Source organism: Lunatibacter salilacus (assembly GCF_009797935.1).
Classification (GTDB): Bacteria; Bacteroidota; Bacteroidia; order Cytophagales; family Cyclobacteriaceae; genus Lunatibacter; species Lunatibacter salilacus.
In genome coordinates this window covers 1-45,987 of sequence record NZ_VOLC01000032.1, presented here as the reverse complement: position 1 = coordinate 45,987, position 45,987 = coordinate 1, and the positions used below count along the sequence as shown (strand labels likewise).

Sequence of the window (45,987 nt, the reverse complement as noted above, 5' to 3'; positions counted from 1 at the left end):
TTATAATTGCGAGATTCCATGTGGCCATTAAAAAACAATTATAAACACATGAAATCGAGCATGACGCAGGCGACGCACGGAGGGATGATTATAATTGCGAGATTCCATGTGGCCATTAAAAAACAATTATAAACACATGAAATTACCTATGGAAAGCCTAACTTCACGTCAATTAATTCATTCGCAACTGACCAAATAAGTTAAGAAGCTTTAAACAAAGCACTCAAACATATGGGCGATTTTTTAAATCCGGACAAGGAATTTTTGAACCAATTAAACAGCAAGGTTGAACAGAATTTTGCTCGGGAGGAATTTGGCGTTTCCGAACTTGCGGAGGCCATGAATATGAGCAGGTCTAACCTGCTTAGAAAAGTCAAGAAAGCCACCAATATCTCCGTTAGCCAACTAATCAGTCAGGCCAGACTACAGCGGGGGATGGAATTACTGAAAACCACATCGCTTAACGTTTCAGAAGTGTCCCATCAGGTGGGGTTTAATAGCACCTCTTATTTTATCAAATGTTTCAGGGAACATTATGGCTATCCTCCGGGGGAAGTTGGTAAAAGGACAATAAATGATTTGCCGGAATTAAATACTGAATTTATTAACAAAAAGCAGATACCATGGGCAATGTTTGCTTTAACTGTAGGTATTTTGATAATGGCCGGGTTGGTGTGGTGGCAATGGCCCAAGGAAAATATTATGGAATCCGAAAAATCCATTTTAGTCCTACCCTTCAAAAACGACAGTGCGGACTCCAGCAATGTCTATCTTATCAATGGCCTGATGGAAGCCACACTCAATAACCTTCAGAAAATCAAAAACCTAAAAGTACTCAGCCGGACTTCTGCCGAAAAGTACAGAAATAGTAGCAAGTCTATTCCGGAAATTGCCGAAGAACTCAATGTCAATTATTTTGTTGAGGGAAGCGGACAAAAAATGGGCGACAAGATCGTGCTGAATATACAGCTCGTTGATGGGGCTACAGACAGACACCTGTGGAGCAAACAGTATCGAAGGGAGGCAGACGATATTTTTGATTTGCAGCAAGAAATTTCAAAGGACATCGTAGCCGAGATACAGGTATTTATTTCCCCCGAAGAAATACAGCGAATAGAAAAAATCCCCACGACAAATGCTGAGGCTTATGATTTGTTTCTAAAGGGAGTCGGACTTCTAAATACACGCAATGATGACAATCACCGAAAGTCATTGGAATTTTTCCAGCAGGCAATCGACTTGGATCCCGATTTTGCGCTTGCGTATGCCTGTAGCTCAATGGCATATTATTACCTGGATTATTTCAGAACGGAGAAGCAATACCTGGATGAGCTTGGTAGTAATGCGGACAAAGCATTTTTATATGATCCCAAATTAGGTGAAAGTCATACCGCCAAAGCCATGTATTACATGCAAAAAACGGAATATTCCGAAGCATTGCCTTATTTGGAAAAAGGGCTGGAATATAATCCAAACTCAACGCAGATACTTGGTATGTTGGCGGACTATTACGGCAATTACATGCCAAATACTGGAAAATACCTTGAATATGCCTTGAAAGGGCTACGCTTAGATACAGGGTCAGGAGATTCTGTCACCACCAGCTTTTCCTACTTAAGACTGGGCAACGCGCTGATTCAAGCCGGATTCATTGACAAGTCTTTGGAATACCTTGACAAATCCCTTGAGCTCTATCCTGCCAATCCTTTCTCCAACTACGTCCGTGCGTTTGTCCTACACGCCAATGACAAAGACCTCCATCAGACCCGTGAACTCTTAAAGGTTGAATTCGAAAAAGACACCTTTAGGTTTGATATTTTGCAGGACTTGGGCAAAGTTAGCTATTACCTAAGAGAATATGAAGATGCCCACCAATATTACGAACGATTTATTCGGCTTCGTGAAACCCTCGGGTTGGATGTCTACATACATGAACACATGATCATAGGTATCGTCTATGAAAAAGTAGGGATGGAGCAAAAAGGCAAGGAATTTATCGAGAGTTGCAGAGATTTCTTTGAGAACAACGAGACCGTTTACCGGGAATTGGCGCTAGGAATGTATTATTTTCACATCGGGGAGACAGCAAAAGGCATGGATTACCTTAGACAGTTTTCAAAGGAGGACAATATCCAGTTTTGGATTATCCTTTTCCTCACGATGGATCCAATCCTGGACGACATCAAGCACCTTCCCGAATTCAAAAAAATCATGGACGAAATAGAATCCAAGTTTTGGCGAAATAACCGGAAAATTCAGGAAAGGCTGGAGGAGGAAGGGATTTGGTAGGTTTTGCTCATATTGGATAGAAAATAAGGTCTATGCGCCGGGCGCAAAGAGTTTCGCTGCTGGCGCAACGGAATCTGATTTTTATAATTGTGAGGTAATCTAGAAAATCTGAACAAAAATCCGAAAGAAGAATCCTCTATTTTTTCTACGCTAAACCGATTCCTCTTTACTTTTCACATGTCGATTTACTGCTTTTTTTTAAGTAAATTTCAAGCAACAAATCTTTGCTCCTATGAAAAATTTGCTGATCGTGTTCCTAGCCTTTACGTTACTATCCTGCGGAAAAGGTCAAGAAACCAAGTCCGTAGATGATAAAATTTTCCTCACGGAACGCAATTTAAGCGGTCCGGTATATATAGAAGGAGAATCAACCTGGACGATTGAAGAGCGGATGGCGCATTATGGAGTTCCGGGAGTAAGTATGGCAGTGATTTATGATGGGAAAATTGAATGGGCCAAAACTTATGGGATCATGAACAAAGAGGACAAAACTCCCGTTACCGGTGAGACTCTTTTTCAGGCAGGATCCATTAGTAAACCCGTAGCCGCATATGGTGCATTGACGCTTGTCCAACAAGGTAGAATCGGTTTGGAGGAAGATGTCAACACTTATTTGAAAAGCTGGAAATTGCCTGACAATGAATTTACCAAAGAAAAAAAGGTAACCCTCAAAAACCTTCTCAACCATTCCGGAGGTCTTACTGTCCATGGGTTTTTGGGATATAGTCCAGACCTGCCCGTACCGACTCTGGTGGAAGTGTTGAATGGTACGTCCCCAGCCAATTCAGGGGCGATTTTTGTTGACAAAAAACCGGAGGAAGGTTTTCGGTATTCGGGCGGAGGTTATACAGTCATGCAGCAAATGATGATGGACGTGGAAGGAAAGTCATTCCCCGAACTCATGGAAGAAGTAGTCCTTCAACCTTTGGGGATGGCCAGCAGCACCTATGAGCAGCCTCTTTATGGGGGAAAGCTGAAACTGGCAGCAACAGGCTATTTGCCGGATGGTACCATGACAAAAGGTAAAAGACATACTTACCCGGAAATGGCTGCCGCAGGACTATGGACAACAGCTGAGGATCTGGCCAAGTTCGCTGTCAATATCCAGCAAACCCTGAAAGGAAAATCTGAAGCTGTTTTAAATAAAGACATGACGACCCTGATGGTCACCCCTTTTGTAGAAGATTATACCGGACTCGGAGTTTTTATAACGAAGAAGAAAAACGAAGTTTATTTCGGTCACGGGGGATGGGATGAAGGGTTTTCCAGTGAACTGGTTGCGCATACAGACAACGGCTACGGAGTGGTCATCTTAACCAACTCCAACCACCCGGCATTTATCTCGGAGCTGATCAATTCAGTGGCGCTTACTTATGGTTGGGATGAGTACGTGTCGATGTATAAAAGAATGGAACTTGATATTGAACAGATAACCCAATTTAGTGGTCGTTATCGGATTGACGGCAACTGGTTACTTGACGTTTACGAAAAAGACACCCAGCTATATGTTAAAGGGCTGATGGGTGATCCCGAAGAGCTGGTAAAAATTACGGACAGCACCTTTATCAATAAAAACAACGATCAGCCAATACAGTTCAAAACAAACGAAACCGGCAAACCTATACTGTTAGTCCTGAATCCGGATAATGGCGCAATTGTTTCTACTTTTACCCAATTGGGCAGGGAAGAAAAAATTCCGATTGAACTGTTGTTGGATGGAGAATTTGACCTTGGTCTGAAGGAATACCAACAATTGAAAGAATTAGATCCTAAAGACCCCACTATTGTAGAAAGTAATCTTAACGATTTGGGCTATAGTTACTTGGCGAATGGCAAATTGGAGATGTCCCGGGACATCTTTAAAATCAACACCTTGCTCTATCCCAACAGCTCAAATGTATATGACAGTTATGCCGAGGCAAGTATGGAAATTGGGGATACAGATCTCGCCATAGAAAATTATAAAAAGTCTCTCAGTCTGGATCCGAAAAACACCAATGCAGAAAAAATGATTGCTGAATTGCAACAGAAGAGGGGGAATTAAAGCTACGTAAACGGCGCATCCCGTCACTCAAATTGAACATAGGTAACAATAAATTTATAATTTTCCATATCCATCGCTGTAGTAGAGAGTCCACAGGATGCATTTTGGGAGAAAATCTTGTCTAAAAGGGGATACATTGCTTGAGATATGGATTGAGATTTCAATGATATGTATCAAAAACCATCAATATCCTCGCTTAAAATAATTTATTATAATTTGCTATTTTTTTATTGTTTATCAATAATTATTTATTGACATTTGCTTATACAATCAAAACCCATAAGCAATGAAAACAACAAATTCGATCGTAATTAAAGTGTTGGAAGTTTTTTTTAGTTTAACATTCGTCGGACTTTGCATTAAGGCAAGTGTAATCTTGGTCTCTTTCATCGGTGGCCTGTTATTTAGCGCGGAAGCTGCCAATGAACTGTATTTTGGATACAATCTATCCGGCTTGTATTCGTTCAGCAAAATCCACTATATTTTTGCCGTATCGTTATTTATTGCACTTACCGGACTAAAGGCATTTATTGCTTATCTGATTGTAGAGTTTTTCCTGAAATTCAAACTTTCGAAGCCATTTAACAGGGAACTGACGGATATTTTTTTGTGGATCAGCCATGTTTCTTTGGGAACGGGTATACTTGCCATCATTGCAAACGGTTACTGCAAATGGATTTCGAAAAAAGGCATCGCTGTCCCAATCGATTGGAGTGCTAGTGAAATATTGTTTTTCGCCGGCGTGATTTACCTAATTGCCCTTGTCTTTGAGAAAGGAACTGATCTGCAATCCGAAAGTGATTTGACTGTTTAAGCCATGGCAATTGTTGTAAATCTGGATGTAGTAATGGCAAAGCGGAAAATGTCCCTCAATGAACTATCAGATAAAGTTGGTTTGACTTTATCGAATCTATCAATTCTAAAAACAGGTAAAGCAAAAGCAATACGTTTTAGTACGTTGGAAGCAATCTGTAAAGTATTGGACTGCCAACCTGGGGATATAATGGAGTATGTTATTGACAAAGAAGTACAAATTCCAGTCCGTCAATTATGAAAAAAATTTAAAATCTTCCATTTTTGGTGATTAATTGAGGTACTTACGTTGAATTATCAGCTCCTACTTAGCCGATAGAAAATGGTAGACTTCTTAAATAAACAAATTCATGACCAAAAAACGAATACTATTCACCGGCGGATCGGGAAAAGCGGGAAAGCATGTGATACCTTACTTACTCGACAAGGGACATCGGGTGATGAATGTAGACTTGGTTCCTTTAAATTATCCCGGTGTGGATAATTTATCGGCTGATATTACGGATTCGGGACAGATGTTTAATGCAATGAGCTCCTATGCCGGATTGGATGAGTTAGAAGCTGGTGGGGGCATACCAACATTCGATGCGATCGTGCATTTTGCGGCTGTACCTAGAATCTTGATTAAACCGGACAATGAAACGTTTCGGGTAAATACCATCGGTACCTATAATGTGATTGAAGCTGCCGTTAAGCTTGGTATTAAAAAGATTATCATTGCTTCGTCGGAGACCACCTATGGTATCTGTTTTTCGGATGGGCAAACTGATCCCAAGTCACTCCCCTTGGAGGAAGACTACGATGTGGATCCGATGGATAGCTATGGGTTGTCAAAGGTAGTAAATGAGAAAACTGCCCGTAGCTTTCAGAAGCGGTCGGGAGTTGATATTTATGCCTTGCGAATCGGAAATGTGATAGAACCGCACGAATATACGGAGCTGTTTCCCCATTATTTCCAACATCCTGAAGTTCGCCGTAGAAATGCATTCTGCTATATTGACGCTCGAGACTTGGGGCAGATTGTGGATCTATGTCTGGAAAAGGACGGCCTTGGTTACCAAGTGTTTAATGCCGGAAACGATCACAACGGAGCGATTATCCCCAGCAAGGAGTTGGCAGAACGGTTTTTCCCAGGAGTGCCAATTACCCGTGAATTGGAAGATCATGAAGCCTTGTTTTCAAACCGCAAAATCCGGGAGGTCTTGGGATTTGAAGAACAGCATAACTGGCGGAAGTATGTAAAGGGGGAGTGATCTTGAATTCTGGGTTAATTGTTACCGCATAGGCCCTAAAAGTTATAAAGTATACTAGCAACAGTTTAAATTTGCTAGAATATTATTTCCCGCAGATTGCGCAGTTCATCGCAGAAAAGAGAAGATTTATCCGCGAAAATCTGCGGGATCTGCGGGAGATTTTTGTTGCCCGCAAATACCGAAATTCTAACGAAACCAAACTACAAAGCCGCAATTGCCACAATCCTGATGCCCATAAAACAATCATCCTGACAATTGTCAGGAACAAAACCCGAAAGGGAAATCATCCCGTTATTATTTGCCTCAAAATGTGTCTGTCTATTTTCCCCTCTAACCAACCAATTAGAGGCAGACATGGCATAAACCTCGTCTAGTGTCATTATTTCTGCTGCCCCAGAGTTCTCGTGCGAACCCAGCGTCTCTCCTTCTTCCTGCCACTCCAATACATCTTCGAGCTTCCTGTCATATGCCTCCTCAAACTCGCCCGCAGTCATAGACATATTTGCAAGAATATCGTTCCTGGACACCTCATCCCACCCGGATGTAGGCTTCACTACATCATGAAATGCAGTATAGCTGAAAGTACGTCGGATTACCTGGCCCCCGTCTACAGCAATGACAGTATTCCAGGAAGTGCCTGTCCAGCTTCCTCCTGTTGTAGTATAGGTATAGGAATTATCTGAATCACTTTTAAAATCAAGCCAAGCATTTTGACTCCTTTCAAAACTGCTTTGGTGTTCTAAAAGATTGTCGTCACAGCTTCCCAAAATTAAGGTTATGACTAATACAAAAAGGTTAAATGTCTTTTTCATGTAATGTTGAGTTAAATAAAATTGATTGATTCCTGAAACCCTGACGAATCAGAAACATTTAATGCGACATGGTGGAGAAAAATAACTTTAAGTATTAGGTAAGGGACCCCAATTGCGCTAACAAGTTTGATTCCGGACAGACCTTAGAGGATTTTTTCCAATCCTCTAAGGTATTCCCGTTAATAGTAACATAAGGCACATAGTTTTTGATTATTGGTATTTGCTTCAAAACTCTATTGGTTTATTTTCGATCTACGAAGATTTCAAGGGTAAGCTCTTTTTAATTACTATCTCATAAATTTATTCACCTAGATTTTGGTTCAACGGCCATTTGGATCTTACCCTATTTAGGAAAGATTAAGAGCTATTCTCCAACAAAACTTTATTGACGAAATCCAGGGGCGTAGCCCTGAAATCTTAGTAGTAATAAAATGACACATAGATAAGAATGAGGGGCGTAGCGCTGAAATCTTTCCAACTCTGCCATTCAAAATAAAATTTAGCATCACAGTTAACATCGAATTTTTCGAAAAGCCTCAAAATTCCTTCACGGACTTTTAATTAGAGATTGTTAGGAGGAATCCGCTAGGGAATGAGTGTTCCTGATGTTTTCAGATGCAGGCAGATCTGGGTTATACAATGAATCGCTCTGCCTTGCGGTCCTTTCAGCCTGCGATTCTAGATGGAACACACAGAAAAAAGATACTATCAGTTTTCAAGTCGAAAGAGTGTTTTTTTGAAAAAATATTTCACGGAAAATTGCGGGAAATATTAGCCAAGATAGAAAGCCTATGGGTGAAAAGCTCAACAGTGAGAAAGAATTTACACAAAGTGAGTCCTTCCCGCTCCTTCTATTATCTATCAATTTAGAGCTATTGGATGCCATATAGGCTATATAGCCACTGGCAATAGATTTCCAATATGTTTTTTATTCCCAGGATGAAACGGAGCAGTTTTTGACTCCCTTTAAATTAACAAACCAAAATAAAAATCATTATGGCAGAAATAAAAATAGAAAAGAAAAGCCCTATATGGCCGTGGATACTTTTGATTGTGATCGTTGTTGGTATCCTAATTTACGTGTTTGCGTCTGATCGGGATGACGATCACCACAGAGACGGAAATAGGGATAATACCGAACAGCCTTTAAATGAAAGGAATAGGGAGAATTCCCCTCAGCGTTTGAATTCGCTACCGGATAATTCGAATAGCGAAGTGACCCTTTTAAGTCTTATAAAAGACGGTTCCGATCGGATCGGGCTAGGATAGGGTTTATTCCTTAAAGTACGCTTTAAAGTTAACGAGCGCCACCAATGCGGACTTATGAAACGATAGCAAAACTTCTTGCCGGTCCGCAGATTTGATGGAAAATATTAACAATAACTCACCAGAAATTTAGAACCATGTCAGAAAACAAAAAAAATCTTTATTACCTAGATGATCTTTCCGGATATAAAGTAGCCTCAGATTATAATGATGTCAGGGGGTGGGAAGTAAAAGACGCTGATAACCGCAGGATAGGTAAAGTTGACCGCTTATTGGCAAACAAAGAGACGAAGCGGGTGGTTTACTTGGATATAGAAGTAGACGAGTCTGTGATTGCGGATGGTCATGAGGTTTATGATAAACCCGCAAGTGATGGGGCCCATGAATTTTTAAATAAAGACGGGGAATCCCACCTGATCATTCCGATAGGAATGGTGAGATTGGATGAGCAGAATAAACACGTAATCTCAGATACTGTCGATTACAGCACATTTTCCAAAACGAAGCGGATAGGCAAAGGTGTGGAAATAGACAGAGACTATGAGGTGTCTGTATTGGGACAGTATTCTCCGGAACAGGCGGGTGATGAAGGTCACCAACAGGATGAAGGATTTTATGACCGTCAGGTATTTAAAAGACCCGAAGATAGAAGGTAAGCTGCGTCAATAAATTAAAGTTGAACCGGGAGGTGAATTATTCATTTCCCGGTTTTTTTTATTACTATCCATACTGACTTTTAGCGATTGTCCTTACTTTTATTCGAAAAAATATCCCAGATTGGGTATTTTGCACTTGATTCTTTAATAATTTTAAACATAATAATTTTCTTTCGCCCATTTTTTGATTAATCTCCCATCTTTTCCTCCCTTATCTTCATCATCACAATAATCGGATTATCCTCCCGGTCTACCTTGCCTATTCCGGGGATTTCTTCGGTCTTCTCTTTGAGTTGGTCTGCGGGTAAAAATACATCGACCAAATAGCCATCCTGATACACCTTATGGCTGATATTGAGGGAATAGGAACAAATATAAACCTTATCAGGGAAACCCGTTAGGTCATTTACAATGTCCCTGACATGAAATTTTCGGCTGCCCGACTTCAAATCGATATAGTGATGGACATGGGTTTTTGAGTTTTCCTTGTAATAGTAGGTAAAGGCAAGCATATCCGAATTATAGGTATTTAGGACAGGGAAATAGGCCAAGCCTTCAGCGCTTTCCTCTCCATACAGATAATCCATTTGTTCAACGGTACTTTTTAGGCCTACGGCCGAATCCATATTGTGCTCTCCGAAATCTACTGTCAAAAGCGGATACGCTTCCATATCTGAAAGTCTAAAAAAGGTATTGCTGTACATCAATGAAACGATTATCTCACCGTCATCCGTTGTGGTAAAACTCTCCGCAAATGGGCCGAAAAAACTTCCTCCGGTCACAATATTCTTTTTAAAAAGTGCCTTTTGCGTATTATTCTCACCAATAGCTATAATATCTGCATTCGTGATTTCATCATTTACGGTGTTTTCCTGCTGCTGTGCCGCAAAGTAATAAGTGTCCTTTCCCATTACCTTTCTGACAGCACTACCACTTGGAAAAAGAAATGGTTGCTTGACGATTGGTTCTAGCGTATGTACATCATAACTGATGGTTCTGGAATTGGCACCTCGATAATCAAATACCGTAATAGTAGTCTCCTCTTCATCGACCATCACATGTTGCATCCACATATATTCATCGGGTCCCTCTCCGCGCCTGTCCAATTTGGTGACAAATTTACCTGTCTTGTCAAATATGAAAACTATCTTTTGCTCCATATCAACGGCATAGATAAAGGCGTCTCTTATGATAATGTCTGAAACCCGGACCATCATACTTTCATCGCTGGTCTCAAGTGCGATGTACGCTATAGAATCTACGAAAGTCGACAGTGGAAGCGAGGATTCAGCTTCTTTAGGATTTAACGATAAAATACGGTCCACCTGTGATTCGGTGTTTTTTGTGCACCCGGGCAACAAAACCAGAAAAAATGAAATATATGCTACATGGATCACCTTGTTCATGATAGGTAGTTTTATTTGTTTGTCACAGCAGCATGGCTGGAGATCAGGAATTTTTTGCCAGTGGCTACCTCCATGCATAACACCCGGGTTCTGCGGCTTTCCAACTTTTGAAATACCCGCTGTTTTAATTCGAATTTTTCACCCAGCTTTACATCACTCAACAACGTTTTCAGCCGGTCTGGATCTTGGGTGTCATACTTCCTCAACTCCTTCATCAAAAACAAATCCGCCCCTGAGCTGGCCTTGGGATTTAGCATATGTCGCCGAAGGGGTATAAGGATATCCACTGGAAAAACAGACTTATCGTCTATCATAGGAAACATCAATTCCTGAAAGATCCTCTTCCATTCTAGGCCGTGAGGCATACAGCGGATGGAGTGCGCCGCGTAAACACGGTGATGTGCCACTTCGTGGATATAAGTGATTAGAAACTGATAAGGATTTAAATCATGGTTGATGGTGATTTTCTGTAGTGGCTGATCCCCGCGAAACCTGAAATCACCCAGCTTGGAACTGCGTGAACGGGAAATAACAAAGTGAAAGGGCTTTTGTTCCCAAAGGGAAAAACAATAATCCAACGCTGCATCCGGTACTCGTCCCTGAATATTCCGGATCCATTCCTCTTTTTTCATGCGATTAGTCCTTTATTCATGTTCGATAATCTCAGTTTTACCGATCTCGATTAACTTGCTTCGGGAAATCAGGTGAATTATTGTTATTAGGTTTTCTTCAAATATTTTTATTAATTCCCTATTCACAATATTACCGGTCTTTACACTTATCAACTTTCGAGGTTCAGATTTTAGCAATAATGACTCAAGAAAGTCGATATCTTTACTAATCACAATTCTACCTTCTTCGTTGCTAGATTTGCTATTTAACTATCTTTTGTCCTGTTTTTATTCGGCAACTCTATCGTATGAATAGATCGTATCCCCTCTGATTTAGAAAGTCCAAAAGCGATTTTGGCAATTGAACATCAACTAAAAACTTCACTGTGTTATACTATGTATGCTTTTTACTTGGACTAATTTTGATGCATAAGCCAAACAAGCCAAAAAATCTTCCCGTTCCAGATCAGGATAATCTGCCAACAGCTCATCAATGGACATGCCTGCTGCCATTAACTCCAACACATTCTCGACGGGATATCGTAACCCTCTAATGGTAGGTTTCCCATGACAGATCTCTGAGTCTAACGTAATTCTATTTATTAAATTTTCCATTCTAAAGTGCTCATAGTTCAAATTTAAACATAAATTCGAACGCTGAAATAAATATGTTCAGTTTTACCTATTTTCATTCATTTTGAATGGCCATAAACTATTAGTGTCACAATTGTAATTCCTAATCCTTGGGCCATTCCAGTAATGGCCCCAAATACCAGCGGCCTTTTCATGGTCGGAATTACTGCTGTGGTAAATATAATTGAAGTCGCAAAACCAATTCCCGTTAACAATCCAAGTGTTAACGCATCCACGAATGAATCAGTGTGTGTCATTTTAAGCAAAACGGAAATTACAACTGTAGTGACAAAACAGGAAATTAATGGAACGACGTAATAGATGTTTTTTTCCGTCCAATCCGGAGGTCTTTCAAAACCCATTGCCTTTTCCCATTGTTTGCCGAAAAGAAATGGCCTATGCCATACACCGCAAAAAGCGCAATAGACAACGGTCCCAATGCCAACTGCTAACCAATTAATCTCAAATATCATTGCTTTGTAATTATTTGCCGGACTTCATCGCTTTTACTTTTTTAACCGCAGTGTCGGCTAAATATTTTTGGTATGCTTCTGTTTCCATACCAACAAGTGCGACTCTTCCTTCACTGTCACTATGAACCCCAAAACCGTAGGTTTTCGTCAACGGCGACGCACGGAAGCAGGGTTGACCTTTGGAAAAGAACGCCTCCTGGGCTTGCTTGTAGGCTGGTTTTGCCAAATTGTTCCGTTCTGCATACACCTGAAAAAAGATGTCATCAGAGGTGTATTTATAGGGGCTATCAGCAAGCAGTTCGTACTGCATTTCAGCAACGGTTTTTTTATCTTTTGATGGTGGTCTTGTTCCTCGGACAGCTTTTGTGTCTTCGGCCACCTCTATAAAGGTATCGAAATAAATAGTAGAATGTGCTTTCATTATCAGTATATCAACAGTTTCAAATCATTTTTAACCTGGTTAATAAATCCCCTGTTTCACATTAAAATTATTCATGCCGATTATTTAAAAAGCCCACAATTAGGAACAAAATCAGCACCTAATCCTTTTCGTTACCTGTATCCTAATTCCAAATTTCATTTTTTTCAGTCAGAATTATCGGCTTATCGTTGGTGACCACGATCGTATGCTCGTGCTGCGCCATAAAGCCTCCTTTATTGCCTACCATCGTCCATCCGTCATTTAGTGTTACCGCATAGGAGGAGTCCGTTGAAATAAATGTTTCAATAGCCACTATGCTGTTTTTTCTAAATCTGGTATGATTGAATTTGTCTTTGAAATTTGCTATTTCTGATGGTTCTTCATGGAGGCTTCTGCCAATCCCGTGTCCAGTAAGATTTTTGATTACTTTATAGCCCCGTTTTTTCGCCTCTGTTTCAATTAGGTATCCTATGTCAGAAATCTTCACTCCGCCTCTAATGTTATTTATGGCTTTTTGTAGAATATTTTTTGAGGAATCGACTAGCATTTGATGCCCGTTTAAATCCTCACCAAGCACGAAAGACTCGCCATTGTCAGACCAGAAACCGTCTAACTCAGCTGAAACGTCAATATTAATTAAGTCGCCTTCCTTTAGAATTTTCTTTATTGAGGGAATTCCGTGGCAAAATTCATTCCCGACACTTATACAGGTCCATCCGGGGAACTTATAGGTCATAAAGGGTGCCGAATTTGCCCCGAAACTTTTGATAATATTAGCTCCGAAATCATCAAGTTCCTTGGTAGTCAGGCCGGGCCGTGCATAAGTTTTCATTTCCCTTAAGGTATAAGCGACAACGTCACTTACCTTTTTCATTCCGATCAACTCTGATTCTTTTGTTATAGACATAAGTTTCGTGACGTCAATAATTAGATTAAAATGACTGGTCAAAAGTTTTCATTTACCTAATTGGTAAGCAATTGAAGCTTTTAAAGCAGATACCAGCGGATATACAATAGGCTCACCCACCAACAATCCCGCAGTGCCGATGTAAAGCATTTGGCACCCCAGTTCGCTGTTGAGAAGAAAACTGGGATGGTTTATTTTGGATCGGTAAAAATAGAAAAAAGGATTACTTAGTCCAATTGAGGTCGTCTTCAACCTTAATTTTCGGTAATCTTTTCGACAATTTGATCCTTTACTTTTTTGGGGAGAATATCGTTTGGGTTCCCTTCTGTGTTTACCCACTTATTGATGGCTTTCTCTATAGTTTTGCTTTGGTGCTGGTATAGGTTGCATACCAGGCATAATTTTACATGAAAATAAAGTCGAAACCGTTCTACCACAGAAAGCCGATGCACAGATTTTTTCTCTATTAGAAAGGTAGCTTCTTTACAGGAAAGAAGCATTTTGGTCATCACTTTTTCTACGTTCATTTATGCGAGGTCAGTTAGCGCCAAACCAATTAATCTCCAGACATTTTTTCAGAAGAAGTTTGGCCCGGTGTAATACCTGCCAATAATTAGTCTTACTGATTTCCAGTTCCTGACAGATTTCCAATGTTTCTTTGTCAAAAATATATTTGGAGATGACGGCCAAGCGCCATCTCGGGGGTAGGTCATCCATGCACACATTCATTACATCGTTGAAGGCAGGGTCATCTAGCAAATTGGTTTCATGAGACCAAGCTTCCTCCAACCCATTTGATTTCCAATTTCCATTGGCGTTAAAAAGGCTATCGGTAAACTGATGTACCTGATCCTCTAAAGGCAAGGTTTTCTTGGCCGATTTTCTGTAATGATCAACGATTTTATTGTTCAAAATCTGTAGCAACCAAGTTTTTGGCGTACTTTCCTGTTTGAACCCATCAAAGTTTTTTACAGCAGCAAGAAAAACTTCCTGAACCAAGTCCTCCGCAGTTTCCCTGCTTCCGGTCTTATGGTAAGCCCATCCATACAAATAATCCCCATGGATATGTACCCAATGTTTTATAACTTCCTTGTTAGTGGTATTGCTTAAGTCACTCATTTTTAATACAACCTAGATCAATAAAGAACAACAGTGAAAAAATAGGTATTTTATTTTGTAAAAAAAACAGTAATTCCAAAACCAGGCTGAAAATCCCGTCTATATTATTTTTTGACGCCTTATATAATTTTTGTCTCTAAAGAAACTCCGGACAGAATGCTAGGGTCTGTCTGGAGTTCCCTTTGATTTTGTTACAGTTTTAATTCAATGGAGCAGCTTCCGGTAAATCTATGGGCACCTTGGTTACATTATGTAACATATTGGTGATGGATTTTTCTGTGATCCATTGATAAAACCATTTTTCTCTTTCGATACGTTGTTCCGGTGTATACAAGGTGGGAGAGGACCAAATATTCGGTTTTTTCTTGTCAAGTTTACTCAGGAACGGATCGGACCCATTCCACTTTAATTCATAGAAAGTATTCGTTTTCATCATTAGAAGGGTAAACGGTTCTACCTTCCCGAAATCGAAATTTTCCAAAAATCCTTCCAACTCCTCGTGCTGTAGGGATTCCAAAATCACAATCCCCCTACTAACCACTTGGGTGGATTTTTTTTCATGTTTTTCAAACGCTCCGTTTAGCAGGCAGGCAACAGTTTCATCATTGCATCCGGCAATCCAAGTGCCTCCGGAGCGAACATCCTTCGGGTAAATTATTTTCTTGCCGGCATGTAAGTAACTACCTGGTGGAAGTGTTTCCCGCAAATGGTATTCGTCCCTACTTGACGTCACCAAATAGCCATGGGCCAACGGAATATACGATACAGTACACATTTAAAGATTTGTTGTTCAATTGGTGATCAGTTAGGGAAATAGTCGGTTATTTCCTTGTTTCCTAACACTCCGAATTGCTTTTTTACCCAAAGATGAGGTTATTGCGAGAATCAAAAAAGATCAAAAATGGTGGTTCGATGTATAATTTTCCTATTGATTATGGCCGGGACAGAATTAAACGCACAGGAATATTTTAGGGCGCAATATGAAGCAGTCTGGCAACGGCACCTGAAGTATTCAAAAGCAGTGGCCGAATCCATGCCTGAAGTGTATTACGATTTTAGCCCTACGGAAGAGGCGATGTCTTTTCAGGGGCAATTGCTTCACGTGGTGGACAATATTAGCATGCTAACCGTACGCATTACCGGTGATAGTAAGGACTTTTACCGTAAAGAGGATGTTACAGCCTTTAAAAAAGCGGATGTACTGGATATTCTGAATCGGGCCAATGCTTATGTGCTGGATTTGATACAAAATGCTTCCGATTCCCTGTTAAATGAGGAGATTGATTTCAGGGGTGTTTCAATGAGCAAGGAAAATATTTTTTACCTGCTGCGCGACCATCAGGCTCACCACCGAGCGCAATGCTTGGTATACCTTCGGATAAAGGGAATACCGGCTCCCGGCTATGTTGGTTGGTAGACGCCCGCTGAAAAATTACTTTTTGGGCAACATATGGCTGTTTATATGAAATTTTTGCCTGGAATGGTGTGTTATTAGTCCATGAATGGATCCTTTACACGATTAATTCCTATAATAAAATGTGGGGCATGTGGCTATATAAAGGAGAAAAGGTACACTGAATATTTTTTATTTACCTAATCATCCCGGCTCTAAACTTTCCAGCAAAGTGGGTATTAATTCGCTTACTGTTGGGTGCGGGAATACCCCATCCCGAATCACGGTGTAGGAGAGTCCACCATACATCACATTGAGAATACTGCTGATGATTTCATCACCTCCGACTCCCAGAACGGTAGCTCCAAGAATTTTCTCCGTTTTCTTATCTACAATCACCCGGATAAACCCGTCCGTTTCTCCCTTCTCTTTTGCCCTGGCGATGCGTTTCATGTCCCGGTACCCGACCAAAATGTCTAGGTTTTGATCTTTTGCCTCTTTTAGGGTGATTCCGGCGCGACCCAATGGAGGATCTACAAATAAGCCATAGGTTAGAATACGGTCACTTACTTTTCGGCTTCCCTGTTCAAACAAGTTGGCATTAATGATTTCGAAATCGTTGTAAGCGGTATGTGTAAATGCACCCTTCCCATTGCAATCGCCCAGTGCATAGACACCGCCAACATTCGTTTCCAGCCTATCGGTTACCTGTATGTATCCTCTTTCGTCTGTTTTGATACCTGCAGTCTCAAGTTGAAGCAGGTCTGTATTGGGAGTCCGGCCCACCGCTACCAGCACATGCGATCCAAGGATTTCGGGAGCACCCTTTTCGCAGGTTACTGAAACAAGCAATTGGCCGTCCTTTTCTTCCCGTGCGCCAATGCAGGTCGCATTTGACCGAAATTCAACACCTTCCCGCTCCATCACCCGCTGTATTTCCATGGAGACGTCTTCATCCTCGCTGGAAATGATTCGGTCTGATTTTTCTATGATGGTCACTTTGCTTCCAAAACGCCTGAACATTTGTCCAAATTCCAGACCAATATAGCTTCCACCAATGATGATTAAATGCTCCGGCAAATGCTCCAATTCCAGTATGCTTTGGTTGGTAAGGTAATTGACTCCTTTCAAACCTTCCGGGATAAAAGGCCTCGCACCTACGTTGATAAAAATGTGTTCGGCCGACAATTCTTCACCATTCACGTCAACGGTATGCGTGTCGGTAAATTTGGCTATGCCTTTGATTAATGTGATGTGCTTGTTTTTTTCAATCCCGTCAGCCATCCCGTCAACCGATTTTTTAATCAGTTCATCTTTTCTTTGCTTTACCTTTCCAAGGTTCAGGGTAGTTCCTTTGGGAATGGATACGCCCAACACTTCCCCATTGAGGGCATCAAACATGCGGCGGGCACTAGCCACATAAGTTTTGGTAGGCGTGCATCCTACGTTTAGACAAGTACCACCCAGATGTTCTTTTTCAATAAGTGCCACTTTTTTACCCTTTGCAGCCAATTTAAAAGCCAATGGGTTGCCCGCTTGTCCGGATCCGATAATAATTGCGTCAAATTTCATAATCGCTCGTTCTTTTCAACTGATAAAATATTAGTTTAAATCAAGAAGGCAAAGGAAAAAATAATGCCAGACATTTAGATTCTTTGCCTCAACACATAATTGTCTCTTTGAAGCAATGCATTTCTTACTAGGTATTGGGCAGGTTGACAGCATTCAGCAAACCAACAATCACCACGGTTTTTAATGATTTGGAGAGAAACGGTATTATCTGTTATAGTAGAAACAGGATTTTGGTGAAGGATATTGAAAGGCTTTAACCAAATACGTAATTCGAAAATCCCTCCCGGAATTCAATCAGCTAGATAAAAACTCCCTTCCAAGGATGCTATTTCAAAGGTTTTATGCATGGCATGTACTTAAAAACCGAACCCCACTGTTAGACCAATGATTAAGTCGATACTCTATACCAAGCCAAAGCCCATTTTTATGAACGCTATGTTCATAAGTAAAGACGAGGTTTTCGGAAGTCAGTCCCAAGACATTTAGTTCCATCCTATTTTTTTAGGAAGTGGTGTCTTGCGCAAAAGTAGAAAGCCAAGCAAGTTGAAGTGCAATTAACGATATAAATGTTAGTATGTGGTTTCGCTGCACGGGAATGGATTACAGTTTAAGAGGACTTTGGATTATGTTGCCTTCGGAATTTTATTGTGGATGGTGCAACGCCAAATTCCTGATCAATTAAATTGGACAACCCTTGCTCAAACAGTCCGATTTTAATAAGTGCCTGATGATGGATGCTATGTTCAAGGCAATAGGCAAGTTCTCGTTGAAAAGAGGAGGGAATGGAACAGACTTTGTCATTTGACGCTGCATAGGCGGCAACGAGGGAAACCTCTCCAAGAATTTTGTCCTCTTGTAGCCAGTTTATAAGTTGTAAAAGTACGTTAACAGCTTCTGTGGGATCCTTTTCGAGCGGCATTGCTCTCTTCCGCTGATCGTAGTTTACGGATTCACGATCCTTAAAAGCCTGAGACAAACAGGTGTAAAATTCAACAATGTGCCGGATATGTTGACCTATAGAAGCTCCTGACAGGTAATAGGATGGATGTTGGTACTGATCCGGACTTAATTTTTCAAGGAGAGAGGCGATACTTTCAAGGTTTTCCTGACATTCAGTCTGCATGGATCTAGGGGTTAAAGGTTTCATATACGCTAAGATTGGCCAATTCATTAAAGCCCCTAACAGATACTTACGTAACGTTGGGTTTCCAGAACGAGCCTCCATCTATTTTAAGGTAAACATGGTCGATTTTAAAATTTCATGAAAAGAGTCGATCAGCAATAAGAATCCTGACAGAAAATTTCGGAAAAATTATTTTTTGATCCTCCACGATTTATAGTGTTTCCACGCCGTGCTGAAAGAAGCTGGTCTAAAACCCCTTTTTTCATTTTCCATACTGATTGTATAGATAATTTCCCAATGACGTAATAGCGTGCGAACTCCCGTCCAAAATTTTGCTTTTGGATCATAAATATGTGCCGGCTCGGCATTGACACCGTTGACCTCAAGGATTTTTATACCCGAACCTTTTTTAAAATCCTCCTCAGAGGGAGCCCTTAGATCAAATCTCCCATAGTGGAAGTGAGGAATGTGGGAACTTAAGGTATCAAAAAAATATACTAACTCCGGATTGTGCAGGTAACTGCCATCCACAAATTCAGTACCCCGGTTATGGTTGCCGATGGGTTCCAGAATTTTTATTTTTCCATAAGGTAAAACCTCGTCCGGATTGATGTCACTTCTTTGAAGCAAATTAGTCGCTACCATTCGTGCACGGGGTATTTGAAAAATAAGATCTCTAGTTGACGAGTAGCCATCTCCTGTAACTTTGAGGAACGACTTTACTACTAGTGAAGGAATGAATCCGGAAGCTTGGCCCGGAATCCGATAGTAAAAAAGCCCTGCCTCAAATGGGGTATCTATATACTCCTGTATCAAGAAGTCACCTTTAGCTTTGTCGGTGTACTTTGTCAATTCACTTTTATCCTTTACCAGTGATACTCCAACTCCACGTTCTCCCCGATCCGGTTTGGCGATCAGTGGGAAATCCAAATTCGAATCCAATATTCGGGCAAGAATCAAAGGAAAGGGAGTGTTTTTATGAACATAGATTGTCTTGGGCGTAAATTCGCGGGGAATTCTTTTTAGTTGTTTGTGTTTGCTGCAATTATACAAGCCTCCCATCTCCATTTTCGGATTTGCCATGGAAAAGAAAAAAAAATTTCTGGCTTTTAGGGATAGAAACAGATAGTAAAAAAACACCGGGAAATAGATGATCCATGTGGGCCAGTATTCCCAGTGAAGAAGTTTTGTCCATAGATTTGAGCGACTAATTTTGTTCATCGTGAAGTTAAAAGGATTCAGCAAAATAGATGTAGAAGCCGGAAGAATCCGGGGTGATGCTGTAATCAAAGCGAACATTTGTACGGTCTTTTTTGCTTACCCTAAACCTGAGACCTCCTCCAGCGGCCACATGAAGCTCTTCGAACAATTCCGTTCGTATGTTTGGATATACTCTTCCAATGGATCCAAACAAAACAAAACCAACCCGTCCGATCACATGTTGGCGAAACTCTGATTGCAGTACCATGAAGTGGTTATCCCGGAATCTACCCTGATAGTATCCCCTGTGTAAAAGAGGTCCACCTAAAGTCGGTAATACCCGGTATGGAACACTCCCAGCGGAAAATTGCGCCACAAACTGGTTGGCCCAAGTGGCATTTTCTCCCAATTTCCAATAGTCGCGAATATCAATGGATGCCAGGCCAAAATAAATTGGGTGTTCTGATGCTTGTCCAAAACCAAAAATCGGGGTAAACTCCAAAAAGCTTCCACTGGATGGAGAAAGAATATGATCTCTTCTATCCCACATAAATGAGGGGCCCAAGCCCAGGTACGAATATCCTTTTTCACCATTTTCAGGAGTGATGTCACTGAAGATAATTTCCCCGTCGGGAAAATCAGGTACTAGCATTTGTCCCTGAAAGGCAATCCCCAAATAGGTGTCGTTTTCCAGTTTGACATAATTCTTACTGTTAAGTGTGAAGGCAGAGAATTCATAAAGAGTTCGGTTTGCTTCTTGGGTTTCATTACCCAATCCGTAGTAATATTCCGGGAATTTACGATAGTCTAGGCTACCATTCAGGAAATAGTTGTCCTTAGAAGTATAAATTTGCCAGGGGATTGTCAGCAGATACTGGCGGTTTTGTGTGTACGTGGCAAATAGCCGGATATTTGATTTTCTCCGGCTATCCCTAGAATAATAGCTGTAGAAGGCGAATGCCTCAAAAGCTATTCGGGTTTCAGGGGTATAATAGGCCAAAGGCAATACCTTGAAGATGGTGCTGTCATTTTCAGCTTCCTGGCCATAGGTCAGTTGACAGACAGCGACAATTAGCAGTGTCATAACCACATTATTCACCTTTTTCACTAGCTTTATCTGTATTGGCAAGGATTACGTTGAATTAGTTTTCTTAAGCTTTTGATTAGTAATACCGGATATCGTACTATAGATTCACGCTTTGAACCAAAGGCGGCGACACTTAATTTTCAATATACAGCTTCAAGATTACCTCATCGGACATGACCCAGCTATTTCCTCCAACGCCAAAGTCCTTACGGTCCAGTTGGCCGACGATAGAAAATTGGGTTTTCCCCCCGGATTCCTTTACGGCTACCTTCAATTCGATTGGCTGTGTTGTCCCCTTTATCGTTATATTACCCTTGACAAGAAGTTGCCCCGCATTTGGAGCGCTAACGTCTGTGGATTGAAAGGTAATCGTGGGATACTTCTCCAGATGAAAATACTCCTCCTGCTTAAGGTGATTGTCTCTTTTATTGATTCCCGTACTAAGGGAACTGACCTCAATTTTTGCGGAAAAACGGCTTTTTGTTGGATGGGATTTATCATACTCTACACTCGTAGTGAATGAATTGAAAATTCCCTCTACATTCAACCCCAAATTTCGGATATTAAATTTAATGTAGGATTCCTCCTTTGTCCCTTCCCAGTTTGCAGGACGGTCCAAGGGGTCGGGGATGGCAACCCAGAACCATAGAACAAATAAGAATGATAAATTCATGTTAATAAAGTTTAGGATTAATTAAAGGGATTATATGAAATGGCTAAGAATATCAAAACAGGCTTGTATCTAAATCTGTCGTTTGCGTTAGCTAATTCCTGCCTGCTGGTATATTCCGAGAAAGTCATGTCCATACCTCCACGCAGCCAGGTTTTTTCTGACAAAGCGTAAGCGATATAGAATTCTGATTTGATCTGTCCCCGATCATTGTCACCGCCCAGGAGCAGGTTAAATGAAGTGGGGCTGGCTTCCACTGTCTCGGGAAATTGCCCGGTGTTTGATGAGGAAATAAACTGTGCATTGGTGGTGCCGCCAAATCCCAGCCCAATGGCATCGATATTAAACCCAAGTTTGAATTTCGGACTAAACTGATATTGTAAATTTATTAGGGCACTTAACCCCATGGTATGGGCACTATTCACAAAGAGTGTATCAATGGTCGCGTTATCGCCGGTGAGATCGGCAGGTGCTGTTATATAGTTCAGGTCAGTACCAGTGAATCCCGAAAACCGGACACCGTATCCCAGCCGGAATTTGTTGGAGGAAAAGAGCCCATAGCTGGTATTCCAGGATAGCGCATAGGAAAAGCTCCTGTTTTCCCCCATACCCAAAGCTAGGTCAATGTTGGACTCTTTTTTAGGCAGTGTACCCTCTTGGGCCTGTACACAAGTAACGGCGAGAAAAAACACACTAATGAACAAATAGAATTTTAATAAATTTTTCATGGTAAGTTTTTTTGGTATAAATTAGAATTGATGCAAAGCATCGACAATTTGCTTGGCAGAGGCACAGTTTATTATTTCTCAAATTGGTTAAGACGACTCTCCCTAAAAAAAACGAACGCAATGGCCAAAAAGCCAACTCCGGTCAGAACCGGCGGAATCATAAAATTACCTATCCCCATCACGATCACCGCGAGTGCTAGGATAGCCAAAACGATAGCTGCTATTTTTTTCATATGATTATAATTGTTTTTGAATGGCCATATGGAATCTCGCATGTATTAAAATCATCCCTATATGTGAGGTTCTCCTCATGCTCGATTTCATGGTGTTTAAATTTTTGTCTAATTATACTCCGGATAAAATTTCACTATTGCATGCGCATTAAGTGAAAATGCGCATTCACATAGTCTTCTTATTTGGATCATTAGACGGCGGGGTAGATGTTTCCTGACAGAGAATAATAATAATTTTTTCCAAGAGTTGGTGGGTGGTTCACTTCATCTTTACCTGATTTTGAAGTGACATTCCAGTTTCTTTCACTTCAAACGGCATCAAGTAGGGAATTTGATTTGCTCTATTGGTTAAAAAGTCATTTACTTAAATCACAATCTATTTTTGCTTTCAATTGTATTTTTATTTAATTCGGTACAATTTTAAATATATTATTCTGCATTAGAATTGAAGATTTATGCTGTTGAAGAAAATATCAGGGGTAAAGTGATAATAATGCGTTACGTTTCCCAATTCAGTACCGACTACTAATTGAGTTTAAATGACAGTTGATAAGGACTATGATGACGAAAAGGCCATTCGGGATATTGGTTTAAACGTTGACCTTCAAAAACCGATTAGGTACTTATATGCCTGCCATTACAATGGCGTTGAGCGATATATCCTGCGAAATAGCGGAAGTACCTTTGATGCTGAAGATATCTTTCAGGAGACATTGATGGTCACCATCAAGGCGATTCAGGGAAGTAGATTTCGGGCTGATTCCAGTTTGAAATCCTATGTTTTCGCCATTGCGAAGAATTTGTGGATTTCGGAATTGAGAAGAAGGAAAAGTGCTTCCAAAAGAGCTGAAATTTATACAGACGAACAGGATATGCAAATAAAGCCCACAACCAACGAGCTCATTAGGAATGAGGACTTTAAGTTAGTTTTAGGTCTGTTCGAGTCGTTAGGGGGGAAATGTAAGCGAATACTTTTACTTTTTTATTATCAGGACATGAGCATGAAGGAGATTATGGAGGCAGAAAATTACACAAGTGAGCAAGTAGTGAGAAACAAGAAGTATAAGTGTCTCAAAACGTTAATAGATCAGATTAAATCCGATCCTATCCTGTATGAAAATGTTAAAGATGCTTTAAATTATGAATAAGCAGGAAATATTTGAGTTACTGGAGGACTACCTGGAGGGTCGTTTGGATGATCGGGCCAAAGTTGATCTTGAAAGTAAAATAGCTTCTGATGTTGAACTTAGGGAGCAGTTGGAACTATTAACTTTTACAAAAAGGCAACTGAAAGATGTTGGTCTATGGCGGGAAATCAATTCAGTGCACGAAACTTTCAAATCTGACAGGGAGAAAAAATCAAAAGGACAAGTAATTTCTCTTTTTGGAAAGAAATGGATTGGTATTGCGGCTTCTTTTCTGCTGATTTTTGCTTTCATTTCTATTAGCTTATATCAACTCCAGCCCTCGAAGATTGTCGATGACAATTATATCGCATACAAACTCCCCGTAATGCGGTCGGAGGAAGGCCAACATACTGCGGTAGAATTGTTTTATCAGCAGCGTGACTGGGATAATCTACTGAGTTGGGTAGAAAAGGAGCAGTCTCCTGAACAGAAGCCTTATTTTTTTGCCGGGTTGGCCTCATACGAGAAAGGTGCTTATTCGGAAACATTAAACTATTTCAATAGGGTAGGAGAAATAAATGCTAGGGCAGAAAAAAAACTTTTTGAACAGGAAATGGACTTTTATTCCTCTCTAACTTACCTCCAACTTGGGGAATTTGACGAGGCTTATCGATTGATAGACAAGATGAAGGAAAACCGCTCACACGTTTATCATGATGCTTTTGGTAGGTGGGATAGATTTAAGATCAGGTTGCTTAAATTAAAAAAAGGAGGATAGTTGGATTACATTTTGCTTCATTGAAACGATATTGGAATAGAAGTATGTTAACTAAAACCAATTAAATTGATATGAAGCGAATAACAAAAAATTATTTACAGATCGGATTTGTGCTAGGGTTAGGGATGCTTGTTGGGTGCCAGAATAATGACGACAATGTTCCCGGTACTGGTGAGGGAAGTTTGGGACTGGCTTTTGTTTTGGGATCTGGAAACAATGCCCAACCTAGTGCAAGAACCTTAACCAATGATTTGGAGATAACCGAAGGATTTATCCAGATCAAAGAGTTGGAATTGGAAATGGAGGGAAGGGACGAGAATGGTCGTTTCGAGAAAGAGTTTGAAATCGAATTTAATGACATCCGCAAAGTGACCTTTGACCAATTCGACGAATCCAGCGATTTCTTTATCAACATTCCAGAAGGTGAATATGAAGAAATTGAATTGGAACTGGATCTAATTGACCATAGGAATGAACCTTCAATTTATTTGGAAGGACAATATAGCGGTCAAGATGGTGATGCTTATCAGGTTGTTTTTGAATATTTCGGCGATGATATTGATTTTGAAGTGGAAATCGAAGCTGAAGACGATAATGCTTATTTCCGGATAGACAGAATTAACAATCCCTTGGCCCTCTTAGAAATTAACGCCTATTTATGGTTTAGGGATATTAGCAACGCTGAATTGGATAATGCCCAAAAAGATAATGACGTTATCCGAATTACAAGAAATACCAATAATGCCATGTATTCGAAAATTGTAAACCGAATCAAAGCGTCGTCTGAAATTGAAATTGAATTAAGATAGGAAAGAGGATCAATCTTCAACACCTCCTTTTTTTTCTTAAAGGAGGTGTTTTTTGATCAAGTAAAACATCATGAAATCGAGCATGAGGAGAGCGTCATACACTTGGATGATTATTTGCCATGCGAGATTCCATTTGACCTTTGAAAGACAAAAAATAAACAGATGAAAAGAGCGAATATTACCAGCATTGAATAAACGAAAGGCCATTTTGCTCCCGCTTGCAAACCTGTGGGATTTCCTATATAAACCAATTGCGCCCAATAACGGGGATGGCGAAACTGATTCATTTCGGGGTCGGACAATAAATCGATTTTTGCCAGTTGTAACGATTTTGTGATGCTATTTCCCCGTTCTAAATAGTGGTAAAATTTTGAACTTAAATAGGAAGACGTCAAGTCTTCCATTTTCCATAGGGAAGTGATAACATTTGGGCAACCAGCGTATGCAAAGGCTCTGGAAATACCTAATACGCCCTCGCTGGCACTAATCTCTCCGTAATTTGATTCACAGGAACTGAGGTAAATTAAATCAGTATGTTCAAATGTCTTGTATTGCAATTCCTCAAGATATAATTTATGATCCTCAGTATCCGGATAAAACGCAATAAAACTTTGGTAAGGGGACTCCAGAACGGCCTGGGCGTGGGTGGCAAGATGAAGGATATTGTGGTTTCCAACAGATTCTAAGAATTGTAATTTGGTCGCGGCTTTTCCAATCAATTTCTTGCCGGGAAGCAGTTCTATTTCCGATAGAGAATATGGTAAATCATTGAATGATGAATGGGGTATAGGATGTGCGTAGGGAGCCAAGGAAAGCATATTATCCATTGACACTAGCTTGGCGTTTTCAGTTTCCAGGAAATTTACGGAAAACTGATATCCGATAGAGAAGTTTTCTATCAAATACTCATTTGAGGAGTTTACCAACAGATCAAATGGAAAATCCCTCCATATTCCGTGAGGAATGATTAGTAATTCCTCATAAACTCTTAAATTTTCTTCAACTCCAGTAAAGAATTCCTTGAAAATTTCATGCGCTACACCCCTTAGGTCAAATCGCTCTCCCATTTCAGCAGTAAAAATCGAGGTTTTAAAATGTGCTACTTTTTCCGAAAATAATTTATCCAATGGACGGCTGATAACATTCAATGAATTTTTGTCCAAATAGAAAAGGTGCCGGTTCGTCTTAGACTCAAAAACAGAAATTAAAAGCTTTCCTCTGGAAAGAAAAGTGTTTTGAAGTTCTTCGATATTTTTGATTTTTCCTGTGATTTTGGCATTAACGAAGTCAGGAAATTCATTGAAACGAAGGTGAAGGGTAGACAATTTCAAGCGAATGTCCAATAATTCCTTTTGTATGGATTGGCCAGCTTCCAAATCCTCAGTCGCATTAAGTTGCTGGATCAAATTGGACATCTTAAAATTCAGCTCATTTTCTTCTTCCAATAAAGCCGCCGGAATTCCGAATTGTGATTTGATTTTTTTTTCATTTTGACCAGCAAGCAAACTGATGGACTTGCTGCTTTCGGCCCAGAGAAAGGCCTGTTCCAGTAAGGATTTAGTTGGTGAGATCGAGTATTTTTCAAGAACTTGCTCAATGGCTTTTTGATAGGCCGGGAGAACCGATTCTCCCAAAAACACCCTGGCGACATCATTGTCGTAAAAGGCGTTGAGGTAAACGACTTTGTTGAAAGCTTCCTGGTAGGTATTGGTTGCGGCTTCCCAGTACTTGCCATCTGATTCATTTGATGCCAGTTCTACCAGCGTATTAGCCTTTAGGATCAAATTGTCAAATAACGCATAGGCTGCGAAACCCATTCCATGATCATCGGGATTCGACAGGGGGTTTAGATCCGAGAAACTCGGATCAAAATGAAGGATAGCCCGGTGGAAATGGGTAAGTGCTTGTAGATATTTTTTTTCTTCCATATAAATTCTCCCAAATAGTCTGTTAGTATAACCCAATTTAAAATTGCGGTCGCCTTCTAAAAAATCCTCGTCAGACGCTTCATGCCGTTCAATTAGCTCTTGGAGGACAATCCTTGCGTTTATATAATCACGCTTCTGGAGATAAATTTCAGCCACTTTGTTGGCATAGCCGATAGTTTGTCTCGTAGTTGGGGAGTTGATTTTTTGCAAAAAGGAAAAAGCGGAGTCAGGTTCTCCTAGTTCCAAGTGCAAATCCACAAGATCCAAATAGGTTACATCGGTGTTTATATTCAAATGAACGAGTTCATGAAAGGCTCTTTTTGCACTGTCTAGCTTTTTTAATTTAACTAAAGCGGTAGCGATGTTTGATGTAAAAGAAAAATAGGCATATTTCATATAGGAGTCCAATTCAGACGAATCCCGGTCTCCAATTACTAAGTCTTTCGCCTTTGTAAAGTAATTAATAGCTTGGGCAAAATTTCCGGTTTCATAATAATAGACTCCCAAAGAATTGTATAACCTGGATCCTTCATTTTTTGAATCCATCAGCTCAAAAATACGTTCTGCCTTTTTAAAAAAATGAATGGCACTGTCAGGCTTGTTTAATTTGTAATACGCCTCCGCCATAAACAAATTGGAACCAAAAAAAAGAGAATCCTCCAACTCGGGAGATTTATCTAATGACAACGCAGACCAATAGGCCGCGATGGCATCTTGGTCTTCCTCCATGATGAGATTAAGGTTTCCCAATTTTTCATATACTTCCAATAACTTCGCTTTCCCCAAAACATCCTCCTTGTTTTCAGCATTTAAAATGGCTGTAAAAAATGCTTTTGCAGTACTGTCTGTTTCAGAGCTGGGAATTTCAGCATAATACAGTTCCATCCCTAGCCGATACATTTCCTTTAATTCATCTTCACCTGTAGCATCGCTAAAGGGGAATTGCATGAGCAGGAAAGCAAGGAGCCATTGAGGTATAAACATCATCTATTTTTAGAGAAATGATAATTCATATACATTACTGTAGTCTGGAGACAATGAGTAAATATGGAGGCCTTGGTTTTACGCTTAACATACGGGCTACCCTTAGATTAGGTAGTTGTTGACCCAATATCTGATTCCTTTTTTCCCCAATTTCATCCAATAGGCTTTGGGGAATATCGGCGGACGTTTCATAATAATAAATCCGAATATCAATGCTGTTCAACGCTCTCAAACTGGCATCGTCTAACCGGTAGTACATTTTAAAATCGGAGAACGTACCATTAGCGGGCGAGGAACCTAATGCCCCATTGTTCAGAGTTCTTTCTAGATTAATCGCCCCATTGGAAGAGTTGATAGATACCCCAATATCCGCCAAATTCTGGCTATCAGGACCTGTTGCATCAAATTCGCAATCGTCGTCATCATCGTCGTCGTCGTCGTCGTCATCATCGTCATCGTCGTCATCGTCGTCGTCATCGTCATCACAAGGTATCATAGCCGCAGCGATGCCGTTGTAAATAGGAAAGGCTTGGGTTTCGCCCTGGTCTAAGACATAAATCTGGTCTAAATAATTGATACCACTTATTGTCAAAAACACATTACAGGCAGGTGCTCCATTTGAAGGAGTAAAAGTGATCTCATACTTCAATCCTGTTTCGCTTGCGTTTACGTCAATATCTCCTGTTAGGGGGTCAACAGCCAATCCTTCCGGAATTACGGAAAACGTACCCGAAAGCGCTGTTACCGGGGATATGAGCTGTTGCTGTTGCTCATTGATAAAAAAGAGTGTGTCGGTGTAAGAAAAACCCGAGCAGTTAAATGTACTGCCGCTTCCACCCGGTAAACCTAAGTTTTCTGTCAATGCATCATCAGCTGACCCGCATGAATGTAATGCAAATGGTAAAAAGAGCGTGAACAGAAGGACATTTAATGTATATTTTTTCTTTTCCATACTTGAAATACAATAGTATATATCGTGAATATGTTGGCCGACAGTTAATGACTTACGTGAATACCAATAACTATTCCGTTTTTGGCTATTCTACTAATGTTTAATGGAGCAAATCTTGTCGGGAGGTATTAATCAACTGGAAAACCTGCGATTTATACTTTTAATTTTTACCAATATCATAGAGAAATTGTCCTGCGTTTTGTCCCGACAATGATTTAATATGATTCCTTTTATCTGTTCCAGTTTTTCGGATTCAGATAACCAACATTCAATATGTTTATCCCTCTCCTGCTCTAAAAGCCCGTCGGTACAAAGAAGGAAATAATCGTTTACTTTGATATCCTTAATCATTTTCACCTCTGGAATTCGATCAGATTTTGCGGTGCTTAGCGTTCTTGTAATTGAATTTCTTTTTGGGTGAGTTCTCCTTTTATCTAAGGACAGAAGGCCTTGCTCTACCAAGGTATTGACATATGAATGGTCCCATGTCTGGTAAAGGATCTTGCCATCCCGTACCTGATAGATCCTAGAATCTCCCATCCAAGCTAACGTAGCGCCGTCCTGATGGAAGCATACAGCAGTCATTGTCGTCTTCATTCCCCGGGTTTCGGGATGATTATTTTCATAATCTCTTAATTTTTCTCTGGCGTACCTGACTGCAACGTTCATAACTGATTCATTATGGATAATGTTGGGGTTTGTTTGAAAAAACTCTTCCATGGACTCACAAACAATTTTGGAGGCAATCTCTCCAAAAGGAGAACCCCCAACGCCGTCACAACAAAAAAATGCATTCCTGTCACACACGGCACTATTGTCAGAAGGAATGATATAGTCCTCATTGGTTTCCTTTTTGCCAATTCCGGAGAAGCATTGAGGTGGATAGAGGTTGATTTCGTAACTCATGTTTAAATTTTATCAATTAGATCCAGTAAAAGATGGCTGAAATACAAGGCCAACTTCGATTGTAAAAAGGCGGCGTTTGAATCGTTTAGAATATCCCTTGCGGTTAGTAATTCCACAGAGCTGATTTTTCCCAGCCTGTATTTTTCCTCCTGCAAGGTATAGGACAATATATTTTTTTCCCATGCCTCACGGGTGATGATATAGCGTTCTCTGGATGTGTTAAAGTCATTAATCAACTGAAGGGTGGAAGATACAACGGCATTTTCCTGTTCAGTCCTCCGCAAGCGGTTAGTGTGTAAGTTGATTTTTTCCTGTTTGACTCGATTCATGTTTCCCATTTGGGTAAAAACAGGTATACTCAGGTTAAAACTCAAATATTGGCCTAGGTTATTTTGAACCTGTTGAGGGAGAAACATCTCGCCGTTTTGGCTGTTTCCTAGATTCACATTGTAATTGGAGAACACACTTCCCCCTATGCGCAAGGTTGGGAAAAAGCTCCGATTTGCAACTTTTAAGATCATTTCTGATACTTTTATTTGAGCGTCAGATTGTCGTAGAGCGGGGTGGTTTTGACGGATAAGTTTTAAAATCTCCCCTTCATAGATGGGATTATAGTAGATTTTCTCAATTTCTGAAGTATCTACAGGGGTTAGGGAAAAAGATGTATCAACAGGTAAATTTAACAATTCCCGGATTTTTTGCAGGACGACCGCAGACTCATTCTTTACTTGGAGGTATTCTGCCTTTTCGGTGCTTACCCTGGCTTCGAAGGTATAGGCTTCGTATTGGGAAAGCCTCCCGATTTCAACTTTTTCATAAATGATATTTAACTCATTTTCCAGCGTTTCGATATTGCTTTGAATCACCTTTATCTTTTCCTCTAAAAGGATTTGATCGGCATACAGCTGGGTTAATGAAAATTTCAAATCCAATTCAGCCGCTTTTTGGATGTAAAGCGCCTCCTGGATTCCAAACTCCTGTTGTTTTATCGAAAGTAGATTTCTGAAACCGGAAAATATCGTCATCCTCAGACTTAATCCCATTTCGCCACCACTAAAGCGCTCAAAAGCAAAAGAATTGGTAACGGGGTCAATATTTTTTCCAAAGGAAAAATAATGATTCATATCATAGGTAAGCGAGGGAAGTAACTGAAACTGGGCAGTTGATTTTTCAATTTCCTGTATTCGCACGTCATTTTGGAATTGCTGAATGGTCAGGTTTTGCTCCATTGCAAGCCTGTAGCAGTCCTCCAACGATAGCGAAGTCTGCGCTTGGGCCTGCAAACAAAGGACACCCAGACCTGTCATGAATGTCATTAACCATCTCATGATCCGTCAATTTTATTGAAGATTTTTTTCACAAACATTTCGTAAATCGACCTCCTGCTTAAAATAATCTCACCTCTTACAGCGTACCCGGAACGAAGGGTTAAAGAAGTTTCCTCTGGAAGTTTTATATGTGCGTAGAAAAATTCATTCTCTTTCCTTTCTGCTATAAAATCCAAAGTTCCTTCAAGCGTACCATACTGATATTGATTAAAAGCGTCAAGTTTCAATCTTGCGGGTAAACCCTTCACGAGGTAGGGCAATTCCCTTTCAGGGACCGTAACTTTGGCATAGTAATTTACGGTCTCGGGAGCGATGCTTGCCAGCAAATCACCTTTTTGAATCAGGTTACTAGACAGCTTGGTGTTGAACAGAAAGTTTACAGTCCCATATTCTTCCGCTATTATATACTGCAAATCCAAATCATTGTCTACTTGAGCCTTTGTTGCATCTGCGAGTCTGATTTGGTTTTGCAATTCAATTTTTGTCTGCTTTAGTGTATTTAGACTTTCTTCCAATTCCAGCCTGCCGAGGGCCAACTCATTTTCCATCTTTTGATAAGCGTTTTTTGCCAATTGTTTTTCGCTCCCATAAGTCATACTTTCATCTTCTACCTGGGCAATCCGTTCTTTGAGGGCCAAGTACGCATCTCTGGTATCGTTGAACTCATACTTGCTCAACATATCCTTATGGAATAAAATGGAGTCCCCTTCGTATTTTTCTTTGGCTGATTCCAGCCTACCTTTCATGAGTTCAAATTGGTAGGCAGTCATCTCTAGGTGGCTTTCCAGCAATTTGGTGTCTAGTTCCAGCTTCTGAGAGGAAATTTGATTGCTGCTCGCATAAGTGCTGATCTTTTTGTTTAATGCGGACTGAAGTCCGCCAATGGACTGTACTCTTGCCTTTAAGTATTCCAATTCATGTTCTATTTTGCTTTTTTGGGCGACCAATTCCCGGTTTTCCAAGATGATCAGGGTATCCCCCGCACTGACTGATTTTCCCTCTCTGGTTAGAATCGCCTTAAATTGTCCATCGAATGGGGCTTTTAGATCAATTTGGGGGTTGTTGGCAATGATTTCCCCCTCCCGGATGGTGACTGAATCGTTGATTCGAATGCTGAAAAACAGAATCAATACCATCATAGTAATGAAGATAAGGCTTCGGAAAAACCAGATGGTAAACTTATGCTCCCTGATACTGTAGTTGTAGTTGTTCGATGGCTCCATCTTTGACAATCATTTTTTGGGTAAACGAAACATATTCCAACGGCTCATGGGATATGATAATGAAAGATCTATCTACCTGTCGGTTTATGTAGTTTTCGATTTTCTCCCGCGACTCGCGGTCTATTCCGGATAAGGTTTCATCCAGAATGATCAATTCAGCTTTTGATAGGAATGCCCGCATAAGTAGAATTTTTTTTCGCTGACCAGTCGACAAGTTTCTTCCTTGTTCGTTGATGATGAAATCAAGTCCTTCTGTCTTCTCCGAAATGAATTCATAAAAGCCAAGTTCCTTGGCCAGTTCCAACACCGTACTTGTATTGGTATCGTATTCAAAGGCCATATTGTAACCCAAGGTGTCATTGAAAAGAATATCCTCATTGCTTACCAAGAGGATTTTTTTTCGAATCGATCCTTGTTGATAAAAAGAAAATTTCTCTCCGTTGAGATAAATTTCTCCGGTATCCGGCGGGTATAGTAAAGAGAGAACCTTGCAAAAGGTGCTTTTACCGGTTCCGTTACGGCCTTCCATATGGATCCTTTCCCCCCTATGTATTTTAATGTTCAGATTACTTAATATCGGCTTATTAGGAAGATAGCTAAAACCTACGTTATTGAATTCTATACATTCAATGCCACTGATTATGATTTTTTGGTGGATGGATTGGGGTTCCCGGTACGCTTCTTTGCCAAAGTCAAAATATCGGCTTAGGATGATTTCGTTTTCCTGTATATCAAGGCTTTCATCCAAAATACCCCTCACAGCGGAAAAGACCTGGGAGGAAAATGCAATATAGGTGATGATCTGACCTGCCGTGATATCCTGAAATAGTATGGCACCTCGGGAAAGGAATAGGAGAATCATCGTGGAAGCAATGGTTATGACAATATGGACCACTCCAGAGTTGACCAGACCCACGTACCTCACCCTTTTTTGAATCGCCAGAATCTGTTTGATTCTTGGAATCAACCTTTGTAGAAACACCGTTTCCATCCGAAATGATTTTATGACCTGAAGACCATCTATATTTTCAAAAAGTGCTGAAAACAAGTTTGATTTTTCAAAAAATCGACGATTCTCATTTGATCGGATAAAAGGGGTAATCAGGTAAAACCAAGCCACAAATATGACCAGAACTGCCACCACAATTAAAGTGACCTTCCAATGAATGATAAACATCAATACGAGGGCGGCAATGCTAACGAAGGCGTCTATCAATATCCTTGTGAAAAATTTGATAAAAAAAGTCTTCAACTTAAGACTGTCTTTGATTCGTTCTGTAAGGTCTCCCCTACTGAATGTTTGTATGTACCGGATCGGGTACATATTCAGCTTTTCGACAAATGAGGTCAGAAAATAGTTGTCAAATATATTTTCCAAGTGGATGGAGATGTACTTTTTATAAATCCCAATCATCAAGTTGAAAATCTTAAAAAGCATCAACCCAAATGCAAAAAACAAAAGCAGGTTTAGGTCTCTGTCCGGCAGCACATGGTCTATTAACACCTGACTTTTGAAAAGTGTAAACTGGCTAAAAAAAGAAACCAAAATCGCAGTGACAATATATATGCCCCAAAGCTTATGGAACGGAGACATTTCCTTATAAAGCCGGTAATAAGGATTTTGGATGCCGTCATTGGACGCATTAGCTTTGTCAGAAATATGCAAGTAAGCACCTTTTTTTATCGTGAGCACAACCGGCACCTTGAGCTTGATCTTTGACGCTTTAATTTTCATAGCCCGGAATTGTTTGGGCAGCATGCTCAAATCCTGATTAAACAGTAAATCTTGCAAAAAATTCTTTTCGGCACTCTCATTCGCAAATCCGAAATTTTCTTTCAGATAGGAAAAATAGGTGAGCTTATTGACAGTTGTATCTGTATCCAACTCGTCGATTTTCTCCGAAGAAATGTTGTACGCTCCCAATTCTTGGTGGACTATTTGCCGAATAATATCAGTATTGTCTAGCAAATCATAGTTAACCGTACCATAGTGTGCCCGATGCATCAATTCAGAAAAGGACCATAAATAGGACTGGCCGTCCGCAGGGTCCAAAATTTTGAGTTTTTTGTTTTTAAGGCCTTGGATAACAACAAAATGCAGGCCCTTTCTATTTTTGATGGATAGGATGCAGGGAAGCGCATCCTTTATCTTTTGGCTGTCAAACTTAAGGCTATTGACATCGAGTAGGTTGAATTTCACATCGAAATGTTGGCTTTCAAAGAAATCTTTGATGTCATGAAGACTTGATCCTGTTTCAGAAATAAAAATATTGTCTTCGATATATTCCCTTCCTACAGGTATATTATGCAGGTTGTAAATAATCTTGGCAGCGCTGATGCCGCAATCATTGTGTTTCAGTTGCTGTTCATTCACACTACGCATAGTACTTCCTTTCTTTTCCTGATAATACTTGGTTTTCGAAGTGAATAAGTATATCCTCGGTGTTTTTAAATCTGGTTTCGGGGTTTTTATCAACGCACCGTTCGATCAGCTTCATTAGATCGGGATTAAGTTCAGATTGCCACATGGTTTGTTTTGGGAACACAATTGGATTATTTATAATACTTGCAGCCAGATCCTCCCAAATAAATCCCTGGAAGGGTTCAGTCCTGAAAAATATAAAATACAAGACTAACCCAAGTTGATAGACATCTGAATAGTAGTCAGGATGTTTGCTGAATTTATTTAAACTTGACGTATTGATTCGCTCCGGAGGCATATAATACATGACTCCACCCTTTTTGACAGCCTCCTTTAACGCATGGTCCTCGTGAATGGCCAACCCCAAATCTATGATTTTGACCTCCTGACTGTTTTTTACCATTATATTCGAAGGATGAATATCTCCGTGGATAATTTTTGAGTCATGCAGGTGGGTAAATTCTATTAAAATTTTGTGAGCTAGGGTGTACGCATCGTTTTCAGGAAAATTGATCTGGTGTCTTAGGAATCTGGGTAAACTCTCTCCTTCAATACACTCCATTACGATATAGGCATATTTATCTTCTACCAAGTCAAAGTGATAGGCCTTGCATAAACTATCGACAGTTTTGCCTTTGCACAGCAAACCATATTCATGCTTAAACTGGGCTAACTCCTTATTATAATGTCTGGTGTTTTCTGTCTTGTGACTGTTCAATAATTTGATAACGTATGGTTGCACGCCCCCAACCTTTCTCACCCTATATAGGTCAACATTCTTTTTATTCGAAATCAAAGAAAGGATTCTATAGCATCCCAAGGTATCCCCCGCTTCAAAAAGTGGTACTCTTGGTTTTTGGTTTTCAATGTTATTTTGGCTTACTAAAAATGATTTTTTCTTAAGGATTTTAAAAATAGGCTCACAATATTCAAATAGACTGCATTTATCAGTACCAAGGTCTAGAGCAAGTTCCGATACCACCTCATCCAAGGTTTTGAATGAATCAAATTTTTCTAAAAAATGCCGCATGCTGCTGTTGATTAGAAATCCCTTTTTGAGCTGACCGGTGGTAATGACATGATGGTTTTCTTTAAATCGGTCAGGACAAAGCTCTCCATTGTATTCCATTGGAGATTGGATCTCCAAACTTTCTGAAACGCGGTATTTTTCCATGGGTTAACAATTGAAGTGAGGGTTTCCGGATCGGAAATGACAATCCAGCTACTTTAAATGAAAGATGACCCGAATAAGGTCAACTTATCGGGTCATCTTTAGGGTTTGAAATTAAGAGCTAGAAGAGCTTTCTGAACTCAAAGAGCTTTCAGAGCTTTCAGAACTATCAGAACTCATAGAGCTGGAGCTACAACCAGCCGCTACAATTTCGTTGATGTTCTCTCCTTGCATTTCCGACATGAACTTTTCTAAAGTAATCATTGTGATAAAATTTAGGTTAGATGGCTACTCTGTTATGCAGGGTTTTCGCCTTACCCCTCCAGTTACCATGGTCTGGCTTAACGCTGCCTAGGTTGGGTTAACTAGTTTCCCCAACAATTAGGCGTTGTTATTAGGTATTCGAAGCCGAGTAGGATTATGTAACTATTTAATAACAAAAAAATAATCGGATATCACTTGGGCAGAAGCCGAACCCTCGCCAAATCCCTCTATTTACATTTAAATGAAAAATGGCAGGTAAATGACATCACATTTAAGGGAAAATCCCATAGGCATGCGAACCCGTTCCAAGTGGTATTTGGAGCCATCTACACCGGACCAGACAGGCAATCCCAGACAGTCCCCGGCTTCTTTAACGGAAATGATGAATGGGTTAGCCGATTGATTACGGTGCATGACTATGAGTTTATTTCCCGTCCTGGAGAGTTGGTGGACTTTATATCCATACAGAGTTGGCGGTCTAATCTCTATTCCCTTATGCTCCAAGGCAGGGCTTTTCACGCGGACAAACCCGTAGTAAATATAGAGCATGGAGGATATGAAAAGGGTCCCTACCGGACTTTTGTGGGCAATTACACCAATCCGGAGACTTGCCTGGTGAGGACATACGAGTGTGTGTTTGCCGGAGTATATGGATCGTACTACTGGCAAAACACTTCTTGGAACATTGTAGTGTATGATCCTTTTGCCGAAGAGCATGACTTCAATCCGCCTAGGTTTGACTACTACAGGCATCTGGCGGACTTTTTCCAGAAATACGACTACAATTCATTCAAGCCTAGCATTCCTAAAATCACCACAAACAGCAGAATTGGAGCGGATAACCTGGCTACCAATGGGTATGCGATGAGCAACGGGGAAGGTACATACCTTATGTTTATCCCCAAAGACAGTGAACGGGTCAACGCGGTGCTTCCAAAGCCGGTCAGTGGTAAGTTTAAAATCACCTGGTTCAATATATTCACTGGAGAATATGAGGAGAAGGAAAGCCGGAATTGGTCCAACTGGATGGAGTTGATCAGCCCTTGGCAATATCAGGATTCAGTGCTGATAGTAGAGGAAGTGAAGTGATTTCATTACAAACCAATAAATTTCATTCCATCGGAAGTGGAAATATCCCATGAGCTAACCGCCAGACTACCATACTTGGAAACCCATTCTATAGAATTTTCACCGACTTCTCCGCTTCGCTTCATTCCTCTTGGAAAAATCCATTGGTTTGCGGGGATTTCCAGGGAGAAATCCATCGTTCTTCCAGTAAGTACCGTGTTGTTTGGCCCTTTATAGACTACTCGTGTACAGGCGGTTGAGGCTGGAATTAAGCCTATAAACGCGACAACTGTTAGCGCTAAAACGAAATGCTTTGTCTTACCTAATTTCATTTTAGAAATATAATAATTTAGAATTATTTGGTAAAGACCTTAATGGATTTTTTACTGACCGTTCGTGATTTGAATCGTATTCCACCTCCATTCAAATTCGTTGAAAAGAGTTTGCATTATATTACTCACTTTTTAGCGATTTCACCGGATCTACCATAGCTGCACGGAAGGCTTGGGAACTGATTGTGGTCATGGCCACGACAATAGCCACGATTCCTGCCAGGGGATAAATCCACCAGGCAATGTCTATCTTATAAGCAAAATCCTCCAGCCATCTGTTCATCACATACCAGGTCACTGGCGTCGCTATGACTATTGCGGCAAAGACCAACTTGATAAAGTCTATGGATAGCAGTGCGACGATACTTGAAACCTCTGCTCCCAGTACTTTTCTGATCCCGATTTCCTTTGTCCTTATCTCTGCAGTATACGTCGCCAGGCCAAACAAGCCCAAACTCGCAATCAGGATGGCCAAGATCGAAAACGCTGAAAATATTTTCCTGAATTTAAAATCAGCTTGATATTGCTTTGCAAAGTCCTCATCCAGAAAACTGTACAAAAAAGGCCTGTGGGGTGCGAGCCTTTTCCATATTGCTTCCACATCCGCTACTGTTTGCTGGATGTTATCTGACTTCACTTTCAATGACAGGTATCTGCTTGCATAGGCTTCAAATGGCAGCGTCAAAGGTTCAATATTTCGGTGCAGGGAAATAAAATTAAAATCCTTAACCACCCCGATGACTTCTCCTGATCTTCCCCATTGGTCAAATTTTTTACCGACAATATCCGCAGGATTTTCATAGCCATATTGCTTAGCCGCTGCTTCATTAATCACCAACGCAGAGGTGGAATCTGTGGGGAAATCTCTGGAATAGCTTCTGCCTGCGACCAGTTCCATATCAAAGTGGGTGATGAAATCAAGTCCAACCTGAAAAATTGCCTGACCCATGTGTGTCATTTCCCCTTCTGGGTTTTGAATGTTGGTTCCTGCATTTGGGAAGTAGCTACCGGGGACGCTTCTCGAGAAGGCAGCGGATAGTATAGCGGGATTGGCCTCCAATTCAGCCTTTAAGGCACTGGACCTCGCATTGACTGCTTCATCATAATTGAAATCCACCACTAACATCTGCTCTTTGTCAAAACCGAGGTCTTTATCAAGCAGGAAGTTCATTTGGTTATATACGATAATAGTTCCGGCAATTAGGATGACGGAAAGGCTAAACTGAAAAACCACTAGTCCTTTTCTAAGGTTTACGCCACTACTGTCAGCAACAGATATTCCTTTTAAAATCTGAACAGGCCTAAAACCAGACAGGACAAAGGCTGGATAGGATCCTGCCAAAACCCCGACGACAAGTAAAAGTCCCAGAAATAAAGGAACCGTTTGCCAATTGATATACTTGAAGATCATCAATTCCTTTCCTGTAAGCATATTCATCAACGGCATGGCTACTGTAACGAAAAGGAACGAAGCCAGCATGGCAAAAAATACGATGATGATGGATTCTCCCAGGAACTGGAAAATCAAATGTCTTCTGTCCGCACCTATGGATTTTCGGATGCCGACTTCTTTTGCACGTTCCATCGACCTGGCAGTTGACAGATTCATGAAGTTGATCATGGCAATGACCAAGATGAAAATCCCTATTACGGAAAAGACATAAATATTGGACAAACTACCCGTTTCACCAGGTTGCCTGTCTGCGTTAGATCTCAGGTAGAAATCCTTCATTTGTTCTATATGAATGGTATATAATGGGTTATCCTGCCTTGACGCCAAAAAAGCAGGGATTTTTTGGTTGAAAGAGGCTAAGTCAAAATTCTCATTCACCAGAAAATACGTATAGAAATCCGCATAGCCCCAATTATCAAATACATCAGGCCAATATTGCCTGAATGTACTAAGAGAGAGCAGCATATTGAAATTGAAATGGGAATTGGCAGGAATATCCGCAATAACCGCTGTTACGGTATAATCCCCGGAATTCGACCTGCCGGGTGAATCACTTCCCTTGAGGGTTTGGCCGATTGGGTCTTCGTTCCCAAAGTACCTTTTGGCCGTGCTCTCGGTCATCACCATACTGTATGGTGCGGTCAAAGCAGTCTTGGGATCGCCTTTAATCACCTGCCAGCTGAAAATATCAAAAGCCGTTGAATCCATAAAAAACACGCCCTCTTCTTGGTAGGAATTTTCACCATCTGTCAGCAAAATATCAGATCTCCCTGAGAATTGGACAATCTTGTCGATTTCCGGAAAATAACTTTGGATAGCAGCGCCTACAGGGGCATTGTGCCAAACCCAAAAAGGTTTGGCCGAAGCATTTTCGGATTGGTCCGCTGCTGGGAGGCTTCCGTGGGTCAATCTGTAAATCCGGTCACCTTTTTCATGGTACGAATCAAAAGACAATTCATCCTGTACAAACATGAAAATCAGAAAGCAGCAAGCCATTCCCAGCCCCAGTCCAACTATATTGATAAAGGAATAAACTTTCTTTTTTAGGAGGTTTCTCCAGGCGATGGTGATATAATTTTTGAACATAATTAAATGATTATTTATGTTTTATAGGGGAAGTAAAAATTGGCTCTGTTGGAACTTTGGTTCTCAGGTTTTTAGCTTGTGTGTACGTTTATCTTTACTAGCTATTCGCTTTTCAGCGTCATGGCGGGATTAACTCGCGAGGCTTTTAGGGCCTGCATAGTCACTGTCAAGTAGGCGATAGATAGGATTACTACAGCAGTCAGAGGAATAAACCACCATTCGAAATCAATCTTGTAAGCATACCCCGCCAGCCAATCCTGCATCAGCCAATAGCCTGCACCGGAACCGATGACAATAGATACTGCCACAATGGTGATAAATTCCCGGTTGATTACATTAAGAATAGAAAATGTGGAGGCTCCCAATACTTTTCGGATTCCGATCTCTTTGGTTTTTTGTTCAGCAATATGGGCGGATAATCCGAATAGTCCCAAACATGAGATGAGGATGGTCAAAAGGCTAAAATACTTTGCCAAATCCCTGATCCTTACATCTTCATTATACATATTCGCATAATTCTCATCCATAAATGTATACTGAAAGGGAAAATCCGGATTTAATTCTTGGGCAACTGTCCTAACTGAAGCAATAGTTTTTTGAATGTTATCAGTTCCCAAGCGGATAAAGCCGTTGGAAGCATAGGTTCTGTCCAGTAATATGATAACAGGCTCCATATTTTGGTGGAAACTTTGGAAATGAAAGTCTTCGACTACCCCGGTAATGGTGCGGTCTTTCCCGCCTAAATTAAATGAAATAGCTTCAGGATGATCATTCGTAATCAGTTCATAAGCCCTCCTGTTAATGATGGCCCCCTGCACAGAGTCAGCGCCTTTAGCCGTATTGAAGTCTTCCCCTTGAATTAGCTTTATCCCGGTAGTTTCCAAAAAGTCATAATCAACCCGCATTATTTCAAACAGTGCGGTAAAGTCAGGGTCTTTTCCTTCCCAATCTACATTACCTGTATTTGAGTTCCGGCCCAATAAGGAATGGGAGCATCTTGATACCGAAAGAATATCCGAATTTCCTGCCAAACGGTTTTTAAACGCGTCATAATTTGTGTCCAAATTCCCCTCTAATGGAATAACCAAAAGCTGCTCTTTTTCATAGCCCAGATTCTGATTTAAAGCAAAATTAATCTGTTGATAAACTACTAATGTGGATACAATAAGGATGGTAGCCAAAATAAACTGAAACAGAACCAACCCTTTTCTGGCGATTACTACACCTTTACCAGATTTGGTATGGCTACGGAATACAGATACAACTTTCGTAGCAGAGAGATAAAAAGCCGGATAGCTACCCGCTACCAATCCAGTAAAAAGAAGGATTCCAATATATTGCATCCAAAAATACATATCCCCAAAGGGAACATGCATTGTTTTACCTGTCAGGGTGTTGAAGATGGGTAATGTGAGCTGCACTAACACCAATGCCAACAGGGATGAAAAAAGAGAAATTAACAAGGATTCACTCAAAAACTGACTGACCAATGCCCCTTTTTCAGCACCCACCACTTTTCTGACGCCAACCTCTTTTGCCCGCTTTTGGGATTTAGCGGTTGAAAGATTCATAAAATTGATGCAGGCAATCAATAATATAAAGAGCCCGATCACTGCGAATAATTTGACATACTCTATTCTTCCTCCCTGCTGGATTCCGTCTTTGAATTTTCCATGAAGATGCAGGTCCTGTTGTGGGTACGCAAAAAGGCTGACATTACTTCCTTCATTTCGCTGCTGTATAACATTTTTAATATTGGCAGAGAATGTATCCCCGTTAGAATTCTTATTTAATTTGACAATGGTGCTTGGACCATTACTACCCCATTCCTTCATCCAGGAATTGTAATCTTTGTCAAACATATGCTCAAAAGGAAGCAAATATTCAAAGCTGCCAATATGGGTATTGGGTAAAGATTCCAAAACCCCCTGTACTATAAATGAAGTCTCTCCGTCCGATTCCTTCAACAGGACCGTTTCCCCAATTACATCTGTTTTCCCAAACAATTTTATTGCGGATTCTTCGGTAAGAACCATATGGGTTTTCTCAGCGAGTGCAGTCTCACGTTCTCCATGTAGCAGGTCATATTGGAGGATATGCAGGTAATCTCCGCCTGCAAACAATCCATCCATCCTTACCCTAGTGTCCCCAACTACGAACAAATTTTCTAACGTCCATGAAAATGTTGCCGCTCTTTCGATTTCCGGATATACATTTTTTAGCTCCTCAGCTAAAATGCCCGGAGTAGATGTGGTCGTAAAAATCTCCGAACCATATTTCTGATGCTCCATGATGCGGTACACCTGATCAATTTGGGTAAAATGGCGGCCCATGTTCAACTCACTTTTGACCCAAAGTCCAATCAGAATCGCTGCCCAAAGCCCAAGAGCTAGTCCGAAAAGGTTTATAAAGAAGGTAAGTTTATGCTTGGCAAAGCCACGCAAAGCGATCTTGAGATAGTTAGAAAACATATTGTCCGTGATCTGTAGAAGTTGACAAATAGAAAGGCAATTGCCAAGAGTCTGCGACATTAATGCCAACCTTAAGAGCCAAAAAAACTCCAAATAACGTATTTTACCATCCAAGGACCTGCTAAATCGGACACCATTGTTCGCCTTCGGACGAATGAGCAAAATCACACTGCATTTTAATACGTAACTTACTAACTGCTAAACCGATGGAAGGTAGGCGGAAAACCCATTATTAAATTACAAAAATCAGTGGATTTAGCTTATGGAAAAGGTTTTAAACATTTACCGTTATTATTTTTCTCACCTCTCAATCACAATCCCATCAAAATCACCCAATTTTTCAACCTCAAAAATCACCCTTCCATTTTGATAAGAAAAAGTCACGTCCTTCTCCTGAACCATGCTCCAAATTCGGGTTGGCTGAAAGTCGGTTTTTACATTAAATCCAATCCCATAAACAGGTAGCGGATTGAAATAGGTATTTCCGCTGAATCCGGTGATATTGACCAAATGCAAAATCATCCCGTCCGTATATTCTTTCCCATAGTTTTCCGGAAGGTTTAGTGCGAAATTTTGTAGAATCACTTCAACCCGTTCGTGGGAATCGGTTTGTATAAGGTCATCCACTTCAGGGAAAACATAGTCAATAATATCCAATAAGATATTTTTATGCTGCTCATACCCATGCAGGAAATAAAGTTTTCCGAGATTGATTGGCATAAGTACTGCTTTGCTGTTAGCATGCTGCTTTATGCCGACTGCGTAGAAATCAGTGGGTTCATGTCCGCCTATAATTTCAGGGGGTCCGGGTATCCCCGGAGTAAGGATTGGCAGGTAGTTTTCGTCAGCCGCCCCAAAATCATATAAACCCAAATTGAATTTCCAAAAAAGCAGCTGCTGTTTTTCAAACCTGGTAAACAGGTTTTTATTCTCTGGCTGAAGGTAAAATCCGGCTCCATCATGATTCAATTCAGAGATCTTGGCACCAAAAAGATCATGCAGCGCCTCAGGGTGATCGGAAAGGGACCGGTTGGTGGCGATGAGATGGGTGCCTTTGGAGGCTATTCGTTGCAATGCCTCCAGAGAAGCACTATCCAAACGAACTATTTCTGGAAGAATAATTACTTTGTATTTTCCGAGCGAGTTTTCCAGATGCGCAATTTGCCGATATTCAATGATGTCATATTGAATATGGGCCTCTTTTAGCATCAATTGAATTCCCCTATATTCTTGCGCTGATTCTCCAGAAGGCCATGCACCCGGAGCGATTACGGCGACTTGGGCGGGTGATGTATAATTGCCAAAGTAGGGCTCAAATTTCTTATGGTGTGCATAAATGCGCTCGAAAACTCCGTAGTTTCGCTCATCCTCATAATCTCTGAAATCACCCATCATACTCATGTCAAGTCCTGACCCGTTTGCTATATTTTCATAGAGCCGAATAGTAACTTCTTCGGGTTCGATGGCATTGTAGCGTGATTGAAAAGAAATCTGCTGTATACTGGCATTGCTGACGATATGGTCCGGAAAGGAATGGCGTGTGTTGTTTACATTGTCGGTGGCATTGTATGGCCAATATGGAAGCGTGTTTGTCTGTGACTCGTGCCGGATGATATCCACATTGTTTTCCGAATAGGTACAGATGGCGATATGCTCATTTTTGGATTTTACCAGCAGATTCAGCCGCCGGATAATATCGTCTGCCGTGTGGGTTTTGAATTCCTCATACTTTCTAAAGACTGGATCATTTCGATCCTCTACTGTCGGAAGCACCATTCCTCCGCTATATTCGGCGAAACGTTTTTTATCGTATGGATTTTGGTCTATACCATAATATTTTCCGATATATGGATTTCTTGTCTGGTAGCCGGGCATGTTGATAAAAACCCCGTCAATCGGATATAGATCAATGACCTCTTCGACAATGTTGAAAAGCTGTTCCTGCTCGTAAGGCGCGTTGATCGATACGGTATAAAGATCTTCGTTGGTGATCCGTTCGCCCTCTGAGGATAGATAAAACCAGTCCGGGTGTTTTTCAAATACGCTTTTGTGGGCCCTGCTAAAATCAAACCGCACGATCACCCGGATGCCGTTTTCATGGCATTTAGAAATCACATCACCCAGCATGTTTTCCTTCATGTAGGGGTTTGTATATTGGTATTCCAACTTGGTGGGATAAAAAGCCATAATTCCACCCGCATTGATGATTAATGTATTGGCAGAAAAATGAATCAGGTCAGCAACTAGGGAATCAGGATCCAGTGTTGCCGCTTCATAGGCGGGAAGGTTAGTTTGTATTACCCGAAGGTTGTTTGCTTTCCACCAAGGGATGCTATCGGGCCAATTCGTGGCCTCTACTTGTCCTTGCAATGGGTTGACGGCAAAAAATATCCAAGATAAGGTAATAAAGACTAATCGTGATGTATACCTGAAAATATTCCGACTATCAAATTGGATCATAAGGGTTTATTTGAAGGCTAAGTTTACATTACAGATCAGATAAAAGATAATTTCCAAAATACAAATAGTTTTTGATTTCTCTTTAATAAAGCTAAATTAACCATGTTTTTAATTTTGACAGATAAAAAAGAATGCCACGGATGCACGGATAAAGGATTGGAGCACTTGTGTTTACGTTGGCAGTAAAAACCCATCCGTGCATCTGTGGCAAAATATTAAACTATTTGGATAGGTATGCCACGGATGCACGGATAAAGGATTGGAGAACTTATGTTTACGTTGGCAGTAAAAACCCATCCGTGCATCTGTGGCAAAATATTAAACTATTTGGATAGGTATGCCACGGATGCACGGATAAAGGATTGGAGAACTTATGTTTACGTTGGCAGTAAAAACCCATCCGTGCATCTGTGGCAAAATATTAAACTATTTGGATAGGTATGCCACGGATGCACGGATAAAGGATTGGAGAACTTATGTTTACGTTGGCAGTAAAAACCCATCCGTGCATCTGTG

40 protein-coding genes and 1 pseudogene are annotated in these 45,987 nt (G+C 40.6%); 12 read left to right on the top strand and 29 right to left on the bottom strand.

Annotation, left to right across the window (positions count from 1 at the left end):
- Window positions 1–231 precede the first annotated feature (231 nt).
- The 5 genes from FQ608_RS26550 (at window position 232) to FQ608_RS26530 (ending at window position 6,399) form a co-directional block, all read left to right on the top strand.
- A complete protein-coding gene (locus tag FQ608_RS26550) occupies window positions 232–2,289 on the top strand; it encodes a helix-turn-helix domain-containing protein (RefSeq protein WP_158861544.1) in 2,058 nt (685 codons plus the stop codon).
- 232 nt (window positions 2,290–2,521) lie between these two features.
- The gene (locus tag FQ608_RS26545) at window positions 2,522–4,333 is read left to right on the top strand and encodes a serine hydrolase domain-containing protein (RefSeq protein WP_158861543.1); all 1,812 of its coding nucleotides are present in this window, start codon (window positions 2,522–2,524) and stop codon (window positions 4,331–4,333) included.
- Window positions 4,334–4,619: 286 nt separating this feature from the next.
- A complete protein-coding gene (locus FQ608_RS26540) occupies window positions 4,620–5,147 on the top strand; it encodes a DUF2975 domain-containing protein (protein ID WP_158861542.1) in 528 nt (175 codons plus the stop codon).
- A 3-nt stretch (window positions 5,148–5,150) separates the two neighbouring features.
- A complete protein-coding gene (locus FQ608_RS26535) occupies window positions 5,151–5,387 on the top strand; it encodes a helix-turn-helix domain-containing protein (RefSeq protein ID WP_158861541.1) in 237 nt (78 codons plus the stop codon).
- A 109-nt stretch (window positions 5,388–5,496) separates the two neighbouring features.
- Window positions 5,497–6,399 carry an NAD-dependent epimerase/dehydratase family protein gene (locus FQ608_RS26530; RefSeq protein ID WP_158861540.1) on the top strand — a complete coding sequence of 301 codons (903 nt, stop codon included), beginning with the start codon at window positions 5,497–5,499 and terminating at the stop codon, window positions 6,397–6,399.
- 200 nt (window positions 6,400–6,599) lie between these two features.
- On the opposite strand, the gene FQ608_RS26525 is transcribed toward FQ608_RS26530, so the two are convergent.
- On the bottom strand, window positions 6,600–7,211 hold the full coding sequence (locus tag FQ608_RS26525; protein ID WP_158861539.1) for a hypothetical protein: 612 nt from the start codon (window positions 7,209–7,211) through the stop codon (window positions 6,600–6,602).
- Between the two features lie 996 nt (window positions 7,212–8,207).
- On the opposite strand from FQ608_RS26525, the gene FQ608_RS26520 reads away from it, so the two are divergent.
- Window positions 8,208–8,480 carry a hypothetical protein gene (locus FQ608_RS26520; RefSeq protein ID WP_158861538.1) on the top strand — a complete coding sequence of 91 codons (273 nt, stop codon included), beginning with the start codon at window positions 8,208–8,210 and terminating at the stop codon, window positions 8,478–8,480.
- 134 nt (window positions 8,481–8,614) lie between these two features.
- Window positions 8,615–9,133, top strand: a complete 519-nt coding sequence (locus tag FQ608_RS26515; RefSeq protein WP_158861537.1) for a PRC-barrel domain-containing protein — start codon at window positions 8,615–8,617, stop codon at window positions 9,131–9,133.
- A 188-nt stretch (window positions 9,134–9,321) separates the two neighbouring features.
- Here the strand turns inward: FQ608_RS26515 and FQ608_RS26510 are convergent, their stop codons facing one another.
- The 10 genes and pseudogenes from FQ608_RS26510 to FQ608_RS26470 form a co-directional block, all read right to left on the bottom strand.
- Window positions 9,322–10,539: a 6-bladed beta-propeller gene (locus FQ608_RS26510; RefSeq protein WP_158861536.1), complete on the bottom strand. Its 1,218-nt coding sequence runs from the start codon at window positions 10,537–10,539 to the stop codon at window positions 9,322–9,324.
- Window positions 10,540–10,550: 11 nt separating this feature from the next.
- Entirely contained in the window at window positions 10,551–11,171 is a 621-nt protein-coding gene (locus tag FQ608_RS26505) for a transcription elongation protein SprT (protein WP_158861535.1), read from the bottom strand.
- A 12-nt stretch (window positions 11,172–11,183) separates the two neighbouring features.
- Window positions 11,184–11,393: pseudogene (locus FQ608_RS28185) on the bottom strand (DUF5615 family PIN-like protein); the annotation flags it as partial.
- Between the two features lie 138 nt (window positions 11,394–11,531).
- Window positions 11,532–11,765, bottom strand: coding sequence for a DUF433 domain-containing protein (locus tag FQ608_RS26500; RefSeq protein WP_158861534.1), 234 nt, complete (start codon window positions 11,763–11,765; stop codon window positions 11,532–11,534).
- 77 nt (window positions 11,766–11,842) lie between these two features.
- Window positions 11,843–12,256: a DUF1761 domain-containing protein gene (locus FQ608_RS26495; protein WP_158861533.1), complete on the bottom strand. Its 414-nt coding sequence runs from the start codon at window positions 12,254–12,256 to the stop codon at window positions 11,843–11,845.
- A 10-nt stretch (window positions 12,257–12,266) separates the two neighbouring features.
- The gene (locus FQ608_RS26490; RefSeq protein WP_158861532.1) at window positions 12,267–12,677 is read right to left on the bottom strand and encodes a DUF6157 family protein; all 411 of its coding nucleotides are present in this window, start codon (window positions 12,675–12,677) and stop codon (window positions 12,267–12,269) included.
- Window positions 12,678–12,819: 142 nt separating this feature from the next.
- A complete protein-coding gene (gene map, locus FQ608_RS26485) occupies window positions 12,820–13,584 on the bottom strand; it encodes a type I methionyl aminopeptidase (RefSeq protein ID WP_158861531.1) in 765 nt (254 codons plus the stop codon).
- A gap of 254 nt (window positions 13,585–13,838) precedes the next feature.
- Window positions 13,839–14,111 carry a hypothetical protein gene (locus FQ608_RS26480; protein ID WP_158861530.1) on the bottom strand — a complete coding sequence of 91 codons (273 nt, stop codon included), beginning with the start codon at window positions 14,109–14,111 and terminating at the stop codon, window positions 13,839–13,841.
- A 10-nt stretch (window positions 14,112–14,121) separates the two neighbouring features.
- A complete protein-coding gene (locus FQ608_RS26475; protein WP_158861529.1) occupies window positions 14,122–14,703 on the bottom strand; it encodes a sigma-70 family RNA polymerase sigma factor in 582 nt (193 codons plus the stop codon).
- Window positions 14,704–14,902: 199 nt separating this feature from the next.
- Complete coding sequence (locus FQ608_RS26470) at window positions 14,903–15,478, bottom strand: NRDE family protein (protein WP_158861528.1); 576 nt, start codon at window positions 15,476–15,478, stop codon at window positions 14,903–14,905.
- A 159-nt stretch (window positions 15,479–15,637) separates the two neighbouring features.
- Between FQ608_RS26470 and FQ608_RS26465 the strand changes: the two genes are divergently transcribed.
- Window positions 15,638–16,120 carry a DinB family protein gene (locus FQ608_RS26465; protein WP_158861527.1) on the top strand — a complete coding sequence of 161 codons (483 nt, stop codon included), beginning with the start codon at window positions 15,638–15,640 and terminating at the stop codon, window positions 16,118–16,120.
- A 180-nt stretch (window positions 16,121–16,300) separates the two neighbouring features.
- Here the strand turns inward: FQ608_RS26465 and FQ608_RS26460 are convergent, their stop codons facing one another.
- The 7 genes from FQ608_RS26460 to FQ608_RS26430 form a co-directional block, all read right to left on the bottom strand.
- On the bottom strand, window positions 16,301–17,668 hold the full coding sequence (locus tag FQ608_RS26460) for an FAD-containing oxidoreductase (RefSeq protein ID WP_158861526.1): 1,368 nt from the start codon (window positions 17,666–17,668) through the stop codon (window positions 16,301–16,303).
- A 607-nt stretch (window positions 17,669–18,275) separates the two neighbouring features.
- A complete protein-coding gene (locus FQ608_RS26455) occupies window positions 18,276–18,815 on the bottom strand; it encodes a DinB family protein (RefSeq protein ID WP_158861525.1) in 540 nt (179 codons plus the stop codon).
- 165 nt (window positions 18,816–18,980) lie between these two features.
- Entirely contained in the window at window positions 18,981–19,874 is an 894-nt protein-coding gene (locus tag FQ608_RS26450) for an ATP-grasp domain-containing protein (protein ID WP_158861524.1), read from the bottom strand.
- Window positions 19,875–20,019: 145 nt separating this feature from the next.
- Entirely contained in the window at window positions 20,020–21,099 is a 1,080-nt protein-coding gene (locus tag FQ608_RS26445) for a BamA/TamA family outer membrane protein (RefSeq protein WP_158861523.1), read from the bottom strand.
- Between the two features lie 112 nt (window positions 21,100–21,211).
- A complete protein-coding gene (locus tag FQ608_RS26440) occupies window positions 21,212–21,751 on the bottom strand; it encodes a YceI family protein (protein ID WP_158861522.1) in 540 nt (179 codons plus the stop codon).
- Between the two features lie 17 nt (window positions 21,752–21,768).
- Window positions 21,769–22,476 (bottom strand): hypothetical protein, encoded by a 708-nt coding sequence (locus FQ608_RS26435; RefSeq protein WP_158861521.1) that lies wholly within the window; start codon window positions 22,474–22,476, stop codon window positions 21,769–21,771.
- Window positions 22,477–22,547: 71 nt separating this feature from the next.
- On the bottom strand, window positions 22,548–22,709 hold the full coding sequence (locus FQ608_RS26430) for a hypothetical protein (RefSeq protein WP_158861520.1): 162 nt from the start codon (window positions 22,707–22,709) through the stop codon (window positions 22,548–22,550).
- Between the two features lie 539 nt (window positions 22,710–23,248).
- Here FQ608_RS26430 and FQ608_RS26425 point away from each other — a divergent pair.
- The 3 genes from FQ608_RS26425 (at window position 23,249) to FQ608_RS26415 (ending at window position 25,423) form a co-directional block, all read left to right on the top strand.
- A complete protein-coding gene (locus FQ608_RS26425) occupies window positions 23,249–23,857 on the top strand; it encodes an RNA polymerase sigma factor (RefSeq protein ID WP_158861519.1) in 609 nt (202 codons plus the stop codon).
- Complete coding sequence (locus FQ608_RS26420) at window positions 23,850–24,614, top strand: anti-sigma factor family protein (RefSeq protein WP_158861518.1); 765 nt, start codon at window positions 23,850–23,852, stop codon at window positions 24,612–24,614. Before FQ608_RS26425 ends, FQ608_RS26420 begins: the two co-directional genes overlap by 8 nt.
- A 71-nt stretch (window positions 24,615–24,685) precedes the next feature.
- Window positions 24,686–25,423: a hypothetical protein gene (locus tag FQ608_RS26415; RefSeq protein WP_234364421.1), complete on the top strand. Its 738-nt coding sequence runs from the start codon at window positions 24,686–24,688 to the stop codon at window positions 25,421–25,423.
- Window positions 25,424–25,533: 110 nt separating this feature from the next.
- Here FQ608_RS26415 and FQ608_RS26410 read toward each other — a convergent pair whose 3' ends face one another.
- The 7 genes from FQ608_RS26410 to FQ608_RS26370 all read right to left on the bottom strand — a co-directional run bounded on the left by FQ608_RS26410 (window position 25,534) and on the right by FQ608_RS26370 (window position 36,340).
- Window positions 25,534–28,338 (bottom strand): CHAT domain-containing protein, encoded by a 2,805-nt coding sequence (locus FQ608_RS26410; RefSeq protein ID WP_158861517.1) that lies wholly within the window; start codon window positions 28,336–28,338, stop codon window positions 25,534–25,536.
- 31 nt (window positions 28,339–28,369) lie between these two features.
- Window positions 28,370–29,287 carry a hypothetical protein gene (locus FQ608_RS27340; protein WP_234364420.1) on the bottom strand — a complete coding sequence of 306 codons (918 nt, stop codon included), beginning with the start codon at window positions 29,285–29,287 and terminating at the stop codon, window positions 28,370–28,372.
- A 132-nt stretch (window positions 29,288–29,419) separates the two neighbouring features.
- The gene (locus tag FQ608_RS26390; protein WP_158861513.1) at window positions 29,420–30,193 is read right to left on the bottom strand and encodes a PP2C family protein-serine/threonine phosphatase; all 774 of its coding nucleotides are present in this window, start codon (window positions 30,191–30,193) and stop codon (window positions 29,420–29,422) included.
- A 2-nt stretch (window positions 30,194–30,195) separates the two neighbouring features.
- Window positions 30,196–31,521 carry a TolC family protein gene (locus FQ608_RS26385; RefSeq protein ID WP_158861512.1) on the bottom strand — a complete coding sequence of 442 codons (1,326 nt, stop codon included), beginning with the start codon at window positions 31,519–31,521 and terminating at the stop codon, window positions 30,196–30,198.
- Entirely contained in the window at window positions 31,518–32,744 is a 1,227-nt protein-coding gene (locus FQ608_RS26380; RefSeq protein WP_158861511.1) for an HlyD family secretion protein, read from the bottom strand. The genes FQ608_RS26385 and FQ608_RS26380 overlap by 4 nt, the downstream gene beginning before the upstream one ends.
- Window positions 32,701–35,127: an ABC transporter transmembrane domain-containing protein gene (locus tag FQ608_RS26375; protein WP_158861510.1), complete on the bottom strand. Its 2,427-nt coding sequence runs from the start codon at window positions 35,125–35,127 to the stop codon at window positions 32,701–32,703. The genes FQ608_RS26380 and FQ608_RS26375 overlap by 44 nt, the downstream gene beginning before the upstream one ends.
- Complete coding sequence (locus FQ608_RS26370) at window positions 35,120–36,340, bottom strand: serine/threonine-protein kinase (protein ID WP_158861509.1); 1,221 nt, start codon at window positions 36,338–36,340, stop codon at window positions 35,120–35,122. The genes FQ608_RS26375 and FQ608_RS26370 overlap by 8 nt, the downstream gene beginning before the upstream one ends.
- A gap of 456 nt (window positions 36,341–36,796) precedes the next feature.
- Between FQ608_RS26370 and FQ608_RS26365 the strand changes: the two genes are divergently transcribed.
- Window positions 36,797–37,690 (top strand): DUF5060 domain-containing protein, encoded by an 894-nt coding sequence (locus tag FQ608_RS26365; RefSeq protein ID WP_158861508.1) that lies wholly within the window; start codon window positions 36,797–36,799, stop codon window positions 37,688–37,690.
- Window positions 37,691–37,695: 5 nt separating this feature from the next.
- Here FQ608_RS26365 and FQ608_RS26360 read toward each other — a convergent pair whose 3' ends face one another.
- The 4 genes from FQ608_RS26360 to FQ608_RS26345 all read right to left on the bottom strand — a co-directional run bounded on the left by FQ608_RS26360 (window position 37,696) and on the right by FQ608_RS26345 (window position 45,471).
- Window positions 37,696–38,001 (bottom strand): linear amide C-N hydrolase, encoded by a 306-nt coding sequence (locus tag FQ608_RS26360; protein ID WP_199856484.1) that lies wholly within the window; start codon window positions 37,999–38,001, stop codon window positions 37,696–37,698.
- 121 nt (window positions 38,002–38,122) lie between these two features.
- Entirely contained in the window at window positions 38,123–40,540 is a 2,418-nt protein-coding gene (locus tag FQ608_RS26355; protein ID WP_158861507.1) for an ABC transporter permease, read from the bottom strand.
- A 101-nt stretch (window positions 40,541–40,641) separates the two neighbouring features.
- A complete protein-coding gene (locus tag FQ608_RS26350; RefSeq protein WP_234364419.1) occupies window positions 40,642–43,071 on the bottom strand; it encodes an ABC transporter permease in 2,430 nt (809 codons plus the stop codon).
- A gap of 240 nt (window positions 43,072–43,311) precedes the next feature.
- Entirely contained in the window at window positions 43,312–45,471 is a 2,160-nt protein-coding gene (locus FQ608_RS26345) for an alpha-amylase family protein (RefSeq protein ID WP_158861506.1), read from the bottom strand.
- Between the last annotated feature and the right edge of the window lie 516 nt (window positions 45,472–45,987).

What these genes read in the sequence shown, in the direction of transcription:
- FQ608_RS26415 (WP_234364421.1), top strand. Translation starts at nt 24,686, where the DNA reads ATGAAGCGAATAACAAAAAATTATTTACAGATCGGATTTGTGCTAGGG.
- FQ608_RS26505 (WP_158861535.1), bottom strand. Translation starts at nt 11,171, where the DNA reads ATGAAAAAAGAGGAATGGATCCGGAATATTCAGGGACGAGTACCGGAT.
- FQ608_RS26390 (WP_158861513.1), bottom strand. Translation starts at nt 30,193, where the DNA reads ATGAGTTACGAAATCAACCTCTATCCACCTCAATGCTTCTCCGGAATT.
- FQ608_RS26360 (WP_199856484.1), bottom strand. Translation starts at nt 38,001, where the DNA reads ATGAAATTAGGTAAGACAAAGCATTTCGTTTTAGCGCTAACAGTTGTC.
- FQ608_RS26375 (WP_158861510.1), bottom strand. Translation starts at nt 35,127, where the DNA reads ATGCGTAGTGTGAATGAACAGCAACTGAAACACAATGATTGCGGCATC.
- FQ608_RS26475 (WP_158861529.1), bottom strand. Translation starts at nt 14,703, where the DNA reads ATGAGTGACTTAAGCAATACCACTAACAAGGAAGTTATAAAACATTGG.
- FQ608_RS26380 (WP_158861511.1), bottom strand. Translation starts at nt 32,744, where the DNA reads ATGGAGCCATCGAACAACTACAACTACAGTATCAGGGAGCATAAGTTT.
- FQ608_RS26350 (WP_234364419.1), bottom strand. Translation starts at nt 43,071, where the DNA reads ATGTCGCAGACTCTTGGCAATTGCCTTTCTATTTGTCAACTTCTACAG.
- FQ608_RS26455 (WP_158861525.1), bottom strand. Translation starts at nt 18,815, where the DNA reads ATGAAACCTTTAACCCCTAGATCCATGCAGACTGAATGTCAGGAAAAC.
- FQ608_RS27340 (WP_234364420.1), bottom strand. Translation starts at nt 29,287, where the DNA reads ATGGAAAAGAAAAAATATACATTAAATGTCCTTCTGTTCACGCTCTTT.
- FQ608_RS26410 (WP_158861517.1), bottom strand. Translation starts at nt 28,338, where the DNA reads ATGATGTTTATACCTCAATGGCTCCTTGCTTTCCTGCTCATGCAATTC.
- FQ608_RS26490 (WP_158861532.1), bottom strand. Translation starts at nt 12,677, where the DNA reads ATGAAAGCACATTCTACTATTTATTTCGATACCTTTATAGAGGTGGCC.
- FQ608_RS26435 (WP_158861521.1), bottom strand. Translation starts at nt 22,476, where the DNA reads ATGAAAAATTTATTAAAATTCTATTTGTTCATTAGTGTGTTTTTTCTC.
- FQ608_RS26465 (WP_158861527.1), top strand. Translation starts at nt 15,638, where the DNA reads ATGGCCGGGACAGAATTAAACGCACAGGAATATTTTAGGGCGCAATAT.
- FQ608_RS26440 (WP_158861522.1), bottom strand. Translation starts at nt 21,751, where the DNA reads ATGAATTTATCATTCTTATTTGTTCTATGGTTCTGGGTTGCCATCCCC.
- FQ608_RS26480 (WP_158861530.1), bottom strand. Translation starts at nt 14,111, where the DNA reads ATGAACGTAGAAAAAGTGATGACCAAAATGCTTCTTTCCTGTAAAGAA.
- FQ608_RS26525 (WP_158861539.1), bottom strand. Translation starts at nt 7,211, where the DNA reads ATGAAAAAGACATTTAACCTTTTTGTATTAGTCATAACCTTAATTTTG.
- FQ608_RS26510 (WP_158861536.1), bottom strand. Translation starts at nt 10,539, where the DNA reads ATGAACAAGGTGATCCATGTAGCATATATTTCATTTTTTCTGGTTTTG.
- FQ608_RS26520 (WP_158861538.1), top strand. Translation starts at nt 8,208, where the DNA reads ATGGCAGAAATAAAAATAGAAAAGAAAAGCCCTATATGGCCGTGGATA.
- FQ608_RS26500 (WP_158861534.1), bottom strand. Translation starts at nt 11,765, where the DNA reads ATGGAAAATTTAATAAATAGAATTACGTTAGACTCAGAGATCTGTCAT.
- FQ608_RS26425 (WP_158861519.1), top strand. Translation starts at nt 23,249, where the DNA reads ATGACAGTTGATAAGGACTATGATGACGAAAAGGCCATTCGGGATATT.
- FQ608_RS26545 (WP_158861543.1), top strand. Translation starts at nt 2,522, where the DNA reads ATGAAAAATTTGCTGATCGTGTTCCTAGCCTTTACGTTACTATCCTGC.
- FQ608_RS26345 (WP_158861506.1), bottom strand. Translation starts at nt 45,471, where the DNA reads ATGATCCAATTTGATAGTCGGAATATTTTCAGGTATACATCACGATTA.
- map (WP_158861531.1), bottom strand. Translation starts at nt 13,584, where the DNA reads ATGTCTATAACAAAAGAATCAGAGTTGATCGGAATGAAAAAGGTAAGT.
- FQ608_RS26430 (WP_158861520.1), bottom strand. Translation starts at nt 22,709, where the DNA reads ATGAAAAAAATAGCAGCTATCGTTTTGGCTATCCTAGCACTCGCGGTG.
- FQ608_RS26420 (WP_158861518.1), top strand. Translation starts at nt 23,850, where the DNA reads ATGAATAAGCAGGAAATATTTGAGTTACTGGAGGACTACCTGGAGGGT.
- FQ608_RS26450 (WP_158861524.1), bottom strand. Translation starts at nt 19,874, where the DNA reads ATGGCAAATCCGAAAATGGAGATGGGAGGCTTGTATAATTGCAGCAAA.
- FQ608_RS26385 (WP_158861512.1), bottom strand. Translation starts at nt 31,521, where the DNA reads ATGAGATGGTTAATGACATTCATGACAGGTCTGGGTGTCCTTTGTTTG.
- FQ608_RS26370 (WP_158861509.1), bottom strand. Translation starts at nt 36,340, where the DNA reads ATGGAAAAATACCGCGTTTCAGAAAGTTTGGAGATCCAATCTCCAATG.
- FQ608_RS26535 (WP_158861541.1), top strand. Translation starts at nt 5,151, where the DNA reads ATGGCAATTGTTGTAAATCTGGATGTAGTAATGGCAAAGCGGAAAATG.
- FQ608_RS26530 (WP_158861540.1), top strand. Translation starts at nt 5,497, where the DNA reads ATGACCAAAAAACGAATACTATTCACCGGCGGATCGGGAAAAGCGGGA.
- FQ608_RS26495 (WP_158861533.1), bottom strand. Translation starts at nt 12,256, where the DNA reads ATGATATTTGAGATTAATTGGTTAGCAGTTGGCATTGGGACCGTTGTC.
- FQ608_RS26550 (WP_158861544.1), top strand. Translation starts at nt 232, where the DNA reads ATGGGCGATTTTTTAAATCCGGACAAGGAATTTTTGAACCAATTAAAC.
- FQ608_RS26355 (WP_158861507.1), bottom strand. Translation starts at nt 40,540, where the DNA reads ATGTTCAAAAATTATATCACCATCGCCTGGAGAAACCTCCTAAAAAAG.
- FQ608_RS26460 (WP_158861526.1), bottom strand. Translation starts at nt 17,668, where the DNA reads ATGAAATTTGACGCAATTATTATCGGATCCGGACAAGCGGGCAACCCA.
- FQ608_RS26470 (WP_158861528.1), bottom strand. Translation starts at nt 15,478, where the DNA reads ATGTGTACTGTATCGTATATTCCGTTGGCCCATGGCTATTTGGTGACG.
- FQ608_RS26540 (WP_158861542.1), top strand. Translation starts at nt 4,620, where the DNA reads ATGAAAACAACAAATTCGATCGTAATTAAAGTGTTGGAAGTTTTTTTT.
- FQ608_RS26515 (WP_158861537.1), top strand. Translation starts at nt 8,615, where the DNA reads ATGTCAGAAAACAAAAAAAATCTTTATTACCTAGATGATCTTTCCGGA.